This window comes from Flavobacterium sp. LC2016-01 (assembly GCF_009711135.1).
Classification (GTDB): domain Bacteria; phylum Bacteroidota; class Bacteroidia; order Flavobacteriales; family Flavobacteriaceae; genus Flavobacterium.
Genome location: NZ_WMIC01000004.1, coordinates 288,357 through 346,027, shown reverse-complemented (window position 1 = coordinate 346,027; position 57,671 = coordinate 288,357). Strand labels below are relative to the sequence as shown.

The 57,671-nt window shown below is 35.2% G+C and carries 37 protein-coding genes (1 of these 37 only partly in view); 6 read left to right on the top strand and 31 right to left on the bottom strand.

From position 1 onward, the window contains the following. From GKZ88_RS10790 to GKZ88_RS10770, 5 genes are all read right to left on the bottom strand, one after another. Positions 1 to 2,296, bottom strand: the 5' portion of a protein-coding gene (locus GKZ88_RS10790) for a hybrid sensor histidine kinase/response regulator transcription factor (protein WP_155102386.1). The gene continues 1,745 nt to the left of window position 1, outside the view; only the first 2,296 of its 4,041 coding nucleotides appear in the window; its start codon is at positions 2,294 to 2,296; its stop codon lies beyond the left edge, outside the window. Between the two features lie 401 nt (positions 2,297 to 2,697). Continuing rightward, positions 2,698 to 3,093 carry a hypothetical protein gene (locus GKZ88_RS10785; RefSeq protein WP_155102385.1) on the bottom strand — a complete coding sequence of 132 codons (396 nt, stop codon included), beginning with the start codon at positions 3,091 to 3,093 and terminating at the stop codon, positions 2,698 to 2,700. 83 nt (positions 3,094 to 3,176) lie between these two features. Continuing rightward, on the bottom strand, positions 3,177 to 3,683 hold the full coding sequence (locus tag GKZ88_RS10780) for a hypothetical protein (RefSeq protein WP_155102384.1): 507 nt from the start codon (positions 3,681 to 3,683) through the stop codon (positions 3,177 to 3,179). Between the two features lie 120 nt (positions 3,684 to 3,803). Beyond that, positions 3,804 to 4,196 (bottom strand): hypothetical protein, encoded by a 393-nt coding sequence (locus GKZ88_RS10775; protein WP_155102383.1) that lies wholly within the window; start codon positions 4,194 to 4,196, stop codon positions 3,804 to 3,806. Between the two features lie 69 nt (positions 4,197 to 4,265). After that, the gene (locus GKZ88_RS10770) at positions 4,266 to 4,580 is read right to left on the bottom strand and encodes a hypothetical protein (RefSeq protein WP_155102382.1); all 315 of its coding nucleotides are present in this window, start codon (positions 4,578 to 4,580) and stop codon (positions 4,266 to 4,268) included. A gap of 178 nt (positions 4,581 to 4,758) precedes the next feature. Here GKZ88_RS10770 and GKZ88_RS10765 point away from each other — a divergent pair, with 178 nt between their 5' ends. Then, on the top strand, positions 4,759 to 5,340 hold the full coding sequence (locus tag GKZ88_RS10765) for a TetR/AcrR family transcriptional regulator (RefSeq protein WP_155102381.1): 582 nt from the start codon (positions 4,759 to 4,761) through the stop codon (positions 5,338 to 5,340). Between the two features lie 95 nt (positions 5,341 to 5,435). After that, positions 5,436 to 6,650, top strand: a complete 1,215-nt coding sequence (locus tag GKZ88_RS10760) for an MFS transporter (protein ID WP_155102380.1) — start codon at positions 5,436 to 5,438, stop codon at positions 6,648 to 6,650. Between the two features lie 95 nt (positions 6,651 to 6,745). Here GKZ88_RS10760 and GKZ88_RS10755 read toward each other — a convergent pair whose 3' ends face one another. The 8 genes from GKZ88_RS10755 to rhaT form a co-directional block, all read right to left on the bottom strand. Continuing rightward, complete coding sequence (locus GKZ88_RS10755; protein WP_155102379.1) at positions 6,746 to 7,333, bottom strand: LUD domain-containing protein; 588 nt, start codon at positions 7,331 to 7,333, stop codon at positions 6,746 to 6,748. Next, positions 7,330 to 8,727 (bottom strand): lactate utilization protein B, encoded by a 1,398-nt coding sequence (locus GKZ88_RS10750; RefSeq protein ID WP_155102378.1) that lies wholly within the window; start codon positions 8,725 to 8,727, stop codon positions 7,330 to 7,332. Before GKZ88_RS10750 ends, GKZ88_RS10755 begins: the two co-directional genes overlap by 4 nt. A gap of 39 nt (positions 8,728 to 8,766) precedes the next feature. Beyond that, complete coding sequence (locus GKZ88_RS10745; protein WP_155102377.1) at positions 8,767 to 10,137, bottom strand: glycoside hydrolase family 28 protein; 1,371 nt, start codon at positions 10,135 to 10,137, stop codon at positions 8,767 to 8,769. Between the two features lie 119 nt (positions 10,138 to 10,256). Next, a complete protein-coding gene (locus GKZ88_RS10740; RefSeq protein ID WP_155102376.1) occupies positions 10,257 to 10,994 on the bottom strand; it encodes a (Fe-S)-binding protein in 738 nt (245 codons plus the stop codon). Positions 10,995 to 11,116: 122 nt separating this feature from the next. Then, positions 11,117 to 12,478: an FGGY-family carbohydrate kinase gene (locus tag GKZ88_RS10735; RefSeq protein ID WP_155102375.1), complete on the bottom strand. Its 1,362-nt coding sequence runs from the start codon at positions 12,476 to 12,478 to the stop codon at positions 11,117 to 11,119. An 80-nt stretch (positions 12,479 to 12,558) separates the two neighbouring features. Continuing rightward, complete coding sequence (locus GKZ88_RS10730) at positions 12,559 to 13,833, bottom strand: TIM barrel protein (RefSeq protein WP_155102374.1); 1,275 nt, start codon at positions 13,831 to 13,833, stop codon at positions 12,559 to 12,561. Between the two features lie 180 nt (positions 13,834 to 14,013). Further along, positions 14,014 to 16,155, bottom strand: a complete 2,142-nt coding sequence (locus GKZ88_RS10725; protein ID WP_155102373.1) for a bifunctional aldolase/short-chain dehydrogenase — start codon at positions 16,153 to 16,155, stop codon at positions 14,014 to 14,016. 26 nt (positions 16,156 to 16,181) lie between these two features. After that, positions 16,182 to 17,252 carry an L-rhamnose/proton symporter RhaT gene (rhaT, locus tag GKZ88_RS10720; RefSeq protein WP_155102372.1) on the bottom strand — a complete coding sequence of 357 codons (1,071 nt, stop codon included), beginning with the start codon at positions 17,250 to 17,252 and terminating at the stop codon, positions 16,182 to 16,184. 387 nt (positions 17,253 to 17,639) lie between these two features. Here rhaT and GKZ88_RS10715 point away from each other — a divergent pair, with 387 nt between their 5' ends. Beyond that, complete coding sequence (locus GKZ88_RS10715) at positions 17,640 to 18,680, top strand: GntR family transcriptional regulator (RefSeq protein ID WP_155102371.1); 1,041 nt, start codon at positions 17,640 to 17,642, stop codon at positions 18,678 to 18,680. A gap of 315 nt (positions 18,681 to 18,995) precedes the next feature. Here GKZ88_RS10715 and GKZ88_RS10710 read toward each other — a convergent pair whose 3' ends face one another. The 3 genes from GKZ88_RS10710 to GKZ88_RS10700 all read right to left on the bottom strand — a co-directional run bounded on the left by GKZ88_RS10710 (position 18,996) and on the right by GKZ88_RS10700 (position 26,749). After that, positions 18,996 to 20,843 carry a rhamnogalacturonan lyase gene (locus GKZ88_RS10710; protein ID WP_155102370.1) on the bottom strand — a complete coding sequence of 616 codons (1,848 nt, stop codon included), beginning with the start codon at positions 20,841 to 20,843 and terminating at the stop codon, positions 18,996 to 18,998. Positions 20,844 to 21,029: 186 nt separating this feature from the next. Continuing rightward, a complete protein-coding gene (locus tag GKZ88_RS10705; protein WP_155102369.1) occupies positions 21,030 to 23,156 on the bottom strand; it encodes a hypothetical protein in 2,127 nt (708 codons plus the stop codon). 185 nt (positions 23,157 to 23,341) lie between these two features. Next, positions 23,342 to 26,749 (bottom strand): DUF4450 domain-containing protein, encoded by a 3,408-nt coding sequence (locus tag GKZ88_RS10700; RefSeq protein WP_155102368.1) that lies wholly within the window; start codon positions 26,747 to 26,749, stop codon positions 23,342 to 23,344. A gap of 253 nt (positions 26,750 to 27,002) precedes the next feature. Here GKZ88_RS10700 and GKZ88_RS10695 point away from each other — a divergent pair, with 253 nt between their 5' ends. The 3 genes from GKZ88_RS10695 to GKZ88_RS10685 all read left to right on the top strand — a co-directional run bounded on the left by GKZ88_RS10695 (position 27,003) and on the right by GKZ88_RS10685 (position 33,023). Beyond that, complete coding sequence (locus tag GKZ88_RS10695; protein WP_155102367.1) at positions 27,003 to 28,379, top strand: rhamnogalacturonan acetylesterase; 1,377 nt, start codon at positions 27,003 to 27,005, stop codon at positions 28,377 to 28,379. A gap of 21 nt (positions 28,380 to 28,400) precedes the next feature. Further along, positions 28,401 to 31,268: a glycoside hydrolase family 2 TIM barrel-domain containing protein gene (locus GKZ88_RS10690; protein WP_155102366.1), complete on the top strand. Its 2,868-nt coding sequence runs from the start codon at positions 28,401 to 28,403 to the stop codon at positions 31,266 to 31,268. Positions 31,269 to 31,514: 246 nt separating this feature from the next. Continuing rightward, a complete protein-coding gene (locus tag GKZ88_RS10685) occupies positions 31,515 to 33,023 on the top strand; it encodes a rhamnogalacturonan acetylesterase (protein ID WP_155102365.1) in 1,509 nt (502 codons plus the stop codon). A 199-nt stretch (positions 33,024 to 33,222) separates the two neighbouring features. Here the strand turns inward: GKZ88_RS10685 and GKZ88_RS10680 are convergent, their stop codons facing one another. The 15 genes from GKZ88_RS10680 to GKZ88_RS10615 all read right to left on the bottom strand — a co-directional run bounded on the left by GKZ88_RS10680 (position 33,223) and on the right by GKZ88_RS10615 (position 57,528). Next, entirely contained in the window at positions 33,223 to 33,399 is a 177-nt protein-coding gene (locus GKZ88_RS10680; RefSeq protein WP_029272605.1) for a histone H1, read from the bottom strand. A 223-nt stretch (positions 33,400 to 33,622) separates the two neighbouring features. After that, positions 33,623 to 36,064: a glycosyl hydrolase 115 family protein gene (locus GKZ88_RS10675; protein WP_155102364.1), complete on the bottom strand. Its 2,442-nt coding sequence runs from the start codon at positions 36,062 to 36,064 to the stop codon at positions 33,623 to 33,625. A gap of 327 nt (positions 36,065 to 36,391) precedes the next feature. Beyond that, positions 36,392 to 37,720, bottom strand: a complete 1,329-nt coding sequence (locus GKZ88_RS10670) for a glycosyl hydrolase family 28 protein (protein WP_155102363.1) — start codon at positions 37,718 to 37,720, stop codon at positions 36,392 to 36,394. 19 nt (positions 37,721 to 37,739) lie between these two features. Then, entirely contained in the window at positions 37,740 to 39,146 is a 1,407-nt protein-coding gene (locus tag GKZ88_RS10665) for a family 43 glycosylhydrolase (RefSeq protein WP_230392499.1), read from the bottom strand. A gap of 53 nt (positions 39,147 to 39,199) precedes the next feature. Next, positions 39,200 to 40,534, bottom strand: a complete 1,335-nt coding sequence (locus tag GKZ88_RS10660) for a hypothetical protein (RefSeq protein ID WP_155102361.1) — start codon at positions 40,532 to 40,534, stop codon at positions 39,200 to 39,202. Between the two features lie 219 nt (positions 40,535 to 40,753). Beyond that, positions 40,754 to 42,103 carry a glycoside hydrolase family 88 protein gene (locus tag GKZ88_RS10655; protein WP_155102360.1) on the bottom strand — a complete coding sequence of 450 codons (1,350 nt, stop codon included), beginning with the start codon at positions 42,101 to 42,103 and terminating at the stop codon, positions 40,754 to 40,756. Positions 42,104 to 42,131: 28 nt separating this feature from the next. Next, the gene (locus tag GKZ88_RS10650; protein WP_155102359.1) at positions 42,132 to 43,400 is read right to left on the bottom strand and encodes a DUF4861 domain-containing protein; all 1,269 of its coding nucleotides are present in this window, start codon (positions 43,398 to 43,400) and stop codon (positions 42,132 to 42,134) included. 52 nt (positions 43,401 to 43,452) lie between these two features. After that, positions 43,453 to 43,782, bottom strand: a complete 330-nt coding sequence (gene rhaM / locus GKZ88_RS10645; RefSeq protein ID WP_155102358.1) for an L-rhamnose mutarotase — start codon at positions 43,780 to 43,782, stop codon at positions 43,453 to 43,455. Between the two features lie 2 nt (positions 43,783 to 43,784). After that, positions 43,785 to 44,807, bottom strand: a complete 1,023-nt coding sequence (locus GKZ88_RS10640) for a family 43 glycosylhydrolase (protein ID WP_155102357.1) — start codon at positions 44,805 to 44,807, stop codon at positions 43,785 to 43,787. 42 nt (positions 44,808 to 44,849) lie between these two features. Further along, positions 44,850 to 46,388: a sialate O-acetylesterase gene (locus tag GKZ88_RS10635; RefSeq protein WP_155102356.1), complete on the bottom strand. Its 1,539-nt coding sequence runs from the start codon at positions 46,386 to 46,388 to the stop codon at positions 44,850 to 44,852. A 27-nt stretch (positions 46,389 to 46,415) separates the two neighbouring features. Then, the gene (locus GKZ88_RS22595; RefSeq protein WP_255474705.1) at positions 46,416 to 46,544 is read right to left on the bottom strand and encodes a hypothetical protein; all 129 of its coding nucleotides are present in this window, start codon (positions 46,542 to 46,544) and stop codon (positions 46,416 to 46,418) included. A 158-nt stretch (positions 46,545 to 46,702) separates the two neighbouring features. Further along, positions 46,703 to 48,646 (bottom strand): RagB/SusD family nutrient uptake outer membrane protein, encoded by a 1,944-nt coding sequence (locus GKZ88_RS10630; protein WP_155102355.1) that lies wholly within the window; start codon positions 48,644 to 48,646, stop codon positions 46,703 to 46,705. A 19-nt stretch (positions 48,647 to 48,665) separates the two neighbouring features. Next, positions 48,666 to 51,785, bottom strand: a complete 3,120-nt coding sequence (locus GKZ88_RS10625; protein WP_155102354.1) for a TonB-dependent receptor — start codon at positions 51,783 to 51,785, stop codon at positions 48,666 to 48,668. 449 nt (positions 51,786 to 52,234) lie between these two features. After that, positions 52,235 to 54,331: a RagB/SusD family nutrient uptake outer membrane protein gene (locus GKZ88_RS10620; protein ID WP_155102353.1), complete on the bottom strand. Its 2,097-nt coding sequence runs from the start codon at positions 54,329 to 54,331 to the stop codon at positions 52,235 to 52,237. Positions 54,332 to 54,372: 41 nt separating this feature from the next. Further along, entirely contained in the window at positions 54,373 to 57,528 is a 3,156-nt protein-coding gene (locus GKZ88_RS10615) for a TonB-dependent receptor (RefSeq protein WP_155102352.1), read from the bottom strand. Positions 57,529 to 57,671: the final 143 nt, after the last annotated feature.

Below are 57,671 nucleotides of genomic sequence, written 5' to 3'. Positions count from 1 at the left end.
CCCACCAGGTTCTGTACCAAGGCGGTAAAACCTGAATGGTAACAAGACTTACTTCTTTGTTCCAACCCCCTTTAAAATTGGTCGTTTTTACTTTGAAAGTATAATTTCCTTCGGGCAATCTTGAGTAATTTGCTTTTCGGGCCTGGCCCACATAATTCCACTGCTGATCCCAGCCTTCTAAAAAATAAGCGTAATTTATTTTATCTGCATTGTTGTAATCAATTGCCACAAATTCTAGTGACAAAGCCGTTTGATCATAATCCAGACTAATCTTTTTGATATTACCTGAATCTGCTTTTGAAACTTCCACTTTGCTTTCTTCTATGCTTTGATTGTTGACATAAAAGTCACTCAGCAATAAATTATTCTTCTGATTAAAACCTTTGATTGCTTCAGGAAAAAAGATGTTGAAACCGTTGATTCCGCCAAAAAGAAATTCTCCGTCAGATAATTCAATTCCGGCATTAAAACTAAACTGATTGCTCTGCAAACCATCATTTACAGAAAAATTACGGAATGTTTTTCGCTTTTTATCAAATCTGCAGACTCCGTTATACGTGCTCATCCAGAGATTTCCTTCTTTATCTTCAAGCAGTCTCAAAATGGTATTCGACGGCAAACCATCATCTGTTGTCAGCCTTTTAAAGGTATTTGTTTTTCGGTCAAATAATAAAAGTCCGCCCTCCTGCGTTCCCAGCCAAAGGTTTTTGTCTTTGTCTTCGTGAATACATCGAATTGGATTTCCAATAGAAACTTTGCTGATTTTCTTTGATTTTTTTTCGATTGAAAATAAATTGGTATAATTTCCGCCCCAAAGTTTTCCATCGCTGGTTTCAGTCAGACATTGCAAATTGGTTACCGATTTATCAAAAAGCTCAAAACTGTTTTTTGCTCTATCGAAAAAATACAGCGAACCTTCATTTGTCGCGCTGGCCCAAATATTTGCTTTTGAATCTTTGTAAACAAACCAGATGTTTTTTTCAATTTGTTTCGTAAACGGATTGTAGCAGGCATATTGCGCAACCGAATTATTCTTCGGATTAATTCTATTAACGCCTCCAGCCCAAGTTGAAAGCCAGATTTCGTTATTATTATCCCGAATAATTCCGGTAATAAAAGGACTCGACAGTTTATTGGCGTAGTTGCTGTACGTATTATTTTTTCTGTTCCAATATTTTAATCCGGCGCCGTCTGTTCCTACCCATAAATTCTTTTTTTCATCTTCGCAGAAAGATAAAATAAAGTTTTCGGCAGGGTTTTTAGCATTGTAGCGAATGCTTTTAAAATACTTGGGAGTATTGCTCAGCATACTGATGCCGCCACGAAGCGAACCAAACCATTTGTTGCTGTCTTTATCTTCATATAAACTCCAAACCGAGTTGCTTTTTGCCAGCTGATTTTCATTTACACTATTGTAAGTAATCGCTTTTTTATTTGTTCCAATGACTTTGTAAATACCACAGCCGTCTGTCGTAATCCAGATTTCTTTTTTCTTATCGACAAGAATATCAGTAACACTGCATTTATTTGAAAAATAGTTTTCTGAAAAAAGTCCTGTTTTAGTATTGAACAGAAAAAGTCCTTCATCGGTTCCTAGCCAGAGATTTCCGTCAGAAGCCAATTTCATTGCTTTTACTTCTTTTGAAATTGAGAAAACCGCCTTTAAAGTTTTAGACTCATAACTGTAACTGCAGATTCCGACATTGCGGACGTAAACCCAAGCATGCTTATTTTTTTGATCTTCCTGAATGGCAATGGCATCATAATTATTGATGCTGATTTTATTGCCCAAAACGGTAAGCGGAATTTGTTTCCCAACGAATAAACCATTTTCAAAACGGATTAATCCTAAACTCTGTGAAGCAACTAAAAACAGATTGCCCGAAACCGAGCGCATCTGGTGAATAATATCGTTTAGAATTTTCTTTTTATTGGATGAAAAATATTCAGCAGGATGAAATGCAGCGGTTGATTTATTATAAATACTGATTCCGTTTGCGCCTCCAACCCAAATGTTTTTTTGAGAATCGCCTTCGATATTGTAAACGGCATTAAAGGAAAGTGATTTTTTATCGTTGATTCGATTTCGAAAAACTTTAAAGTTATAACCATCGTAACGGTTTAGTCCATCGTACGTTCCGAACCAAAGATAACCGTCGCTGTCCTGAAAAATGGTAGTCACCGAATTGTTTGACAACCCATCGGAAATATCAAGAAATTTCACTGGATTATCCTGCGCAAAACTCAGCGAAGTGAAACCAAACAGCAGTATAAAATGCAGAACAAAATACTTCAAAATAGTATGCTTTTTTGTGAATTTGTGTAGAAAGCACAATTATAAGCCTATTTATGGCAATTTTGCAAAAATCAATTCATAAAATTTTGATTTTATGATTAGTGTGTAAGATTAAATCTTACGTTTTTAGTTTTAATAAAGGATTGCTTATAAAATGTTTTTTTTACATTTTGAAATCTTGTTTAATGATTTTTGAAGAGAAAAAAGTTAGAAACCTTTTAAGGCGTTTTATACCTAAATACATATAAAAAATTACGCAAAGTCAGAGACATTTGTCTGTTTTTCATTAGGAACTCTTTGGGGAGCAGGTACAGTTTTCTGTTATCCTGTTCTCCTTGCAATCTATTGCTAAAATTGGCAGGGTAATTACTATTTTTTTATATATTAAAAACCATAATTTACTATTTCTTTATCTCTTGATTCTTTTTCAAAACATTCCAATTTAAAAGTTTAACTTTTCTGTTATATTTCAAATCCTTCAAAATGATACTATCAGTATAAATATTTCGAACTAAAAACCTGTTGCCACCAATTTCTAAAGTACTATCACTTTTTGTAAATTTCCAATCCATTTCAGGCTTGTAATCTTGTTCATCATTAACAACGAAAAAATTCGCACATTTTCCTTTTTTGTAGAATTTTAAATACATAATAAATCCTACACTATCTCTATTATAATCTCTTGGAGAATTATAATAAACCCATTTTTTTGCTTGATTAGTTAACCCTAAATCATCTTTATTCTTACATGAAATAAAAATAAAAATTATGATAAATAATAAAATTTTATTGTTCATATATTAATTTTTAACGAGGACCGTCTAGAGGAGGAGTGATTGGCAATATTTGTTCCCCCCGCTAGCGCGAGCGAAGGATTTTTTTATAGTTTGTACTCTTCTTTCAGTTTAGATGCAAATTTAATTGCAATTGATTTCATTCGTTCCTTACTTTGTGTAGTAAAATAATCTGTACGGATATAATCTTTATTTTGATAATTAAACGATGTCACAATATCCTTCTCTTTTTTCAATTTTAAGGTGTCTGTAATTATATTACTTGGTATTTTTTCACCTTCGATGTTTATAAAACGGTATAAAACCCTATAAGATATGGCAACATTCTTTTCATTACATTTAAGTTTTCCATCCGAAAGAATAAAACCAGGTTCACTCATAAAACTAATAGAATCGTTTTCTACCAACACCTGAGTTGAAGCTACCTTTGCGAAGCATGTGTCATTATAAACATAGAATATTTCAAAACTGCCTTCTTTCCAATTAATCGATTTTGGTATCCATATCCCATTGAGATTAACAAAATTTTCTTGTTGATTTGAACAAGAAAAAAAGCACAAGGCAAATAATATTATAATATATCGATATTTCATATCCAATTTTATTAGTATTCTACTGAAACAGGAACATATCCCGATCGTGCATATCTTCTCTCCACAATCGTTAGCGCAGATTTGCAATCTGTGCTAACGGGTTACTTTTGGACACAACCGTTACGCCCCCCTTATTAACTCGTCAAAATTTTTAGCTTTTTTTATATTTTCTATCCACTTAAGTTTATATTCATTTTCTTCAAGATTAGCCATTTTCTCCAACATGAAATCTTTCAAATCATCTAAATCAATTTTCTCTTCCAATAACTCAAAGATCATTTCGTGTTTCGATTGCTTAAAAAAGCTCATCCAGTTCCTCTCTTTTTTTTGAAGTTTGACGATTTTAAAAATATTTCCTTTACTATCTACGATTTTATGATTTAACCTTAATTTTTCAAACAAATCATAAGAGTTGCTATAAAAATAAATATCATAAAATATTATTTCACTCACGTTCTCTAAGTTCAATTCATTTATAGAAATATTTAAAACAGGAAAATTAATTTTATTCATATAGTCTATTATACCTTTTTTTGTTGTTTATCCAAATTCGATTCATCAAAAATATCTCCAGCTGGCAATTTATTCAATCTCTCTTATACAACGATTTTCATTTAACCATCTTTTCCATAATTTCATATCTCTTCTATAGTCTTCATCATTTAAATATCCAACGGGTTCACTATAATCTGCTAGAGTCATGATGCCAGTTGTATTTGACAAATAAAGAATAGCTTCTCTATATTCTACAACTCTTAGCTTTTTCTTCTTTTGTGCCGTTTGGACTATTTTTATATTTTTTTCAAACTCAGCCACTAATTTATTATTAGTACTTATGCAGTTTTTTGATTTACAAGAATAAAGGATAACAACTAAAAATAATACTATATTTTTCATTTTTTATGTTGTTTTTTCTATTGTTATATTGTTCGTTTCAAACAAATATAAACGAAAAATCAAGACTTCAAAAATCAAATAACTTTTATAAAATATTCCTCATTTTAAAATAAAAAGTTAAAATTATTGCAAATAAAGACCGAACGGTCTAAATTTGCAGTGTCAAAAAGAGAAGATCATGAGCAAAGCAGAAAGAACGAGACAATTTATCATAGAAGCATCGGCACCAATTATTAATAAAAAAGGAATGGCTGGAACTTCTATCACTGATATCATGGAAGCTACAAAACTTGCAAAAGGCGGTATTTATGGAAACTTTGAAAGCAAGGAAGAAATTTGCATTGAATCCTTTATTTATTTAAGAGCGCAATTAGCTAACAAATTAGATACTGCAGTCTCAAAAGGCAAAACGGCGCAGGAAAAGCTTTTTAATTTATTGGATGTATACGGAAATGACGAAACAATGGTGGACGGTTGCCCAATTTTAAACTTTGGAGTTGATGCTGATGATACGAATCCAACGGTTAAAGAATATGTAAAAAAAGCAATCCAATCCGCTCAAAAAAGATTTTATACTATAGTGGAAGATGGAATAAACAGTAATGAATTACATGCAGCAATTAATCCGCAACATTTTAGCATTAAAACTTTTGCCATGATTGAAGGTGCAATTTTGTGTGAAAAAATAAGTGGTGATCATGCACAAATGCTGATCGTTTTAGAAAGCATAAAAGAGGAATTTAAAAGATATGTTCGATAACCTATTTTTTTTACTATTTTTTAGACCGTTCGGTCTAATCTTAAATCAAACAAATTTCATAGAAAAGACAATAAAAACAATTAAAGAAAAAGAAAATGAGAATTTTACAAGAAAACCATAAGGGATTTAGTACTATACTTGCCCTTGCATTGATTCCCTTATCTGGCTTTGCGACAGATATTTATTTACCTTCTTTGCCTGCAATGGCAAATGATTTGAATGTTTCGGCTTCGGCTGTACAGCTTTCGCTGGTGCTGTTTATGTTTAGTGTTGGTATCAGCCAATTTTTTATAGGAAGCCTGTTAGACAGTTTCGGGCGTTATAAAATCAGTCTTGCGTCGCTTGCCCTATTTTCACTTACCAGTTTTGTAATCGCATTAGTTCCTAATATTTATGTTATTTACGCCATGCGAATTATTCAAGGAATTACAATAGCACTTATTGTTGTGGGAAAACGAGCCTATTTTGTTGACTTGTTTACAGGCGAAAAACTAAAAAGTTATATCAGTATGTTTTCTATCATTTGGGCCTGTGCTCCTATTATGGCGCCATTTTTAGGTGGTTATCTGGAAAACAGCTTTGGCTGGAGATCTAATTTCTATTTCTTAGGCGGTCTGTCCTTAGTGTTTTTAATTCTGGAACTTATTTATAGCGGTGAATCCCTAAAACATTATCATCCTTTTAAATTAAAATTGATTGCACAGACGTACAAAGGAATGCTTCAAACGGCAGATTTCACCTTAGGTCTTGTTATTATCGGAATGTCGTTCGGAATGGTTGTCGTTTACAGTTTATCGAGTCCTTTTATTATTGAACGCGTTTTGGGTTATACTGCAATTACTACAGGATACAGTTCGTTGCTTTCTGGTTTTTCATTAATGACAGGCGGTATAATTGCAAAATCGCTCATTAAAAAGCCTTTAGTTCAAAAAGTCAGTATTGCGTTTGGCGTTCAAATCACTTTAGTATTGCTGATGATTTTTACGGCTTCTTTTGGAAGTAATCTTTATACATTAATTGGTTTCATTATCGGAATTCATATTGCTGGCGGTTTTATTTTCAACATAATTTATGGATATTGTTTGAGCCGTTTCTCCAAAAATGCCGGAATCGCAAGCGGACTTACAGGTGGTGTAATGTACATGATCAGCTCAATATTCAGCTATGGTTTTGCTAATTTATTTGAAGTAAAAACACAATTATTATTAGGCGTTGCCGATTTTTCACTGCTCGTAATTGTAACTATTATTTTTATAACTTTTAATAAATACAGATCAAAAAGCTTGGCCGTTGAAGTAATTAAAAAATAACAATCTTCATTTCAATTTAAATGGATTTTAAAAAAAAATCGCCACGAATTCACGAAATTAGATTTAAAAATAATTCGTGAATTCGTGGCGAAAAATTAGTTTAAAATAAAAACAATCAATCCTCTAGCACCATGCGCTCCTAAAACCAAAGACTGTTCAATATCAGCCGTTTTTGAAGGTCCAGCGATGAAAGTTCCGAAACCGTAATCCTGATTTCCTATTTTTTCATATGCCTGATGCATTGTTGGATAAATATTTTCTTTGTTTACAATAATCGCCAAATATTGTGCGATAAATGGAGCAACACGCTGTCCTAAAATATCATCTGTTACCCAAAGCGCACTGTTTTCGGCCACACCAAAATGCGCTTTTATAACTGTCAATTCAACATCTTTTAGCGAATACGGATCGTCATTTGTCCAGTCTAAAGATGCAATTTCTGAAAGTTCAGGAAGTGTTGTAACGATGCGTTTTTCAATATTATAATGCTCTTTGATATACGAAATCACTTCTTCATAATTTGAAACTTCAACGGGATTTCCTCCAATGTTTTTCAGTACGGTTTTATAAGTCTCTAAAATATCAAACTTTTCAGATCCTAAAACTTTTAAGTCTGGCAAAGCAGTTACAGATTCAGGCTGATTCTGTTTTATTTTTTGTAATATATCGGCTTTACTGCTCATTGTCTTTTCTCTTTTGCTTCTCTTGAATTTTTCTTGTACCATTCTCTGAATGATTCTTCTGGAACGGCAGGCATTTCACGCTGATCGTACCATTTATTCATTTTATTATTGACTAAACCTGGAACATTTTTCATTACAAATCGCCCTGATTTTCCAGCGATATTAAAAACTGTCGGATTCGCTAAAACAGTTGCCATTGTCTTCATTGCAATGGTTTTTGAAGTTGGCGTATGTCCTTCTTTTACCAAAACCTGACGCCATTTATACAATTGATCATGAATGTCGATTTTTACCGGACAAACATTAGTACACGAACCACAAAGCGTACTAGCAAAAGGCAAATCGGCATTTTTGCTCATGTCGAGATTTGGTGCCAAAATAGAGCCAATTGGTCCCGCAACAGCATTATGATAACTGTGTCCACCGCTTCTTCTGTAAACCGGACACGTATTCATACACGCTCCGCAGCGAATGCATTTTAATGAATTTCTAAAATCTTCTCGTCCTAATTGCGTGCTACGACCATTATCAACGATTACAATATGAATTTCCTTGCCGTCTCTTGGCTTTTTAAAATGGCTTGAAAAAGTCGTAATCGGCTGTCCGGTTGCACTTCTGGCCAATAATCTCAAGAAAACACCTAAATGTTCTCTCTTCGGAATCAGTTTTTCAAAACCCATGCAGGCAATGTGAACATCGGCTAAATGCGCACCCATATCAGCATTTCCTTCGTTGGTACAAACCACAATTTCGCCAGTTTCAGCAATAGCAAAATTAACTCCGGTCAAAGCTGCTTTTCGCGTTAAAAACGTATCGCGAAGTTGGTGTCGTGCCGATTCGGTTAAATATTGAGGATCAAAATTTCCTTTTTCTGTACCTAAATGTTCATGAAAAGTTTCACTTACATCTTCTTTTTTAAGGTGAATTGCCGGCAAAACAATATGACTCGGCGGTTCTTTACGAAGCTGTACAATATATTCTCCTAAATCGGAATCGATAACTTCAACACCATTTTCAGCTAAATATTCATTCAAATGGCATTCCTCTGTAAGCATGGATTTTGATTTCACCATTTGCTTTACATCGTGTTTTACCAAAATAGAATGCACAATTTCGTTATGTTCTTTGGCATCGGCTGCCCAATGTACTTTTATGCCATTTTTATGTGCATTTACCTCAAATTCAACTAAATAATCGTGAATATTAGAAAGCACATTATTCTTGATTTTAGAAGCTGTTTCGCGCAGTAATTCCCAATCCTGAATCTGATGCGCCGATTTATCACGCTTTTCGCGCACAAACCAAAGCGTTTCATCATGCCAGTTTACGCGCTCCACATCTTTGTTAAAACGTGCTGCTGCTTCGCTGTGTTCTATTATCTTTTTTGAAGACATCTTTTAAAAAGTTTATTACAAACGAGATTGTATTATTGATTAATTTTTACTGACAAAATTCACTACATTTTCATGAATTGCTTTCTCTCCTTGAATATTATCTGCCGTTATATTAGTTAAGAAAATATTTTCCACCGGAAGTTCTTTCTGAGCTTGAATTCTAGAAATGAACTTTACATCAGTCGCTTTTATATTTTCTAAATGCACATTTTTTATTGGCGTAAGGCGTCGTTCAATTGTTGGAACCAAATCGCGCCATTGGTACAAAACATCGGTTTCTATGCCTAAAACTCCGGCGTCAATTTTGCCTGATGTAATGTTGGTCATATAAATATTATTTACAAAACCGCCTCTTCTTTCATTGGTTTTAATGTATAAAAGATGATTTAGTTTTGCGCCGTCAACAACGGTACAGTTATCAATAAAAACATTTTCGATTCCGCCCGAAAGTTCACTTCCAATCGCAACTAATTGATGACCATTTTTTACGGTACAATTGCGCATTACAATATTTTTTGAAGGCGTGTGCAGATTCCAAGCATCGATACCACAACCCGATTTAATCGCAATAGCATCATCTCCTTGATCAAAAACACAGTTTTCAATCAATACATTTTGAGACATCTCCGGATCAACACCATCATTATTATGTCCGTGAGCATACACCTGAAGATTTCTGATTACGACGTCTTTTGATAAGAACGGATGAATGGTCCAAAAAGGACTATTCGTTATCTTAACGCCATCCATTAAAACATTTTGACAACGATTAAACTGGATAAAATGAGGACGCAAATTTGCTGTGTCATTAACCATTTGTCTTTCTTCAACAGGTTTTTTATAAGAAGCCAAATAGTATAATCTTTTCAAACTTTCCATATGCGCTTTTGGGCGTGCAAACCATTTGGTCCAAACGTCCATTTTAGCTTTTAATTCACCTTCGCCTGTAATGGCAATATTTTTACATTGGTAGGCATAAATCAGAGGTGAATAATTGTAGCATTCGTAACCTTCCCAAGTGGAACGAACTGCAGGCAGATAATCTTTTGGATCTTCAGAAAAAAGCAAAATGGCACCTTTATTCAAATGCAGATTTACATTGCTTTTAAAATGAATTTTCTTGGTCAGCCATTCTCCTTGCGGAATCACAACAATTCCTCCGCCAGCTTTATTGGCTTTTGAAATTGCTTTTGAAATTGCCTCAGACGTTTTGTTTTTATCTCCTTTTACAGCTCCAAAATCTAGAATTGAAAACTCTTTGCATTTGCTAAAATCCGGAATTTTAATTGCCGGCATTTCAAAAGGTGCTTTTACCACTACTTCTTTCTGCGTCACAGTAGACGGATCTTTCTGAAACGATAAAAAAAGGATTGAAAGAAATAGAATGGAACAAAGCGCAATTTTTTTCATAGTAATATTTTTTAAAAAATGGCTCACAGATTTTACTGATTAAGCAGATTGACACCGATTTTAATAAATTCTAAACCAGCGAAAACCAGTTTAATCCGTAAAATCCGTGGTCTGTTTTTCTAAGCCATTGTATTTAATATTTCGGCAATATGAATGGTTTTTACTCGGCTATTTTGTCTCTTCAGAATTCCTTCTAAATGCATTAAACAAGACATATCACCGCCTGTAATATAATCTACATTGTGATTTTCATGATCTTTGATTCGGTCCTGCCCCATTTTTACCGAAACGGCTTCTTCTGTAACGCAGAAAGTTCCGCCAAAACCACAGCATTCGTCTTTTCGAGATAAAGAAACTAAATCTAGGCCTTTTATGTTATGAAGCAATTGTTCTGGTTTTGAGAAAAATGGTGCGTTTAATTCGGTCATCTGCGAAAGCTTTAAACCTCGCTGACCGTGACAACTTTGATGCATTCCGACTTTAAATGGAAAGCTTCCATTAATCTGATCTATTTTTAAAATATCAGTTATAAACTCTGTCAGCTCAAAAACTTTTTTGCGCATTTCTGAAGCTACAACTTCTAATTTTTCGTCGTGCAGATGTTCTTTTACGTGCAAAACACAGCTTCCAGAAGGGCAGACAATGTAATCAAATCCGGCAAAATTGGAGATGAAATTTGCGTTACAGCCTTTTGTTAAATGTTCGTAACCGCTGTTTGCCATTGGCTGGCCACAGCAAGTCTGACCCATTGGAAAATGAACATCACAGCCTAATTTTTGCAAAAGTTCATAGGTTGCTATTCCAACTTTTGGGTAAAACTGATCGACATAACACGGTATAAAAAGTCCGATTTTCATTTGTTATTATTTTGTTTTTAGCCCGCAGATTTGGCAGATTAAATAGATTTTTTTCTGCACAATCTGCCAAATCTGCGAGAAACAAAAATCTTTATTAAGTCTTTAATCTGTGGCCATAAATTCTAATGCTTATAAAACTTCAAATCGATTAAATCATTCTGAATTGGTTTCGGGTTCCAGTTTTCATGAATGGCCAGCGCTGCGCCTAATGCACTCGCCTGCGCCATCGATGCGGCGTAAACTTCTACATCTGGATATGCTTCTGCCAGCAGATTCATAAAAATGGAATTTTTGCTGAAACCTCCATCCACAAAAATTTTCTTTACAGGACTATTGTGTATCACTAAGTTAGTCGAAAAAACTTGTTGTTCTACCAAATCCAGCATCAATTGATGATAGGCTGTTTCATAATCCTTAAATAAAGAAAGATCTCTGGTTTGAAAAGGACATTCTTTCAGAATATCAAAATCGTATTTCTTTGGATAAATAATCTGAAAATTAAGCGATCGTAAAGTCGCTACAATCTTTTTATTAAAATAAACATCTTTGAAACTGTCAAACGGAACATTAAAATGGGCCGCTAATCTTTTAGCCTGAACTTCATGTTCATTGCCCGAAAATAATCGCGCTGCTTTTACTGGTTTTTCAGTGTATTGCATGTAGCACAAACAATCTTGCTGCAATTCATCAAAAGTCAACGGTTTATTATTGAAAGGATTCAGCGAAATACTCCAAGTTCCTGTCGATAATAAAACAAAAGGCTCTGTAAAATTAATTGTGTACGGAATTATTGCCGATGAACTGTCATGAAGACCAACTCCAATTGCCAGATCATTTTCTTTTTTCAAAACATCTTTTCCGTAATGCAAAGGCGGAATTTTAGCTGAAATACCTTCATTTTTAAGCCATTTGTGATACTTCATCTTTTTAAAATTCCAAAGATTCGTATGACAGCCAATACTTGTAATATCGGCGAAAGCCTCGTTTGTCAACAGAAAACTCAAATATTGCGGCAAATGAAGACAGTATTTTACTTTTTCAAAAAGCTCTGGTTTTTCTTCTTTAAATCTGTAAATCTGCATTCCAGAATTCAAGCTTCCTAAAACCGGAGAAGCTGTTTTGACGGCAAATTTCTCTTCGCCTTTATATTTGCTGTAAAACCCTTTTTTTAATTCCTCTGGATAATCTTTTAGATAATTATACAGAGGAGTTAAAACTTTTCCGCTTTCGTCAATGTACACAAAACTAGCGCCGTATGTACTAAAATTGATTGCTTTTAAAACATAGTTGGTCAGCTCTTTTATTTCTGATAATCGGTCGAGTATCCAGTTTTTCAGAACATCAATATCTTCGCAGGGAAAACCATCTTCATCTGTGGTTTCATCAAGATTTACTGATTTTTCCCAAACAATCTTATAATTTTCATCAAATAAAAAAACCTTTTTGTTTGTTTTACCAATATCAAAAATTGCAACTACATTCATTTTTTTTTAATTGTAAATTGTTAATTATCAATTGTTAATTATGAATTCATAATTTATAATTAACAATTGATAATTTATAATTATAACCCTGTTGCCATTGTTTTTAATCCTCTTTCACCAATCAAATTGCTTCTAACGGCAAGAGTACGATACAATTCAACTGGATTTAAAGCTGCTCCTGAACGCAAACGAGCCTCAGCAACTAATGCGCGAACATCTGTACGGAAAGCATTTTGAAGAATTTCCTGTGCTTTAACCACATCATTTTCTGCCTGAGCAATTTCTAATGCTTTTCTGTCGACAGAAAGTGCTTGTGCATAAGCAATCATAATCGCTTCTACAGACTGCAATAAATCTTCTAAAGGATCTTTGATATTGTGAGACGCATCAATCATCCAGCCTAAATCTTTGGCGTGATTCATTCCTCTTGCATCCATTCCTTCAACCAATTCATTGAAAATCAAGAATAACTGATAAGGTTTCAAAGCTCCAGCAGTTAAATCATCATCTCCATATTTTGAATCATTAAAGTGGAAACCTCCTAATTTATTGTCCATAAGCAAAATAGAAACAATTTGCTCAATGTTTGCATTTGGTAAATGATGACCTAAATCAACAAGCGTTTTTGCTTTGTCTCCTAATTTTTGAACGTATGAATACGACTGTCCCCAATCAGCAACTGTTGTGGAGTAAAAGTTGGGTTCAGCACATTTGTATTCTAAAAACAATTTCCAGTTTGAAGGCAATGCATCGTAGATTTCTTCTAAACTTTCTAATGTATTTTGGTACGCTTTACGGAAGTTTAATTGCCCCGGAAAGTTAGATCCATCAGCCAACCAAACTGTTAATGAATCAGATCCTAATTCAATTCCGTGTTTAATCACTTCGATATTGTGAGCAATTGCTTGTTTACGAACTGCTTTGTTTACGTTTTGCAATGAACCATATCTGTAAGTATGTTCTGCATTTGCCTGATCCTGAAATGTGTTAGAGTTCATGGCATCAAACTTTAATCCGTGCTGCGCTGCAAGCGTTTTGATTGCATTATAATCTGTTGGAATATCCCACGGAATATGAAGCGAAATCGCGCCAGAAGCATTGTTTAATTTATGAAGCAAACCTACATCTTCAATTTTTTCTTCTAATGAACGAGGTTCTCCTCCACCTGCAAAACGTCCAAATCTAGTTCCTCCAGTTCCTAAAGCCCAAGATGGAATTGCGATTTGAAAATCAATTAATTTTTGAATAATCGATTCTGCATTTTCTATTTCTGATGCTGTAAAAGCAAATTTATTTTGATGTTTTTTCAGCAATCCCTCGTTATGAGATGCAATATTGTTTGATTCAATTAACATAGCATTTTATTTTAATAGCGCACAATGTAACACATTATATCGATTGCGCTCTTGGTTAATCTTAATTATTTTATTGCGTTTTTTTAGTCCTTTAATTTTAAAAAATCTAACGCTCGAAAATTTCCGAACGTTAGATAACAAAAAACCACCTTTGTTTTTAACTTAAAAAAACTAAACAATCTATCTGTAAAAGCCCATTCCTACACCACCATCAACATTTAGAGCATTTCCTGTAGATTTACCTAATAAACCACCAACGAAAGCAAAACATGCATTTGCGATATCATCTGGCAATATAATTTCATTTAATAATGTACGTTTTGCGTAATAAGCTGGAAGTTCTTCAACTGTTATTCCGTAAGCTTTTGCACGTCCTTCTGCCCATCCGCCAGACCAGATATTTGAATCTGAGATTACAGCATCAGGATTTACGGTGTTTACACGAATTTTATCAGCTCCAAGTTCTGCAGCCATTAAACGTGTCAAGTGCGCTTGAGCCGCTTTTGCAGAACCGTATCCAGGATTATTTGGACCCGCTACAACTGCATTTTTAGAAACAATGTTTACGATGTCTCCACCAAAACCTTGTTTACGCATTACTTCAATTCCAGCTTTAGAAACAATAAATTGTCCTTTTACTAAAATATCGAATAATCTGTCCCACTCTTCTAAAGTATGCTCAGCAATAGATTTAGAAATACTGATTCCGGCATTGTTTACAATAATATCAGCACCACCAAAAGCTAGAGAAGCCTGATCGAATGCTTTTTCAGTACTATTAGGATCTGTAACATTCAATAAAGTACTTGAAACAGCATCTTTACCAAACAATTTCACAAACTCCGCTGTAGCTGCTTCTAAACGCTCTTCGTTAATATCATTGATTACCACACAAGCACCTTCCTGCGCAAATTTCTTAGCGATAGCTTTACCAATTCCGCCAGCAGAACCTGTAATTACAGCTACTCTTCCTGACAATGCTTTTGGTTTTGGCATACGCTGTAATTTTGCTTCTTCCAATAACCAATATTCGATATCAAATGCTTCTTGGTGCGGTAATGAAGTATACTCTGAAACTGCTTCAGCACCTTTCATTACGTTTACTGCATTGATATAATATTCTGACGCCAAACGCGCCATTGTTTTATCTTTTGCAAAAGTGAACATACCAACTCCAGGATATAAAATCACAACTGGGTTTGGGTCACGCATTGCAGGTGAATTTGATTTTTTGCATGCATTGTAATAGTCTTTGTACATTGCACGATATGCTTCAAATGCTGGTGTTAATTTTGCTTTAATTGCATCAACATCAGACAAATCTTCGTTTGGATCTAATGCTAAAACCAGCGGACTGATTTTAGTTCTTAAAAAGTGATCCGGACAAGAAGTTCCAAGCGGTGCTAATTTTGAAAGATCATTAGAATTAATGAATTCCAAAACTCTTGCATCATCTGTATAATGTCCAATCATTTGACGCTCTGATGAACAGAAACCTCTTAAAATTGGAGCTACTTTTGCTGCTTTTAATTTACGATCCGCTTCTGGAAGACTTTCGATTTTTTTACCTCCAAAAACAGGACGTTTTTTTCCGTAGTTGCTTTCAAGATATTCAGCACATTTCTCGATTACTTCCAGCGTATTAATATAACTTTCGTATGCAGTATCTCCCCAAGTAAATAAACCATGAGAACCTAACATGATGCCGCGAAGTTTTTTTCCTTTCTTTTCAGCTTCTTCCAAACAGCTTCTTAATTGAAGTCCAAGGTCAAAACCAGGACGCTGCCATCCAACCCATCCTATTTCGCCATCAAATAATTCTTCTGTGATTTTTGCTCCGTCTTTTGCAGCCGCAATTGCAATTGCCGCATCTGGATGCAAGTGATCAATGTGTTTGAAAGGCAAGAAACCATGTAAAGGCGTATCAATTGAAGGCGCTTTTGATGCTAAATCAAAAATACAGTGATTGAATAATTCTACCATTTCATCTTCAAACTCAATTCCTCTGTACACATTTTCAAGATTGCGAAGCCTGTCTAAATAAAGCGCTGCACAGCCTGATTTTGTTAATGTTCCGATATCTCCACCAGAACCTTTAATCCACATTACTTCGGAGCTTTCGCCCGTTAATGGATCTTTATCTGTAATTTTTACCGACGTGTTTCCACCTCCGTAGTTTGTCAATCTTAAATCGGCTCCTAATAAATTAGAGCGATAAATAAAAAGCGCTACCTCATCACCAGCTAGTTCTTTTGCTTTAGCGTCATCCCAAAGATAGCTTACGTGCTTAAAATTCATATTATTTGTATTTATATTCGACATTTGGTTGATTTGATTTTAGTTGATTTTTATAATGAATTACCAATTCCGACTACAACAATCGAAAGCATGATTAATCCAATTCCCCACGCAAAAGTTCTCATTGTTTTCTTAGAAACTCCTGTCCATTCTTTTAGGTAGAATCCCCAAAAGTTGGCCGTTAAAATAATAGTCGACATGTGCAAAATCCAAGAACTTGCACCATTGCCTAATTTGCTTTCTCCCATACCATAAAAGAAGAACTGCAAAAACCACATTGTTCCGGCAATTGCTGAGAATAAAATATTTTTTGAAATTGGTGTTTTGGTATCTGTATAATTACCAAAGGTTTTATTTTTGAAATTCAGATAAATACACCATATAAAGTTAGTTGTTAAGCCGCCCCAAAGTATCACGATATAACTGACGTTATTTTGGAACAAAAATTCGCCTTGATTTGGATTTGCTAATTTCCAGGCCTCATTAGCAACATTAGCCATTGGTTTAGCTGCTTCAATTCCGAAGTTAAAAAACGAACTTAAAATACCTGATATAATGGCAATAATCAATCCTTTTACCAGACTAAAATCTTTGTCTTTGTCCTCATGGCCTGTTGCGAAATCCTTCTCTTTCAACATTCCGGCTTTTCCCAAAATAGCAATACCGATAATACATATTAATACACCAGCCAAAACCATTTGTCCGCCAGAATTCGCAAACATATCACTGATGGATTCTTTACCTTCTACAGCATTGAAATTATAGTAAATTGGCGGAATCAAAGCACCAAAAGCAGAACAGAAGCCTAAAGTAATTGAGTTTCCTAATGACATTCCTAAATAGCGAACACCAAGACCATAAGTAAGTCCGCCTATTCCCCAAATCAATCCCATTGTAAATGCCAATGCTTTAACTGATGGAGCAGCTGTAGCAATAATTTCAGTAAAATTTGGAATAGTCAAATAAGCAGCAATTGGCGGCACAATAAGCCAAGAGAAAAAACCTCCTATAAGCCAGTAGCTTTCCCATGCCCAATTTTTTACTTTCTTAAAAGGCATATAAAAACTGCCCGAAGAGAAACCTCCAATGGAGTGAAAAATAATACCGAGTAATGATTCCATTTAATAATTTTAGTTTGTGGTTATTGATAGTTAATCTGGTTTTGTAAAATAAGAGAATGTAAAAAAGAAAACTGTCCTGTACTATCCTTTATGATTTTAGGATTTATGTTAAAACCAAAGAATATTGCGAAGAAGAATGGTTTTTAAGTAGAAAAATAAATTTAAAATTTCTATTTTAGCAATCGATTTCGTAATTATTATATCATCAATTAGTAATAATCAAGTAAATCTCCAAAAATATAATATTAGCCTTATTTAATTTGATATAATTTGTGAGAAAAGTAACAATTACAGCACTTTATCAAGTTTTAAGTAAAGCTTTATATCCAAATTTTAATTCAGAATTATGTTTGTAAAATTTTCAGCATAATTTTCAATACCTGCAAAATGATTAAACTTATTAAAATTGATGAAGATTCAAGGGTTCCAAAATACAAGCAGATTGTAGATTCAATTTTACAGAATATTGCCAACGGAAATCTAAAAATAAATCAAAAAATACCTTCCATTAACAGTTTCAGCGAGGAGTTTTATATGTCTCGTGATACTGTCGAAAAGGCTTATAATATCTTAAAAGAGCGAAAAATTATTTCTTCTATCCGAGGAAAAGGCTACTATATTACCCGAACAAAACTCGAATCAAAGGTAAATGTTCTTTTTCTGTTCAATAAACTGAGCGCATATAAAATGAAAACCTACAGTTCTTTCATAAATACTGTTGGTGCAAATGCGCATACTGATCTGCATATTTATCATTGTGACGAAACCTTATTTCTAAACCTGCTTGACAAATTCGAAGGCGCTTATGATTATTATGTCATCACAACACACTTTAAAACAGATGAATTGAAACATTTAAGTTTTACTGATGAAGTTGTAAAAGCAATCGAACGCATTCCGAAAGAGAAATTGGTCATTATGGACAATATCAAATTAGGAATGGAAGGCGAAATCATCAAGATTTATCAGGATTTTGAGAATGATATTTACAATGCGCTAAAAGAAGGTCTTTCGAAAATTACTAAATATAAAAGGCTGATTTTGGTTTATCCTGAAAAAGCGGTTTATCCTTATCCGAGAAGAATTTTGCACGGATTCAGAAAATTTTGTGTAGAGCACGAAATCAATTTTGAGATCTTGAGTGAAGTTTACGACGATATGATTCTGAAAAAAGGTGATTTGTTTATTACTATTGAAGAATCGGATTTGGTGAATTTAATGAAACAGATTCGCGATGAAGAGTATATTTTAGGAAAAGAAATTGGCGTAATCTCGTATAACGACACACCTCTAAAAGAATTATTAGGCATCACCGTTATGTCAACCGACTTCAACGTTATGGGTGAAACCGCCGCGCGAATGATTTTAAATAAAGAAAAAGGAGAAGTGAAAGTGCCTTTTAATTTTATTGATCGAAATTCTATCTAAGGGACTGAGGTTCTGAGATTTTTTTTTGCGCAACGTTTGTCATCCTGACGGAGGAAGGATCACACTAAAAGCTCGACAAAGATTGGTAACATTGCATGCGGAGTTCCTTGTGTGATCCTTCCTCCGTCAGGATGACAAAATTGTGGATAATCGTTGGTCTAACCTTTTAAGTTTTTTTCAAAGTTTATTATTTATCACAAATCATACGTTCACAAAAATAAGAAAGACGCACTGCTGTGCGTCTCTACGATAAAACCTCTTGTAAAAAAAACCTTAGAACCTTAGCATCTTAGAATCTTAGCATCTAAAAGAAACCTATTTCTTAACCACCAAAGAAATATTCGGTTTAGGCGCTGGTTTCATTCCTGATCCCATATAAAAACTCGTATGAGGAGGCTGATTATAACCTACATTTTGCCATGCAATACTCAATCTGTATTGTGGATCGTGCATTAAAGTATATTGTCTTACATTCGTTGGAATTGTTGTCGAGTAAATTCGCAACTCTTTATTGTCTTCTGATCTTAAAATCAGTTCTTCACGCCAATCACCTAGAATATCCGCAGAAAGCGCCGGTGTCGATTTTGTGCCGTTATTTGAAACTGCACCTGTCGCTGTAAACAATCTTCCTTTATTGTATTTATCAATATGATTTGAATCTAATAATTCTCTAGAAGTATCGCCATCCCAATAAATTAAAAAGTTAATAGAGCCTGGTGCTTTTCCAACAACTTTTCCTTTCATATCATATAAATCAGGAGAACCTGAATACCAAAACTGCGCTCCTCTTAATTCAGGATCGATATTATCTGCAACACCTCTTCCAACATCTTCATTTATAGAACCTGCAAATAAAACTTTTCCATCTTTTGCAGCAAAAACGGTAGCTCCTGGACCTGTTGTACCATTTTCAATTTCATGAATTCCAAAGACTTCAAGACCTGGAAGATCAAGATCTAAATCAGAAACATGAATAGCATCTCCGTGTCTGAAACCCGTTGTATATAAACCTTTTCCGTTATCATCAACACACATTGATCCGTAGATTATTTCATCTTTCCCGTCATTATCCACATCAGCAACGGTAAGATTATGATTTCCCATTCCAGAATACGGATTTTCAGAATCTTTACTGTCAAAAACCCATCTTGAAGTCAGTTTTCCGTTTTTAAAATCCCAAGCAGCTAAAACCGTTCTTCCATAATAACCACGGCACATCACCACACTTGGATGCACGCCGTCTAAATAGGCAACACAAGCTGTAAAACGATCAATTCTATTTCCTTTTGTGTCGTTTCCTCCGCTTCCGCCATGTCCGCCCCAACCGGCAAGATCACCTCTTTCAGCAATATAATCAACTGTTGTAACAAGCTTTCCAGTTCTTCCGTCAAAAACAGAAAGATATTCTGGTCCTTTCAATATTTTTCCGAAAGTCCCTGAATTTGGATCACGGTCAACCCAATCTTTTGAAGCATCTCCAACAACATTATTCTGACTATCCGTTGTTCCATCAGCCGTTTTACAAACCAATTCCGCAATTCTGTCTCCATCTAAATCATACACCATAAACTGCGTATAATGTGCGCCTTCGCGAATGTTCTTGCCTAAACTAATCTGCCATAAAAATTTCCCTTCCAAAGTATAAGCCTGAAATATAGGGGGATCTGTGATTCCTGTATGTGAATTGTCATGGCCTTTTCCGGTCATATGTACAATCAAATCGTATTTTCCGTCCCCATCTAAATCTCCAACCGAAAGATCATTTGCAGTATACCCTTCAATTGGCTTTAATACAATTGACAAATAATCTTTATCAGGACTTGAAGCGGGAATTGTAAAACTGCCTTTGGCGTCGGATTCTTTTCCTTTTAAAACTGTTTTTACAAACCAAGTGTTTTCTTCTTGAGCATTTGCTTTTGTATCTAAAAAATTAGTCGCCCCAGAAATTGGCTTGTCATTTAATTTGACTGCTTTTTTAGAACCGCTTTTTCGGTACAAATTAAAAGCAAGATTATCAGGATCAGTTCCTAAAACGCGCCAGCCTACAAAAAACTGACCTTTGTCTTTTATGGCAATAATGCCTCTATCGAGGTTTTCCATTTGCCTTTGTGCAAACAAGGAAACCGATAAAAGCAATAATAGTAATAGAATTTTATTTTTCATGATTAGTTATTTTTTATTTTGGATTGTTATTGGGCCACTGATGACACGGGTTTTAACGGGTTGACACTGATTGTTTTTGTTTTCTTGTAATTCCAATTCCAAGATTTTATACAATTAAAAAAAAAATCCGTCATAATCCGTATTTTCGCGATAGCGAATCCATATCATCGGTGTACTATTTTTAGCCTAAAACATTTTTTGGAATCCTTCGCTTTGCACTTTCCAAGTCCCATCTTTCGGGAAACCAGGATTTTCTTCTGTCGTTCCGTCCCAGCCTGCGCACATCATCGCAACGGCAGTTAATAACCCGCCATTTCCTGGAAGATATAATGTTAATCTTTCGGCCTGATAATTATGTCCGTTTTTTAAATAGGTGTTCGTTGTCACATTCATGAACAAAGCATCAATTGCTTTTTCTGGCATGTTTAATCGTGCAGCAGACATTGCTGTCATTGGGAAATCCCAACCCCAAGTTTTGTCCCAAGACCATGTTTTCCAAACCAAATCAAACGTGTTTTTCATTATTTTTTTATCCAATAAAGAAGTTTCAGGAAGCATTCCGAAAGTTCCTAAAACTGAAGGATGATCGGTTTTGAATTCTGGATTTGTATACGAATCTGTTGCGCTTTCTGTTGCTAAATAAACATCACCAGAAACTGGAAGTTTGGATAATTTAGCCAAAACTTTTTCCCATTTTTCAGGCACATTTTGATTCAAACCATGTTTCCATGAAATTGCCGTTTTTAATGCCCAATTCCAATAAGTCAACTCATAAGTTGGATTAAAAGTTTCCATTGCCTTAAAGCGTTCCTGTGCTGGAATTACACCCGGGCCTAAAACATAACGATCGTTTTTAGCATCATAATTTGCAAACGAAGCCATAAAATCGGCGGTTGCAAAAACGCGTTCGCTGTATAGTTTCAAGGTTGCGGCTGTTGGTTTTGCACGGTAAATTAAATCGGCATAAGTTATAAAATGTGGTTGTTGCCAAATTAGAAATGAACCTACAGATGACGGACTTTCATTTCCATCCGGATCTGTCATTTTTTGCCATCTTGCACCTTCAAAACCTTGTCTTTTGGCAATATTTTTTGCTTTATCAAAAACTTTTTGATACCACGGAAGACTTTTTTCTAGCAATTCTGATCGGTTCCAAAGGGCGAAATGAACACCATGCCACCAATGCATTTCTAAGTGCGGTTTTCCGTACCAGCTGTTGTAAGTCAAACCGGTTTCTTGAGGCGGCACTTTTCCTGTACATTGTACTTTTGTTAAATACTGCGAAAGAATTACTCTTCGCTCTAATTCTTTAGCTCTTGGATCAGTACTTCCTGAAAAATCAACTGCAGCACCGCTTAGCCAAAATTGCTCCCAGCCTTTTATACTGCTGTTCTGAATAGTTTCAAAAGAAGAATTTTCCGTTTTATTAGCTGCCAAAGCAAAAAGACAACTTAATTCTAATGTATTTGTATTTGACGCTTCAACCACAAAATAATGATCTCCAGCTTTTTTAATTTGTGCATTTCCTTTCCACATTAAATCAACGTTGTATGAAATACTGTCCATAACATGTGTTACAACAGCTTCTGTTTTTGATTTTTGTTTTAAGGTACTTGTATAATTTTGTGTTCCTTCATATTTAGTTCCAAAATCTGCCCAATCTCCAGTTGGAAATGGAATTCTCAAACTGATTTTCAAGCGTTTTTGCTGTAATAAATCGGATTTTACTTTTACACCAATTGCATCTTTTTCTTGGTGAGAAGCTGTCAATACAGTCACAGGAATTCCTTCAACTTCAAAATAACTTTCAATTTCTCCCGTCCACAAATTCAGTTTTTGAGAAATCGATTTAATATCTGATGGTTTTGCCTGACTTCCATCTTTCTTCAAAATTTCAAAACCTAAATTCCCCAATTGCACTAAATGCGGATTCTGTCTGAACCAATTTATGGCATCGACTTTCCTTTTAGGTTCTTTAATCTGAACAGTATACGAAATATTCCTTCCGTATTGCTGATAATCCTTTAAAGTCTCAGAAAACTTAAAATTCTCTGTATTTTTATAACTGTCCCATCCCCACTCCGACTCGGTTCCCAACGGAATTCCGTTTTGATATGTTTTCGGAAAAGTCTGTAGTCCTGTCGCATCAACAGTAAAAGCAAAAGCACCGTTTCCAACAGTCAAAGAAGCCAAAGTATCAATAGCCGTAATTTGAACGTTGTGGCGATTTACTAATGCTTTTCGATCGATTTTCTGTTGTGCCGATAACGAAATCACAAATAGAAATAAAGCAATTATTTGATATTTTTTCATTTGGTTATTTTTTTTGTTTCAGGTTTCAGGTTCAAAACGGCTTCGACTTCGCTCAGCCTGACAAAAGGAAAGAGAATCTTTTAGAATCAGCTGTCATCCTGAGCGAAGTCGAAGGCTCGCTTTACATTTAACTTCTTACATTTCACAATTATATAATTATCAAATTGACACATTTTCTAATTATCTCATTCTCTAATTAAAGTAACACTTATCAAACCAATCACCACATCATTAGCAATTGTTTTAAGTGTCAGGCTTTTTAATGTTTTATTTTTATCCAATGGCAAATCCAGAATTGTTCCTGCACCGCCGTCAACGCCATAATTGGTAAATCCTTTTATAACAGTAAAATCTTTAAAATCTCTCGAAATTTCTCCAGTTTTTAAATAAACTCTTGGCGGTTTTGGAGCATCGGTTGTAAAAGCTAAACCATCTATGAAATAATCCTGTTCGATTGGCCACCAATTTTCTGGATTTTTCAATGCTAAAATTTCAGAAGTTCTGTCGCTGTAATTTATTGTAATTTCTCCGTTTGTGATTCGGCTTTGCATTGGGTTTGTCGTTCCGGCCAGCATAAAATAAGCGTGTGAAGCTTTTCCGTCAAGCGGAATATCAATGCTTTTCGGATAATTATCCCACATCGAAGTAAAGATGATATTCTTCTGATTTTCCTCTGAAGGCGTTTTGAACGGAATTCCATTTGATGTTTTAATTTCTCCTGTTTGTTTGGCTTTTTCGCGTAAACCTTTGTCATCAATTTTGACCGAAATATTTGGGTAACACCAATTTCCAATTCCTTGTTTTGGAAGCTGTAAAGTCACCGTCTGCGGTCTTGGAGACAAATATTCATTTGTAAAAATGTCTGTAACTTTTGCATTGAAATAAGAAGAAAGCGAAATGGTTTCTGCGCGTTGTGATTTATCCAAAGGAAGATCCCAATTAGTAACTTTTTCAGTTTCTTTCTTGCTTTTTAAAGTAAATTCAATCGGTTTCCACCAAGAAAAATCGCCTTGTTTTAATTGGATGAAAAAGGTTTTATTTCCCTCGCCATTTACAGTTGATTGAAAAGTTCGTTCTGATTTTACAATTTCGCCCAAAACCGCCTGCGGATCATAAACGGAAACAATTTCTCCTTTTCCAATAAGAATATTTAAAGCATCTCCAGAATTGTATGAATCTTTAGTAATCATTGTTGCCAAAGTGCCACTTTTCCAATTAACAACTACATCATAAATTGCATTATAAGGAACTTCAATACCGATTTTTGGATTTCCAATACTTTCGGGAATTACTTTCCATGAAACACTTTTGCCGTTTACTTTAATACTTTCAATTCCGTCATAATAGGCATTCAGAATCAAATTCAAATTCATTTTTGATGCAAAACGATTTTCAACATGATAACTATCTTTTCTATTATCTCTATTATAAGAAATCGAAACATCTGGAACTTCTAAAGAAGCTTCTTCCCACTCTTTAGGAAAACCAGGCTGAATCGTCAAAACTTCTGCAACCGCATCAGGCTTAATTCCGAAAAGTCCTTCGACCAAAGTTCGTGATGCCATTCCGATTGGGTCAGCAAAATCACGATACAATTCGCCACGCATTTTATCCTGATACAAAAGCTGTTCAAAACCACCTGGAGAAGCGCCCAAATACATACTTTCAATCAAAACACTTTCCCACATTTTAAATGCTTTTTCCGATTGTCCGCCTTGCCAAAAAGCCAATGAAGTATGTAATTGTTCGGCCAAAGCCACATTATTTATGGACCAAGTATACGGTTGCCAATTTGTGGTACTAATTACATAAAGGTCTTTTTTATCCAAACCATCAGCTGTAATTGGAATATGAGGAATCTGATTATTTACATAATTCAGCATTTGATAACTCTCAAAAGGATTTGACAATTCTGAATCTATCGTAGGATAAATGCTCCAAATTCCCGGAGAATCATGTAATAATCGGTTTCCTAAAGCATCTTTATATTCAGCAAAAATTCCTTTCTTAGAAATCCAAAGTTGATTGTTTGAAGCTTTTAAAATTTTCTCCGCTTCCTTTTCATAAGGAGTTGGATCTTTTTGAATTTTTCTTGCCAATTCAGCAACCGTTTTATTCGCATAATAATTATATGCCGAGGAATGAATTACGGCACCACCACTATATTGCAAAGCATCACTTGCCCAAATTGTGGCATAAGCATCAAAAAGTCCGTCGTTATCTGGATCAAAGTTTCTTTTTTCCCAATTCAAATGTCTTTCTATTGTGGACCACATTTCTTTCAAAAAAGCAAGATCTCCCGTCCATTTAAAATGACGCAGCATTTGATCAATAAAAACCAAATTCATATCGTAATGATGCGCAACTGTATTTTTATTTGGATTTCGGCTGATATAACCGCTACTGAACATTGAAGTTCCAAGTTCTTCTTTCTGACGCGCCAGATTTCTTTCTTCATCCAAAACAATCGGACCGCTTTCTGGCGAAGTTACTTGCGAATTACTGTAACTTGTAAAATGTGTTTTTGCTCGATCATGCCATCCTAATGGATCTGCAGTATACGCACCGCGCCATGCATTCAGGTACATTCTCCACGCAATTGCGCCATGAAGATAAGCTGGGTTTTCCCAAATTCCATCAGAAGCAATTGAAAGGGCGAAACCTAAATTATTGATGTAAAGATCGGGTGTTTTGACTTTAACTCGATTCGCTAAAACCTGCGTTTCCTGAACCGATTTTTCATAAAGCTGCGCAATTTCTTTTTGAGAAACAGCTGTTTTTATTTCTTCTGGAGAAAACAGCCAATAAATGGCTTTTTCAGAAATAGTATTGGTTTTTCCAGAAATAACCGGCAAATTGTCTGCATTTGAATTGTACAATTCTAAAGGTGAATTTTGATTTTTTGCATTTGCCAAAAGCGCTTTCGATTCGGGAAAAAATCCAGTTACACTTTTATTGTTTCCTGTTTTCTGTTTGTTGCTTTCAGAACCATATTCCAATAAAAAAGATTGTTTTTGCAAAGTATATTTATTACCAAGACAATAATCAGGCTGTAAATAAAATACAGATTCCGGATCAGCGCCAATATCGCCGTCACGACTAAATTTCTTTCCTGTCGCTCCGCCAAAAGCCCAAATAATATTTACATTTTTAGAAACTCCATTTCCATAAACTTTTACAATAAAACCTTCTTTTTCTTTTAAAGCGACAACATCAACAAATAATTTTCCCTTTCCTAAAACAGCATCTTCAATTGTATAATGCATTGTGCCTAAGACATAACGCGTATCAATTTTAGAAGCTTCGGTAATCCATTTACTGTCTTTTCCATTTACAATTCCGAGTTTAAAATTTCCTCCCATTCCCGGCATATACATGGCAAGTTCAGGCAAATCGCCCGTTTCTACTCTAAATCCGGTATTTGAGCCGTATAATGCTCGATTGAATTTTCGGGTTCCATTTTTTAAAACAAAACTGTTTTCTTCTGGCGCATAATGAAGTTTGCGTGCTCCTTTATTTTGTCCAAAACTTAAGATTGGAAATAAAAAAAGCAAACTTAAAAGCGTTGTAAAAGAATATTTTTTTGTTTTCATAAAGCAGTAAAAATGGCAAAATCTAAATAAGAATTAAATAAAATTAAAATCGCTTTTTTTTATCAATTCAATAATTATGATGCAATTTCTTTGTTTTTTTGTGGTATACTATCCTGTACCTACCTGATTTACGAAATATAAAAAGTATATTAATTTTCAGCATTTTTAAATTCTTTTTAACATCATAGTACAGGATACTATATCAAAAATGAACCATTAAGTTTGAAAATAAAAAAATTAAAATCTCAAAAAATTGGTAAAAATCAGTACTTTCTTATCGATGGTTATTTGTTTGGCAATGCCAAATCAGTTCTTTGCTATGCATTCTAATCTGCTTGTCAAAAATGCTGTTTATTCTTCTTCAGAAAACAAAAATGACAGCGTAAAAAATAATGCAGCATCACAGCTTTTTGTCTTTGGAAATTCGGCAAAAAACAAAAAAAACACTTTAATAAACAATGCATTAGTTTACGATGATACAAAAGGTTTTGGCTTTGATTTTAATTCGGCTTCGAATGTAAAAATCAATGCAAATTCTTTCTCAATTACAAAACCTGCTTATTTTTCAATTGCCGTTCCGGAAGGAAATTACCAAGTTGAAGTTACTATAGGAAGTGCCGAAAAAGATTCAAAAGTGACTATAAAAGCAGAATCGCGACGATTAATGTTAAATGAATTTGCGGTAAAAAAAGGACAAAAAATCACTCAGACTTTTAATGTTAATGTCCGAAATATCAAAATAGATGATCAGACCAATATCTCTTTAAAAGATCGTGAAAAAGAAATTTTAAACTGGGATCATAAATTGACGCTTGAATTTCTTGGAGAAGTTTCAATCCAAAGCATTAAAATAACTCGAAAAGATAATTTGACTGTCGTTTATCTTGCCGGAGATTCAACCGTTACAGATCAAGATGTGGAACCTTGGGCGTCTTGGGGACAGTTTATTACCAATTATTTTGATCAAAATATTGTGGTTGCAAATTATGCTTATTCTGGTTCATCGTTAAGTTCGTTTAAAGGTGCAAATCGTTTGAAAAAAATACTTTCTGAAATCAAAAAAGGAGATTATTTATTTGTGGAATTTGGCCATAATGACGAAAAAATAAAAGGTGAAGGAAATGGAGCTTTTGGATCGTATTCTACTTTATTAACTGAATTTGTAAATTCGGCTAAAGAAAAAGGCGCAATTCCGGTTTTGGTGACACCAACACAGCGCCGTTTTTTCAATGAAAATGGAACTTTAAAAGAAACACACGGCGAATTTCCAGCTGCAATGCGAGCAGTAGCACAAAAAAACAATATCGCTTTAATCGATGTTACAAAAATGACAACCGAATTGTACGAAACTTGGGGCGACGAACCTTCTAGAAAAGCTTTTGTACAATATCCTGCCAATACTTTTCCGGGACAGGAAAAAGCATTAGATGACAATACTCATTTTAATGGATTTGGAGCCAACGAAATTGCCTTTTGCGTTTTGAAGGGAATTCGCGAACTTGATATTCCGTTAAAAAAACACATCAAAAAAGAAACACCAGATTATAATCCGAAGAAACCAAATTTCATTTCAAGCTGGACTCTGCCTATGAGTGCCCGATTTGAAATTGTTAAACCAGATGGCAATTAACCATCAAAGAATTACTTTACTATGCTACTAAAAAACACTATCCAAAATCTCTCTATTCTTGCATTTTCGCTTTTTCTGACCCAAAACAGCAATGCACAACAAACCGATAAAGTTTATCTTTCAGGAAAAGATTTTGAACATCCTGTGCAATGGGATTTTTATTGCACTGATGGAAACAACAGTAAAACTTGGTCTAAAATAAATGTGCCTTCGCAATGGGAATTAGAAGGTTTTGGCGAATATACTTATGGCCGCTGGTACAAAGAATTGAACCAAAAAGAGCCAAGCAAAGAAGAAGGTTTATACAAATATGAATTTGAAGTTCCTGCCAATTATAAAGATAAAGACGTTTTAATTGCTTTTGGCGGTGCGATGACGGATACCGAAGTAAAAGTAAATGGAAAACTGGCTGGAGCGATTCATCAAGGCGGTTTTTATGAGTTCAAATATGATATTTCTTCTTTATTGAAATATGGTGCAAAAAACACTTTAGAAGTTCACGTTTGGAAACAATCAGCAAATAAATCGGTAAATGCTGCAGAAAGAAGAGCGGACTGGTGGCTTTTTGGTGGCATTTATCGTCCGGTTTGGTTAGAAGTTTCACCAAAAACACATATTGAAAATATTGCTGTAAATCCGAAAATGGACGGGTCAATTACAGTTGATGTTAATCTTAAAAATGTTTCTAAAAATGCAACTTTAGAAGCCACTTTAAAAGGTTTAAACGGAGAAAATTTCCAGACTTTTACTTTTCCGCTTAAAGCGAAATCTACCAAAGAAACTATTACTGCACAATGGAAAAACATTAAACCTTGGAATCCTGAAAATCCAAATTTATATGAGTTGCAGCTTGTTTTAAAACAAAACGGAACTGCAGTTCATCAATATGACAAACGAATTGGTTTCAGAACTTTAGAATTTAAAAAGCAAGACGGAATTTATCTTAATGGTACAAAAATCATTATGAAAGGAATTAACCGTCACTCGTTTTGGCCGGAAGGCGGAAGAAGTACCAGCAAACGCATCAGCGAACTGGACGGAAAATTAATTAAAGATATGAATATGAATGCCGTTCGTGGGCATTATCCTCCAGATACACACTTTTTAGAAGTTTGTGATTCGCTTGGTCTTTTTGTTTTGAACGAATTGGCAGGCTGGCAAAACTCTTATGATACCGAAACTGGGAAAAAATTAGCAACTGAAATGATTACGCGCGATGTCAACCATGCGTCTGTGATTATTTGGGATAATGGAAATGAAGGCGGATGGAATTATGATACGGATAAAGTCTTCGCAGATCTTGATCCTCAAAAAAGAATTGTGATTCATCCTTGGGCTGATTTTAATGGCTGGGACACGCACCACTACCCGACTTACTTGACAGGAATGCATCGTTTTAACGCAGGAGAAAATGTATTTTTCCCAACCGAATTTATGCATGGAACTTATGATAACGGGCATGGAGCTGCTTTAGAAGATTTCTGGAACCGTTATAAAGAAAGTCCGCTTTTTGCAGGAGGATTTATGTGGGCGATGTTGGACGAAGCTGTTTTTCGCTCTGATTGGAAAGGAGATGCAAAATTCGACTCAAAAGGTTCTTTAGCCGCAGACGGAATTTTAGGTCCGCACCGTGAAAGAGAAGGAAGTTATTATACGGTAAAAGAAGTTTGGGCGCCAATTCAGTTTCAACCAAAACAAGTTACAGAAGGTTTTGACGGTTCTTTTTTAATCAAAAACGACTATCTTTTCAGTAATTTGAATACTTGCAAAATGGAATTCAAAGTATTACAATCAGATAAAAATGTGCTTTATACGACTGGAACTGCCAAAGAAATAAGCGGAGGAAAAATCGAAATTCCAAGTACTGAACCGGGAGAAACACGCAAAATTCAGTTTGCTGTTCCGAATAATTTTGCTGAAGGCGATGTTTTATCAATTTCGGCTTATGATCAGTTTGGAAAAGAAATTTATACTTGGACATGGCCTATTCACAAAGCTTTATTTTATGCCAATAAATTTTTAGCGGTTCAAAACACAAAAGCAAAGGCATCGGCTGTTAAAACTGGAACTGAAGTTACTTTAAAAGGAGGCGATGTTACGGTTGTTTTAAGTTTAGAAAACGGAGAAATTACATCGGTTAAAAATGCAACAGCAACAATTCCGTTAACAAATGGCCCGCGCCCTATTGGGATGAAAGCTAAATTGAAAGACATTCAGGTTTCTCAGGAAGGTGACAAAGCGGTTTGTACGGCTTCTTACGTTGGCGGAATCTCTTCTATCAAATGGATTATGGAACCAGACGGAAGATTTAAAATGGAAATGATTGTTTTGAAAAACGAAAGAGCAAACGGTGCAGACGGATTCGACGGTGCTTTTTTCGAGGATAAAATCAATTCATTCGGAATTACGTTCAGTTTTCCTGAAAAAGAAGTTACCGGAATCAAATGGTTTGGAAGAGGTCCTTACCACGTTTGGAAAAACAGAATTAAAGGAACAACATACGGAATTTGGGAGAAAGCTTATAACAATACGATTACAGGAGAGAGTTTTGAAAATCTAGTTTATCCAGAATTTAAAGGTTATCATGCTAATTTATTGGGAGCAAATTTAAAAGCAGGCGCTTCATCGTTTAAAGTTTTCAGCGAATCTGATAATTTATTCTTGAGATTATTTACGCCTGATTTGCCTAAAAATGGTTTCCCAGGAAGTAATCCACAGCCTGCATTTCCAGAAGGTGATATTTCATTTATGTATGAAATTCCAGCGATGAGAGATTTTAAACCTTTAGAACAACAAGGCCCACAAAGCCAGCCAACAAACATCAGAATTAAAAGCGGTGACGACGGAATTAAGATGAATTTGTGGTTTGATTTTAGAGATAAGATTTAAGTTTCAGGTTTCAAGTTTCAAGTTTCAAGTTTCAAGTTTCAGGTTTCAAGTTGAAATGCGGTGATTTAACCGCAAAGTTCGCAAGGTTTTTTTGCAACTCGAGATTTAACCGCAAAGAAAAGTTCGCAAAGCTTTGTGTTGATAAAGCTTTGCGAACTTAACTCAGCGTTTTGTAAACATAATAGAGGATAAAAAAACCTTGCGAACTTTGCGGTAAAAACACACACACTATTCACAATTCAAAATATGAAAACATTTAAAATATTTTCTGCCTTACTTTTAGCAGTATTATTTTTCAATTTTACTTCAAAAAAAGACGACAAACCAACCGTCTATATGGTTGGTGATTCAACCGTGAAAAACGGCAAAGGTGATGGCACTAGCGGACTTTGGGGCTGGGGAGATTATATTGGCCAGTTTTTAGATACTACCAAAGTTAATATCGAAAACCATGCTTTGGGCGGGACGAGCAGTCGCACTTTTCAGGATAAAGGTTTATGGATTGAAGTTTTAAATAAACTTAAAAAGGGCGATTATGTATTAATCCAATTTGGACATAATGACGACGGGCCTTTAAACGACACCCTTCGTGCGCGTGGCACAATCAAAGGAATTGGAAATGAAACCCAGGAAATAGACAATCTATTGACCAAAAAGCACGAAACCGTGCACAGCTACGGCTGGTACATTCAGAAAGTAGTTCGCGAAGCAAAATCAAAAGGAGCCATTCCGATAATTTGTTCGCCAATTCCGAGAAACGACTGGAAGGAAGGAAAAGTTCCAAGAAACAAAAAATCATACGGTTTATGGGCCAAACAAATTGCTGAAAAGGAAAAAGTTACTTTCATCAATTTGAATGAAAAAATGGCTGTAGAAATGGAGAAATTCGGCGAAGCAAAAGTAACCGGAACTTATTTCTACAAAAAAGATCATACCCATACTTCAGCAAAAGGTGCAGTCCTTTCGGCTTCGGTTATTATTAATGAATTGAAAACGAGCAAAAATTCTTTAAAAAATTACATTTTAGCGAATCCAAAAATTGTGCTTCCGCCAAAGAAAAAAGTTTTTTTAATAGGCGATTCGACCATGGCCAATAACAACAATAATCCTGATGCAGTTGGCTGGGGAGTTCCATTTCCACAATATTGTGATACAACGAGAATTGAAGTAATCAATAAAGCGAGAGGCGGACGAAGCACCAGAACTTTTGTGTACGAAGGCCTTTGGGACGAAGTAAAAAACCAATTACAGCCTGGAAATTTCGTTATTATTCAATTTGGTCATAATGATGCTGGCGATATTGATAAAGAGAAATTCAGAGGTTCCTTAAAAGGAAACGGCGATGAAACACAAGAAGTAACACGCCCAGACGGCTCAAAAGAAATCGTACACACTTTTGGGTGGTATATGGAGAAATTCATCAGAGAAGCCAAAGAAAAAGGTGCTATTCCGATTGTTTTAAGTCTGACGCCAAGAAACGAATGGCCAAATGACAAAGCGGAACGCAGAACGGATACTTATGTAATTTGGTCCAAAATTGCAGCCGAAAAAGAAAAAGTTCCTTTTATAGATCTAAATGATATTGTTGCTTTGAAATATGAGGCTTTAGGAAAAGAAAAAGTAAAACCATTTTTTCCAAAAGACCACACGCATACAGGCTTAGAAGGCGCAACTTTAAACGCATTGACGGTTGCAGAAAGTCTTAAGAAAATAAAAGACTGTAATTTGAAAGATTATATTGAAACTCCGAAGTAATTGTAAATTGTTAATTATTAATTATAAAATGTAACGAGCCTTCGACTTCGCTCAGGATGACAATGGTTTTCATAATAATTGTTCTGTCAGGCTGAGCGTCCCGAGACTTCGGGAGAAGCCAAAATCTGAGACTTTTCAAAAAAAAAAACCTCGTTTAAATTACTTAAACGAGGTTTTTGTTTTTGAAATACGAAGTGTATTATTTTTTTGATTCTTCGATAGAAACTTTTCTGAATTCTTTTAAAAGTTTTTCAATTTCTAAAGTAGCTTTTCTAGCTCTTGGTCCTGCAGCTTTGATACCTTTTTCAGTTAAAGATTCAGCTTCTGCTTTAAATGCGTCAATTTCGGCGTTGATTTTTACTAATAGATCTTTCATGCTTATACTTGTTAAATTAAGGCGCAAAAATAAATGTTTGCTCGAACTATAACGCACGTTTAGTGTTAAAATTATAACTGTTTTAGCTATTTGAGTTAATAATTATTTAACCTGTTTTCTTTAAATCTCTATATCAATGGATTACAAAAATTTACAAATCATTTTTTTTAAAATATTTTTTCTTTTTTAAAGCTGTTACTGCTTCATACTCATCATTTAATACTTATTTTAAGGGTATTTCGTAAGAACTTCCTTCACTTGAAAGGTAAATCGCCACCTGATCCAGTACAATACCTGTCTGGTTTACTTCAATCTTGATTTTATGTTTTCCTTTTTCCATTTTTAAAGCGGGAAGTTTTACAATTGCGCTGTTTCTCAAAACATTTTCTTTCCATGTTTTGTCACGGTCCTTGGTATTGGTTTTAAAAGATTGTGACGCGTTTCCATCCACCTGAATTCCCACTTCATGATCAAAATTATTGGCATGAGTTGGCAATATTCGCAGTTCAACTTCATATTCACCTGCATTTTGAATTTCAAATTCATAAACGACAGACGGTTTTACTTCTTTAAAATACTGCTGTTTTAAAGGAAATAAAGTAATCGCATTATTACTATAACCTAATCCGTTAATTGTTTTCCAATTGTAATTTTTAGAACCTTTTTGAGAAACAAATGCATTGGCCTGAATTGCAATTCTGTTCTTTGTTTCTTTTTGCTCTTTTTTAACTGATTCAGGCTTTTTAACCGAATCAAAAACAGGAAGATTTCTAGGATGCATCGACATCATTTTATTCCATTTTCCGTCGCTTAGTTTTGTATTGTAAAAATCTGTAAGTGCTTCAATTTTATGAAAAGCCTCTGATGCCAAAAGCTCATATTTTGCCTTTTCTTTTTCATCTGAAGCAATCGCAGCTAAGTTCCAATATAAAAACTTATGATTCATGTAAGCAGCTCCTTTTACAGGATAAACAGCCAATTGAAACCAAGCATCTTTTCGCTCTTGCGGAATAAATGCTGAAAGACTGTCTATTTTTTCAATAAGTGCATTGTAGGCTTTTATTCGGCTCCAAATTTCTTTTTCTGAAAAATCAGAAAGTTTTACCGGTGTCGTTGGTTCAGTCTGGCTCCAGCCCATGTATTCCGGTTTTCTGAGAAATGCCAAACGATAATATTCTTCAAAAACAGCACTTGCCTCGGCACTAATTTTAGGCGAAAATTCTCTTGAAGCCCAATCTTCTAAATGCTGATTAATTCCGTCATATTTTATGCTGTTGATGTTCCAAGCCATATCCAGAAAAAATTCTACGTCATATTCTGCCGGCTTTATATCGCCCACATTTACAATCCACATTTTTTTTGCGCCGTTTTGATAGGCTTTGTTCATTTCGTACCAAATCAAACCAGGCTGCATCGTACTCAGCCAAAGATAATCGTGCGGTCTTCCCCAATAACTGATGTGATAATAAACCCCGCTTCCTCCTGCTCTTTTTTGCTCGTCTTCATTGCTCAAACGACGAATGTATCCGTAATTATCATCGGGCCAGACTAAGGTAATATCACTCGGAACTTTAAGTCCGTTATCGTATAATTCCAAAACTTCTTTATACGGAACAAAAGCCTGAGGAATTTGTGCTAAAGGTTTTTTGAAGGTATTTGAAAGCATTTCGCGCTGGTTTACAATAATCTTTTCCACCATCGAAATCGATTCGTTCAAATCCTTCGCGCCTTCCATTTTACTGTCATGAACACCTCGCATTCCAAGCGTCATAATCGTTTCGTTCTGAGCCGATTTTAATTCATCTAAACGATCCTGCCAATATTTATCAACCTGGGTTTTATTCGTAAAATAATTGTAATCTCCGTAGATTTTTGGTTTCCATTCGTCGACATTATTTCGAAGCATGGGTTCAGCATGAGATGAACCAATCACGATATGATATTTTTGCGCCATTTCTTTATTTCCGGCAATTGTAAAAAATCCTTTTGTTGACGGATGCATGGCCGGCCAGATTGTATTGGCTTTTAATCGCAATAATAACTGAAATATTTTTTCGTATGTTTTTGGACCGATATCCCCGGTTTCTGGTTCAAATGTTTTGGCTGCCCAAGGCTGTAAGGCCCAATCTTCATCATTCAAAAAAATACCTCTGTATTGTACCGAAGGTGAAGAAATTATACTTTTCTCCGAAAGTTTTAAAGAAAGTCCTTCCTGTTTTATGGGATGAACATCTGCCCACCATTTCCAAGGCGAAATTCCGAGGCGTTCTGATATTTCGAAAATTGCATAAACAGTTCCTCGAACATCAGAACCGGCAATTACAAGATTATCATTTTCTTTTTTGATGGAAAATTTCTCCCATTGCTTAGAAAGTTCTTTTTGCTCTTTTCTAGTTTTAAACAATGCATCTGAAACTTCTCCAATATAAATTCCGTTTTTAGAAAATGAATTTGTCTGTAGTATTTCTGGTCGTTTTCCGGTTAATTCTTTGACATCATCTGCCAGTTCATTTACTGCCCAGAGAATTAAAGGATCTGTATTTTTATCGATGTAAATGTTTACTGCATGATTTGAATCAGCAATTAAAAAGTCAGTTGTGCTTTTACTTTGGCAGAAAACATTTATGGATGAAATCGAGAAAATTAATAGCAGTATTTTTTTCATTGTAATATTTTTTCGCCACGAAGGCTTTACACAGACTTGTCATCCTGAGTAACGAAGGATCTCACATGTAGCTCGACAAAGATTTGGGGGCTTCTATGAGGAATTTTTTAGTGTGATCCTTCGTTACTCAGGATGACAAAACAGAGAATTAAAACTATAAAAATCGACAAAAATGACGATTTAATTTGTAGAGCTGCTTGTGAGATCCTTCGTTCCTCGGAATGACAATATTGCATGGTTCGTTTCCATTGTGATAGTCGTTCCTTGGAATAAATACATGACGAAAAAACTTAGAATCTCAGAACCTTAGAAACTTAGAATCTTCCTCTACTCTACGACTTTCTTATTCACATAAACATTTTTAAAAGTCACTCCATTTATCAAGCTTTTATCAATATCAGCCTTATCAGATTCAATATTCAAGTTTTCGAAAGTAAAATTCGATAAACGCACATTTGGATCGTTTTCTACTTTATAAAACATTTCACATTTAAGATCAATATTTTTTAAAGTAACATTATCTCCATACGATAATGGAACATCAGGACGGCCTTTTAAATCAAAAAACTGTTTCCATGCTAAAATAGCCAGACCGTTTTTGGTTTGTCCTTTAATGTCTTCAACTCTAATAAACTCGTAAAGCTGCGGTGTATCTGGTCTCATTTTAAGATGCAGCAATATTGACGGTCCATCAACTTCGCAATTGCGCATAATTATATTTCGGTTATGAATCGCTTCACTTCCATTCGTTAATGCCGAATGACAATATCCAAATTTGCAGTCTTCAATAATAATATTGGTATTTGGTCCATTATTTTTATCCTGGTCTGCATAAGGTCCTTTACCTCCTTTTAGCGCTACGGCATCATCATTAACAGACATGTTAGAGCCTTTTATAAGTACGTTGCTGCAAATATCAAGATCAATCGCATCTGTACTTGGAGCATCGCCTTTTTTGTGAGGAGAATAAATGTAAGTATCCAGTATTTTTATATTATTACATTTATAAAAATGATTCGTCCAAAAACCTGAATTGATCAATTTTACATCCTGAAATTGTACGTTATTTGAATTCCATACAAAAACTAATCTTGGCCTAGAAACCTCAAGATTAGTACATTTTGGATTCTCCTTACGGCGTGCCCAGAAAGCATCCCAATATTTTCTTCCATTTCCGTTAATTGTTCCTTTTCCTGAAATTGAAAAATTATCAACACCATAAGCATTTACCAAAGCTGGGAAATAATCCAGATTTTGGCCTTCCATTCTTGACGGCATAATTGGGTAATTTGCTATATCATCAGAACCTTTTAAAACTCCGCCTTCGCTGACATACAAAGCTGTTTTTGGTTTAAAAAACAACGCACCGCTTAGGTAAACTCCTTTTGGAATTACGATTACGCCTCCGCCATTTGCTGCGGCCTTATCAATCACTTTCTGAATCGCAACAGTCTGTACTTTTGTACTGTCTTTGCTTACGCCAAAATCAGTAATCGTGTATTTTTTTCCTAAATCTTTTAATTGAAGTTTTGTATAGGTTTTAAACCAAACTGGAATTTCAGTTCCGTCTGGGAACTTGTCGTTGCTGTATTTTTGCGAAAATGAGCTTTGAGAAATTCCCAAAACACATAAAACCAAAGTGAAAAACTTTTTCATTGTAAGCTATTTTTATTTTTTATTTCTTTATTTCAATCTGAGTAACAGAAATATAATATCCTGTACTTCCGTAATTTGACTTTCTTTTATCCGACCAATTTGGTCTTTCTCCCGTTCCAGAAACCGTCAATTTATAAGTGCCTTTTTTTAAAATTGGAGATTTAAATACTTGCATCAAATCTGAATATTTACTGTACATATCAATAATTGCTGTGAGTATTGTATTTCCTTTTTGATCTGTTAAAACAACTTTTGCATAACCATTTTCAGTACCAACAAAACTCGTCAAACCTATTTGTTGACCTTTAAACTTTATCGAAAATGAAGCGTCTTTCTCATCTGATTCACTTTCATAAACCATATTTCCATTGGTTACATATTTCCAATTTCCTTTATATCGAATTTGTTTGTTTCTGTTGTTGATAATCTGATCTTTCTTGTCCAAAATAGAAATAATTCCTGTAGAAACATCTATTTTCCAAGCTTCCTTATAGTTTGGCAACGAAATCGAAGTTCCCGAAAAAACAAACGGCTGCCAAACATAAGTTGCCGAAGAAGCCTGTTTAGGAAATGACCAGCGATCGCCCATAAACATATATGTTGTTTCTTTTGAGCCATGAATTGGCAAAACAAAAGTCGACTGTGAATTCCACGTAAGCGTTTCTTTTGGCGCAATTAAGCCTTGAAATTCCCATGGGCCTTTAAGCGAATTTGAGGTATAATAATAATTGTCATTTTTCTCCCAGCTTGTTAAATGCGAACCAATAAAATAATACAGATTATCTTTTTTCAGCATCGTTGGCGATTCAAATCCGGTGGTTATATTTTCGTTTACTTTTTCTGTAACCGATTTATAATCATCGCTTAATTTGTAAATTTCACCACCGTGAACCAGAATATATCCCGAATTATCAGTATCCTGAAAAGTTCCCATATCCCATTTTTTTATTGGTTTCCCATCAAATAAAAGCGGACCTTTAAATGTGTATGGACCTTCGATATTTTTTGAAACGGCATAACCCACAAACTGATCTTTATACGTTAAAGTATCAGCATGCATGTACATTATAAACTCATCTGTTTTTGGGCATTTCATCACTTTCACTCGTTCACCAACACGATTTGGTCCCAATTTTCCAGATTCCTGTACCGGAAGCGCCTGACGCTCAAATTTCCAGTTATAAAGATCTTTTGAAGAATAACAATTAAATCCTGCAAATGCATTGCTGGTATCGCTGTGTGCTTCTCCAAACAAATAAAAAGTATCTTTTTCTTTTATAATGTTTGCTCCGTGCGCGCTTACAATATTTCCGTTTTGATCAAACCAAGGCGTTCCAGAATAAATAGCGTCCATTTTTCCTAATTCTTGAGCAAAGGAAACAGCCATATTGCTTGCAAAGACAATACAGATAATTAAACATCTCAAAACGGAATAATTCTTTTTAAACATTTTACTAATTACTAATCACTTTTTACTAATTACTTCCTTTTCAGCCATTCCTTCGGAACATTTACAATACAGATATTCAACGTTCTATTATCTTCAGAAAGCATCGCCGACTGAATTTCAATTTTTGTTCCGTCTCTGTTGAAAGTTGGGTGAACGTGATCTGCTGCCGTTTCTTTATGTCCGGTTGTCAGCATCATCATTTCATTGGTTTTTCGGTCAATTAAATATAAACTTCTTGAGAAATCATCACCAACAGCCCATCTTCCGTCAGAAGAACCGTGAACATGCCATAAACCGCTGCCACTTTTGGTTTGGCCAGCAATAATCATTTCTCTGGTTCTTAAATTTACAATTGCCAGACCTGTAGGTTTTTCTCTCGTTCCCGAATTTCCCCAATTGCTTTCCTGACCCGGATTTTGAGGATTTCGAACTTCGGTACTAGATGTAACTTCAACGGGAGCATCTTTCTGAATATCAATTTTTCGATGTCCCATAATTGCCATTGCCACCTCATCTTTAGAAATTACAACTTCGTGCGTTACCCATTCAAAATCTGATTCAGGATACAAAGGTCTCAAACCTGATCCATCGGCCATTACGGTCCATGTACGCTGTGGAGATTTTCCGCCCGTTTCCCAGCAAAAAACCAATTCCCCCGGATTCCAGATATTAGATTGAATATGTCCCACTTGAAACGGTACTGAAACTACATGTTTCACTTCACCGGTTTTAATATTCATACTGCTGATTCCACCCGGTCCTGCACCCATATTTCTTGCTCCAAAACTTTTTTCAATTTTTACATTTGGATCTAAATGTCGTGCAGCTTCTTCTTTTCCAATTCTGAAATAAACGCGGTCTTCATCAGCATCCAAAGCCATGTCGCCCGAAGCACCCATTTCTGGATTTGTTGTACCGCAAATACGCTCGTATGCCGAAACTGGTTTCATTTTTCCTTTTTCACTATCAGCAAAAACGGCTTCCAGATTCACTTCCATAATCTGCATTTTATCGCCGTCTCCTTTTCGCATAAAATACAATTTCATTGATTTTTGCGCCATGCATAAAGTTCCTGTATAACCGCCTTCGGTAACTTGAACCATTACACCTGATTTTTCGTTGACAGCCATCGCTTCTCCGTTGGCTCTTTTGGTTCTAAAAATGAGCCATTCTCCATCTGCTGTCCATTGCGGATGTGTTGGATACGTTTTTGAATCTCCTGCTGATTTTGTAGTTAAAAAGATTAAATCGATACCAGTAACAGGATCTTTGATTATCTTTTTTTCTGATGGAAATCGTTTTCCAATTTGGGCAAAAGCGATTGTGCCGATTAATAAGAAAAGTATATTTATTGTTGATTTCATATTTTGTTGGTATTTTGTCGTGAAGACGCGAAAGCACTAAGTTTTTTTTTGTTTTTTGTCATCCTGACGAAGGAAGGATCACAAACGGAATTCCGCAATCAGAGTCGCTAATCTTTGTCGAGTTTCTTGTGTGATCCTTCCTTCGTCAGGATGACAAAGAGAACGTTACAAGTGCATTCAAAATTCAAAACTCATAACTTATAACTAATGACTCTTAACTTACTTATGCAGATTATTTTTTCCTTCGATTTTCAATTGAATAGAACTGTCATTTATTTGAAATTGACTATCTTTTAAAAGCATAATCACTTCAGCTCCGGCCAATAAAACTGGACCATAGCCGTGAGCCGCAAAAACATTTACTGGACGGTAGTAATAAAATGCAGGATCAAAACCCATTCCGGTTCCAACGCAGGTTCCTTCAACTTGACCTTTATCATTTACTTTTGTTGCTACAGCATTCCACGCTAATAAAACTGCTGGAGCATAAGTCATTTTATCAACATAGCCACGGTTTATAGCTCTGGCAATTGAATACGCATAAATTGCCGTTGCCGAAGTCTCTAAATACGAATCGTTTCTATCTAATAATTGATGCCAAAAACCTGTTCCGTCCTGATATTGAACCAAACCAGCGATGTGTTTTTGCAATTGAGCCAAAACCTGAGGATAACCCGGATGATTTTTTGGCAAAACTTCTAACAATTCAACCATTGTCATAACTGCCCAGCCATTTGCTCTTGCCCAATGAAACTGAGGATGCACCGCCATAGATTCAACCCAGCCGTGCATATAAATTCCTTTTTGGCTGTTAAACATTCTTTCAGAAAACTGATTCACTTGTTTTACAGCATCGTCAAAGTATTTTGTATTTCCGGTATAACTTCCCATTTGTGCCAGTGCCGGAACGCTCATAAACATATCATCTAACCAAAGTGTATTGTCCTGCGGTCTGTTTCTTGCCAGAGTTCCGTCTTTTAATCGAAATTGTTTGTTGCTGATAAAGTCGATATAATTGTTTACCAAAGGGTCAATATTCGCTTTTAAGCCTTCTTTTTTGGCTTTAATAAAGGCGGCACAAAGCGCTCCAGCAAAATCTAATGCTTCAGGATGAAGCGTTTTCAGCATGTCCTTATCCTTGATGTTTTTTTCACTATAATTTTCGGCAATATCAGCGATTAACTGTATTCTTTTATTGGAGTAATCAGCATAATATTTTTCGCCCGTCGCTTTAGAAGCTAAAAGCATTCCGGCATAAGTAACACCCCATTCATAACTGGTCAATCTGAAAGCGCCTGGTTCAAAAACAATATCCTGATTGCCTTTTTTATAATCTGTAATAACAGTTTTAGTATTTGCATCGACAATTTTTGAAGCCGAATTTTTATCTAAAAAATTATAAACTCGGTCCAAAACCACTTTTATATCTTCCTTTTGCGGAATAACATATGGTGTTGGATAATCAGGCTGCATTAAATGCAATGGCGCTGTCGCATCTGTTTTTTGTGCGTTTGCATTTGTAAACGATGCAAACACAAGCATTGCTAAAAGGGTTGATTTATAGTTCATATGGTTAGTGTGTTAGTTTAAAATTGTTTTATTTACTAATTTCAACCGTTATTTTGGCAGAAAGCTGTTTTGCCAAAGTGGTTACATAATTGCTGAAATAAGCGGCGTCTTTAAAATTTTTATCGGCACTCAGTTCCCAGCCTGCAATGGCATAGTAACTGATTTTTTTATTGTTTTCGACTGTTAGTTTTGCCAAATAAGAATCTGTCAACTGACCTGTTTTTGGTGCTTCGATATAACCTTGATAAATTTTCTTCGGAACCAAAATTGCAGTTCCTAAAATCCATTCGCGGTTGTATGTCAAATAATCATGCTGAATGAAACAAACCCATTCACCAGCCTCAACAACCTGTAACGGATTTTTATTGTTCAAATTCGAAATTGCTGCTAAAAAAGTTTCTCCACCTTTAAGTCCGCTGATGGAAACGGTGTTTTCATAGCCGTACATTCCTGGCCAGATTGAAGTTGTTTCCTGAACCTGATAATTATTCCCCGATGCTTTCCAGTTTTCATATTTATAACTTAAAACCGAATTAACCGGCCCTTCGCTTACAATTTTGAAAGTTGTTTTTTCGACATTGTTCAAAGTATCGTTTGTCAAAATTCCAAGTCGGTTGATTTTATCCTTTATCAATAAAGCATAACCGCCCAAACCAGCAGAATTTCCAACAGGGAAAATATCTCTTCCCCAATCGTACATTACATGGTAATTGTCTTCAACGGCGCCTTTGCTGTTTATTCCAACATTTTCTGGCGTAATCGCAGGTATTTTTTTTCCGAAGACATCTTTTGAATTCCTTCCATCCAAATAATGTCTGAAACCTACTTTGTCATTTTCCCAAGATGGTCCATCCGTTTGATATTTTTGGAAACCTAATTTTTTATGTACCTGATTCGCCATTAAAACTTCTTGAGTTGCTGGCTGAACCGGCAAATCTTTAGCTTCTCTTTTTCCGAATCTTACACTTGTTTTGATTGGAAATTTAGGATCTTTTAAAGACCATGTTACTATTGCTGTTTTCTTTTCGTTAGCGGCAAAATCAGTTACCAAAAAAAGTTCGTCCCATTTTCCATCTCCGTCCAAATCATTTAACTGTGCAGGAATTGTATCATTTTTAGTGACCAGAATAGGAAAACTATTGGCTACATATTTTACTGCAATTTGATTTCTTTTTATGCTAATTGCTTTTTGCGGTACAGCTAAATCAGAAGTGTTTTTTAATGTGACTTTTTGTGCATTGCAGTTCACTAAAATTGCTGTTGCAAAAGCTATTGATAAATAATATTTTGTTTTCATTTTTCTTTTTGTTTCAGGTTTTCTCCCGAGGCTTCGGGATAAAGTTTCAAGTTTAATCCAAATGAAAAACCTCTTTTAATGAAACCGAAATTGGCGAATTATCAGGATTTGTATCCATGATATCTCCCATATATGCCCACCATTTTTTTACAATTGGATGATTTGGCAAATAGTCGAAATCAAAATCTGTGCTGATTTTCTGAACTGCAAAAAGTATCAGTGTTTCTTCATCTAAAAAAATACTATAATCCTGAATACCAGTTTCTGAAAGCAAACTTTCTAATTCTGGCCAGATTTCGTCGTGTCTTTTTTTGTATTCCGCTTCAAAACCAGGTTTTAATTTCATTTTGAAAGCGTTTCTGATTGTGTTTTTATTTGCCATTTTTAATGCTTTAAATTTATTTGAACAGGCTGATCTCTATTACAGATAATTTCGCCATTTATATATTCCAGTTCTGCAACTTGAATCGAACTTCTTTTCGTTTCGTAACTGTCAACTCCTTTATTTTCAGGAGTTCTTCCGGGATGTGTAAAATAAAAAATATACGCTCGATCGCCATTTACAATTACATCCGGATGTCCGCCAATAACTTTATCATCTTCACCTGTTCCGGGCGTTTGAAGAATGTTTTTTTCTTGGCGCTTCCAATTTAAAAAATCTTCAGAAGAATAAACGTTTAAACCTCGCCAAGAATCAGAAATCATCCAGTTTTTTCCTTTCCACGTAAAGACTTTTGGTCCTTCTCCTCTATCTTTTACAATTTTCGTTCCGCTGTCCGTCCAGTTGTATAAATCTTTACTGTCGGCATAATAAATCGATTTTCCATCATTTTCATTATTGTAAAACATTCTCCAAGTTCCGTTTGGCAATTGAAAAACAGAAGCATCAATACAGCGTTCCGAAGCCAGTTTTAATTCTGATTCAAAATTCCAGTCCATTAAATTTGTACTGGTCAAATGAATAATAGAACGCGGATGATACCAATCGTTGAAAATTCCGGGAACAATTGTCAAATACATATGATATTTGTTCTTGTATTTAATCACATCTGGAGCCCAATACGTAACATCTTTTACTTTATATTTAATCGTACAAGTATCTTTGTATGTCCATTTTGCGCCGTCTTCAGAAGTGGCCACACCAATTTTTGTACCGTGAACCCAAGTAATTCCTTTTGCTGTTGAATCTTTAGCACGGCGATTGGTGTAAAACATAAACCATTTTTTCTCTTTTTCATTCCAAATAATTGTTGGGTCGGCGGCTCCGTCATAAATTGGATCGCAGAATAATGGTTTTGGAGCAATATGTTTTTTATCTTTTTGACTGTCTTTTTGTGCCGTCATTGTTAGGCTGAACAATGCAATTATTAGGATTGAAAAAAGATATTTTAGTTTTGATTTTGACATTTTTTTATTTTTCTCGCAGATACTGCAGATTTAGCAAATTATCTATTTTTGAATTTCATTTGAAACATTTACCCAATCATCCGTTCTAAAAGGCGATGCCGGTAAATTTTCAGCATTGAATAAATTGGGTTCTGGAACGGCTTTCCATGCAAAGCGAACCGCAACAGGTTCTTTTACATTTGGTGAAGAAACGATAATTGCTTTTTTGTCAATTTTAGCTGTCGCCGAATAAAAAACTTTATCGTTTCCTGCAATTTGGAACTCCTTTAAATCTTCATTGCTTTTTTTAAATCCGTTTGGAACATCATCAAAAAACAATTTAACTTGCTGTTTTTTGATTTCCAAATGATTGTATGTTGGTCCAGAATATACTAATTTACTTTCTCCGTATGTTTTTGCTTTTGCAATTAAAGCCAAACGATAACCAACAGTCTGTTTGTCAATTGGATGAATATTTGTGGCATTTCCAACATCTGTTGTAACGACCATTCCGCTGTTTGGAATTGTTTTTGAAGCCATTAACTGCGCTTCTCTAATATCAGGATTTTGTCCTTTGTGCGGTGCAATTTGAACAAAATAAAACGGAAAATCGCCCTGATTCCATTCATTTCTCCAACTTTTTACCATTGCTGGAAAAAGGCTTCTGTATAAAAAGGCACTTTCGGCATTGCTTTCTCCTTGGTACCAAATTACACCTTTCATCGTATAATTAACTATCGGATGAAGCATTGCATTGTACAAAACATAAGAGGTTTTATTTTCTTCTTTTTTAGGCTTTTTTAATTGGGTTTTCGAAACATCATTATTATTTGCTAAACGTTCTTTTTTCAAATCAGCATAATACGTTTCTAATTTTTCCTGAAACAATTTTTCGTTTTTTGCATCTTGTTCTAGAATTGGAAGAAAATCCGGATTGCCTTCTAAAACAGCTTGCGATGTCCAGGCTTCCGCTTTTGTTCCGCCCCAAGAAGTTGAAATTAATCCGATTGGGACTTTTAAATTTTGATATAAATCTCTTCCAAAGAAATAAGCAACAGCTGAAAAAGATTTAATGGTTGAAGGAGAACAAACATTCCAATTTCCTGCAACATCTTCTAAAGGTTTTTGAGAAACTTTTGTCTGTACCGTAAATAATCTTATTGATGAAAAATTAGCATTCTGAATTTCTTCTTCATAATTTTTTACGCCCGTTTTCCAAGTTCCTTCTTCTTTTCCAACAGGAAAATACATATTAGATTGCCCAGAGCAGATCCAGACTTCTCCAATCAAAATATTTTTAAGAATAATTTTATTTGAAGCTTCGATTGTAATATCATATTGTTTTTCGCTTCCAGTTGGTGTATCAACAGCAGTTTTCCAAGTTCCATCAGTATTTGCAGTAATTTCTACAGGATTATTTTGCCAGCCTAATTGGATTTTTATTTTCTCATTTGGAGAAGCCCACCCCCATAAATTCACTTTCAAATTTTGCTGTAAAACCATATTATCACCCACCAAAGCAGGCAATTTTACTTGAGCCAACACTGTTAGTTTAAATCCTAAAACAATGAATATTAACAACAATTTCTTTAAATAAATCATTCGGAATATAATTTTAATACTAAAACTTTAAAGATAAAGTACTAAAACGATATCGGTATCCTGTGCTTCCCTGTTTTGCTGCAGAATTGTAAAAACAAAAAAGGCAGCAACCGGAGTTACTGCCTTCGTAAAATCAAAACCACTTAATTTTACCATTACCATATTAACGAAAACCAATATCCTTAAAATGATTATCAAATTTAATTATTAAATAACTGGAAACTATCCTGTTGTACCCTGCTATATAATAAAAAAAACCGCCTCAAAAAATGAGACGGTTCCTAACGTAAAAAAACCAAAAAATACGTTTAATATTAATAACCTGGATTCTGCATAGCCGCTTTTTCTGCTGCAGTCAAAGGTTTTCCGCTTGCGTAAACTCCATCAAGAAAAGTCTGAGGAATTGGACGCAGATTATGATATTGTTGAATATTTGCTGCCGCTTCAATATTGTAAGCTTTTGCTCTGGCAATTAATGTATTAGTTCGGCTTAAATCTTCCCAACGGTGGAATTCTCCACACAATTCTCTGGTGCGCTCATTAAGTACTAAACATAACATTCTGTCATAATCAGTTCCGTATCCTAATTTTGAAATTACAGCCAAATCTTCTGCTGGCAAAGCAGTAATACTGCTAATTGCCAAGCTCGTTGCAGTTGTTGCAACCGCAATATTATTTGACTCATAATAAGAGTTTTCAGGAATATACGAAATTGGAATTCCAGCCTGACCTGTAGTTGTATAAGCCGCTGAACCATCCGCATAAGCTGCACGATTTTCACCTGCTTTATAAGCGCCACGGTTACGAACCGCATTGATATAAGGCAATGCATCTGCATAGGTAGCACCGCCCGCTTTTGCCAAACGGATTTTTGCTTCGGCAGCCATTAAGTAAGTTTCACCAGAACGTGCTAATATAATATCACGAGATCCTTTTATATTACTCAAATCAATTCTGTTTCCGTCCATGTATTTACTTAAAGAAGGAAATCTTACATCGGCCATTAAACCCACTTTATCTGCAGCATAAGCTACATAAACACTCGGAATTGTTTTTCCTGTTTTTGGATAAATGATGACATCTGAATTTTTAGTTTTTGCAAAACGAGTATCTGCAGCTGTATTTACAACATACATAATTCCTAAATCGCCATTTTTGTAAACAGCTCCAGAAGCATTATTGACGATACTTTTTGTCTGGAAACTTTTCCAGAAACGTGAATCATTTACATGATCAAAAGCATCATATACAAAATAAGTTGGTGCTAAACGGCTAAAAGGTCTTCCGCCGGCAAGGTTACGCTTCATTTGGGGCAATTGGTCGTAAGTAGAAAGGAAATATAAATGCTGCTGATTTCCTCCAGTTGTTAATGTACTTGCATTGAACTGTGCAGATAAAATTAACTCCGGAAGTTTTTCATTAGCACCATCAGCAGTGGTATACGACCATAAATTATCATAATTAGCAGCTAATGGGTGATGCGAAATTACCTCATCAGACAAAGTAACAACTTGTTGTAAATCGGCAGTTTTTGTAGGCCCATTCCAGCTGTCATTGATTTCGCTCGCGCGGGTTAAATACGCTTTTGCCAAATAATGCGCTGCCGCATCTTTAGTGATTTTTGCCGGAGCACCAGCATTCCCTAATAAATTGTAAGCCTGAGTAAAATCGGCAATTACCTGATTTAAAACTTCCTGCGGTGCAGCTCTTGTGAATTCTAATTCAACAGTAGAGCTTGTTTTTAGTTTTAAAGGAACAGCTCCATATTGACGGACCAATTGCAAATAACTGAAAGCTCTTAAAAAGTAACCTTCACCTAACGCCGTTTTTTTGATGGCATCATTTGTTGAAGCAATATTTGTTGCCGATTCAATTAACGTATTAGCATTCCCAATTCCGATATATAAATTGTCCCAATGTGTATTTGCCGCAACAGTATTAGCGTTAGAAACTGTTACAAAAGCCTTAAAACCTGAGGAATATGAGTTCCAAATCCAGTTTGAAGGGTCACCTCCCGCGTGAAATTCATCAGTTCCAGATTCAGTTGCAGTAAGCGGTACTTCCCCTTGAAATTCTGCTGCAAATACCTGATAATAAGTTCCAACTGCCAAAGCCTGAATTCCAGCCTCTGTTTTATAATAATCTGAACTGTAAGCTGTTGTCAACTCTTCGTCAAGAAAATCTTTGCTGCAAGAACTTCCTAAAGTCAGCGCTGCAACAAGCATTAAGTTGATATATAGTTTTTTATAATTTTTCATAATGATGTTTTTTAATTATTTAGAATCCTACATTTAACCCTAAAGTTATTCCTCTGTTTGAAGCCGTTGTCTGCGTATCCAAATCAGTCCATTTTACTTTTGTGAAAACCATGCCCGGATTGTTTACCTGACAGTATAATCTCAATTTAGAAAGTCCAAGGCTCTGTACTAATTCTTTATCGAAATGATATCCAAGAGAAATATTTCGCATTTTCAAAAATGAACCATTACGATATCCTAAGATTGGATAATATGGATCTCCTGTTCCTGCTGAATAAATTGGTTTTTGATATTCGGCATTTACATTGTTGTCATTATAATAATTAATTGATCTCTGGCTTCCTTTTGCGCCTTCATTTTCACCTAAAGTATCATATAAGTAGCCCATCTTTCCGTAAACAAAGAATGTAAATTCGAAATTTTTATAGTTGAAAGTATTCGTCATACCCACAATATATTTTGGATCTTTTGAACCAATAATTACACGATCATTATTAGCATCAATTTTATAATCTCCATTTTGATCTACTGGTCTTGCATTACCAAAAGAGAAAATGTTTGAACCTGCAGCCGCATTAAATTTTGCCATTTCAGCAGCATCTTCAGGTTTCCAAATTCCGTTTGACTCGAAACCGTAAATTACGTTTTGAGAATTTCCAATAAATAAATTGTTGTTGATGTCGTCAAATTTTCCATTTTGAAGTGAAACAATTTTATTTTGCTGGTAAGAAGCACTAATATTAGTTGTCCATTCAAAATCTTTTGAAGTAACGTTTACTGTATTCACAGTCAACTCGACACCATGACCTTCTGTTTCACCAACGTTTTGGTATGTATCTTTTACACCAATAACTGTTGGTACACTGCTTTTTAGCAATAAATCTGTAGTTCTGCTTGTAAAATAATCCAAAGCTCCAGAAACTCTATTGCTGAACAATGCGAAATCGATACCATAGTTGAACTGAGCCGTTTTTTCCCATCCTAAATCAACATTTCCTAGAGACGTATTGTTTACAACACCAGAACCGTTAGGATAAACAATACCAACTAATGGCGGTTGTGTTGCATAAGCAGGAACGGCAGCATTTCCGGTAACTCCATAACCAACTCTCATTTTTAATTGGTTGATCCAAGAAACATTTTCTAAGAATTTTTCTTTATTTAAAATCCACGCCGCTGAAGCACTTGGGAAAAATGCCCATCTGTTCTCAGAAGCTAATTGTGAAGCTCCATCATAACGTCCAGAAGCAGTAAATAAATATTTGTCAGCGTATGAATAATTTACACGTCCCATATAAGAAAGTAAACCTGTATCTGTCAAACCAGAAGAATATCCGGCAAGTGTAACATTTGCAGGCGTTAAAGCATTCCATTTGTTTTCAGGGTTTTTAATGTCATTTGCAGACATTGAACTATTCTCATTGTGATATTCTGTCTGGCTCATTAACAATGTTCCTCCAAAAGTGTGATTTCCAAATGTTTTATTATATAAAAGCAAGTTATCCAATGTGTAAGAAATCGTTTTTTCGTTTGCAAGAGAAGCAAAACTAGTTCCTGAACGAATCGCCGATTTTCCATCTAAATAAACTCCATCACGGAATGAACTAAGATCTGGACCAAAGTTGATACGGTATTTTAATCCGTCAAGCTTTGAAGAAATTGCACCCAAATCAAACTGAGCATATAAACTACCAAAAGCACGCAAAGTTACACGCTGATCCTGAGACAATTTATATTCATCAACCGGAGTTCTGATAGTTGAATCTCCACCTGGACTATCAATTCTGTTTCCGTTGCTGTCATAAGGAACTGCATAAGGAAGATTTGTACGAGCAGTTGCATAAATTCCTGTTGAACTTGTAACTGCTGTTCTTCCTACGTTTGACTGTCCATATTCATTTATACCATAACTAGTATTAAGACTCACGCCCATTGAAAACCATTTCGTCGGTGTAATATCCACGTTAGCAGTCCCACTGTAACGTACATAACTTTGTCCAAATAAAGTTCCTGTATTATCTAAATATCCAAAAGAACCATAGGCTTTCATTTTTTCAGTTCCGCCGCTTACACCGATCGTATGCTGTTGTGTGATTCCCGTACGAGTTACAAATTTTGTCCAGTCTGTAGTTGCAACTTTAGAACCATCCCAAGTTCCGCCAGCCCATCCTTTCTCAATGTTTGCCCATGCAGCCGGGTCAGCAGAAGCAAGGAAAATTAACTTATCATTTTCTATTGTAGGAGCATCTCCTTTAGGAAAAGCTGCTGGATTTGAATAATATCTTCCCCAACGACGAAACTCGATATACTCTCCAGCGGTCATCATTGGAGCATTTTCATGAATCGTTTCCGTCATTAATGAAGTATCATAGTTTAAAGTAAATTTTCCGTTTTTACCTTTTTTTGTTGTTACAATGATAACTCCGTTTGCTCCACGAGAACCATAAATAGCGGTTGCAGAAGCATCTTTTAAAACGTCGATTGTTTCAATATCAGTTGGATTCAAGAAATCAAGACCTCCAGAATTAGGATCAACACTAATTTTTCCAGTAGAAGCATCTGTTACCAGTCTTGAATTTAGCGGAATACCATCAACTACATAAAGCGGTGCATTTGAAGCTGAAATAGAACGAGCTCCACGAATTGTAATACTTCCTACAGTACCTGGGCGTTCACTTGATCCAACATCCACACCGGCAGCCTTACCTTGCATCGCCTGTACGGCATTTACAACGGGTCTCGATGCAATCTCATCAGCATTTACACTCACAATCGAACCCGTAAGATCCTTTTTCTTTTTTGTACCGTAACCTACTACAACTACCTCCTCAAGAGAATTGTCTTCTTCTTTAAGTACAACATTGTAAGCAGTTGCAGCTCCTACAGTGATTTCTTGTTTTTTAAAACCGATAAAACTGTAAACAAGAACATTACCAGAAGCCACGTTAATTGAGTAACTACCATCCAGATCTGTACTTACTCCGTTCTGGCTTCCTTTGATGAGTACATTGACACCCGGAATTGGCAATCCTGTAGCGTCTTTAACAGTACCTTTGACTACTTTGTTCTGCGCGTAACCAGATGCATGCAATAATGCAAACATGGCTATCAGCAGCAGCACATTTAATTTGTTTTTCATAAAAGTTAAATTTGGTTAATTAATTAGTTACTCAAATTTATTTAGAAGTTAATTCCGTACTGTCCTGTAGTGTCCTGTAAAGTAATTTAGTACTATTCTAATTTACAGAGTTTTATGATTTTTATTTAAGTTTTTTTTAACCATAAAAACCTTCAAACCACTGATTTTCAAAGGGAACTAAAGAAAAAACTTCTAAATACGAATATCCGAATTAAACAATATTTTTTTTTCAGATACCATAATTTTATTCAAAAATTTTTATTGAATAAGAAACAAATATCCGAAAATTATGATAATTTCAAACACAAAATGTAATCGATTGTATTTTTTTTTGAAAAATAATTTTCCACCCGTTTTCTAATATCAATTTGTAACTATCATTTCGGTTTAAAACAAAAAAAAAACCGTCTCAAAATGAGACGGTTTTCAAAAACAAAAATTAAAAAAATTTAGTAACCTGGATTCTGCCAAGCCGCTTTTTGTGCAGCTGATAAGTTAGAACCATCATCGTTTAATAATCCATCAATAAAGGTTTGAGGAATTGGACGAAGTTCGTGTTTACCAACTTTAATATTAGGTGCTGCTTCAGCATTAAACGCTTTTGCACGTTTAATAAGCATTCCAGTACGAGAAAGTGTTTCCCAACGTTGCCATTCTCCTAAAAGCTCACGAGTAGACTCGTTAAGAATAAAGTTTATAGCACGTTCTTTATCTGTTGAAGCACCAACTTTAACCATAACCGCTTCATCTTCAGCTGGCAAATTATTTGGGAAAGATTTCAATGTTAAATCAGATGCTGCTGTTGTTACAGGTATCGTTGGATTAGATAAATAATACGTGTTCATATCTAAGTTTGACGCTGTAAAGTTTGTAGCTGAACTTCCTGTATTTAAAGGATTAACTTTAAACGCCTGAGAACCATCATTATAATAAGATCTGTTTTCTCCTGCTTTCCATTGTGCTCTAGCTCTAATCACGTTGATATCCTGCATTGCATTTCCATATTGGCCAAGACGAACATAACATTCTGCACGAACTAAATAAGTTTCAGCAAGACGCGCCATAATTACATCACGGTGTGCATCACCTCTTTCAGCAGTACGTGAACCATCTTCCGTTTTATTGATTCCTGCGTAGAAGTTACAAATTGGCTGATTCTTGAAATTTGGAGCAACATAAACTCCATTTTGATACAATACTGAAGAGTTAGGAACATACTGTCCTTTTTTAGCTGTTAAAGTTCCAGCAGTAGGAGTTTGTCTTGTATTCCACTCTGGTAAACGGCCAGCTGCATCAGTCCAAGTTGGAGCCTGAACGGTAGCACCAAATTTAGCACCATCATAAGTATTGTCATTTTTAGAATTTAAAATCATGACAATTGCTGGATCTCCAATTTTTACTCCTGAAGGATTTGGCGTGATTACAGTATTAGCACCGTAAACCGTTCTAAAAGTTTTCCACATACGAGCATCGTTTACGTGATCAAATACTCCGTAAGTGTATTCTGTAGGACGACAACGCTGAAAATCCATACTTCCGATCCAAACACCACGTTTTACCCATCCTCCAGAAAAACTAGAAAATTGAGGAGCGAAGTAGCTGTATGTACGGTTTCCAAAACGACCCACTGTAGCAGCATCACCATTATGACCAGCAGCCATCAAAATCTCATTAAGCTGCTCATTTGGACAGTCAATTCCTGTCCAGTTTGCATATAAATCACTATAGTTAGGTGTCAATGGTCCACGAGCTGTAATTGCATATGAACAAGCATCGATTGCCTCTTTAAGATCCGCATCTTTGTAAGCACTATTCCAAGCATCATTACGCTCAGAAGCACGGAATAATAAAGATTTTGCTAAAAAGTGTGCAGCAGTAGCTTTTGTCCAAGTAACTCCTTTTCCATAAGTAAAAACTTCACCTTCAAAAAGACTGTAAGCTTTACGGAAATCAGATATTACTTGTTCCCAACATTTTTCTTCTGAAGCACGCTCGTAGTTACGAACAACTCCTTCAATAGGTGTCGTTTGAAGAACAACACCTCCGTATTGCGCAACAAGTCTATAATAGTTGTATCCTCTTAAAAAATAAGCGTGAGCTAAACAACGGTTTTTGATTTTTACATCTGAAATTACTTTATCTGCTTTAGCAATAATCGTATTACAAGATGCAATACCATAATACATTTCATCCCAAAGTGCATTTGGATTTGTTGCATTTCCATTCGCCGCTCCAGTTGCAGCTGATGCACCTACTGGTCCAAAACGGTTATCATAGGTATTCCACATTTCATTGGTAAGGTCATTCGCATTGGTAAACTCATCAGTTCCATAAAGCGTATTTCCATACGACCATTCAAAACCAAAATGCCAGCGAATATTACCATAAAGAGATACTGTTAGCGCCTGAAGACCTTCAGGTGTATCAAAATAAGCGGTCGAATAAGCATTTGTTTGTTCTTCGTCCAGAAAGTCTTTCGAACACGAAGTAAAAAATACCCCCGCTGTTAATAAAAGACCAATTCCTATATTTTTTATATTATTCATTTTTTTACTTTTATTGTTATACTTCAATTCGCCACAATTTATTAGAAACCAACTTCAACCCCCATAACAAAACTGCGGTTGTAATACGTTTTCTCAGTATCAAAATCATACCATTTAAGAGATTGATAAATACTTCCTGGATTTACAGCCTGAACATAAAGTTTCATGTTTGCCAATCCAACTTTATTTGCAACGTCTTTAGATAAATTATATCCTAGAGAAATATTACGAATTTTTACAAAAGATGCTTTTTCAAAACCAAGAAGTCCAGAAAAAGGATCTGCTGAACCTGAAGTTGCTTGACCTAAAATTGGTTTTTGGAATTCAGCATTCGGATTATCTGGAGTCCAGTAATCAGTTTCACGCTGATTCGCGTGCGCTGTTAAAGCTTCACCACCTAAAGAAGCAGTATATCCTGCACGTCCGTAAAGGTTTATTCCTAAATCAAACCCTTTATAAGTAAAGTTGTTATTCCAACCCATTGTATAATAAGGATTACTGTTTCCTATAACTACACGGTCAGTACCATCCATTTTATAATCACCATTTTGATCTTTTGGTCTCACGTTACCTGGTGTAAATTTATAACCGTTAGCATTCCATTTAGCCATCTCAGCAACATCTTCTGGAGTATTTTGCCAAAGACCTTCAGCATCATATCCGTAACGAACAGCAATAGACTGACCAATAAACCATGAGTTGCTTACCATGTCTTGTGCACCATTTGCCAATCCAACAATTTCATCTTTTTGCCAAGCACCATTTAAATTAGTTTCCCATGTAAATCCTGTAGCCGTTTGAATTGGAATAAGATTAAGCGTTACTTCAACTCCATGATTTTTTGTTTGACCAATATTCGAAACAATATATGGATAACCAGATACTGGTGGAATATCAACTCTTAATAATAAATCTTTAGTATCTGATCTATAAGTATCAATAGTACCACTGATTCTATTGTTTAAAAAACTAAAATCAACACCAAGATTGTATTGTGTCGTTTTTTCCCAACCCAAGTTTTTATTAGGCATTCCTGTTTGAGTATCTGTATAATAAGGCTCATTTGTTGTAAAACCAATTGCATTACTCTGACCATTAAAAGGAAGGAATATTTGACTAATATTTCCTAATGTTCCGTAAGGATTAACAGAAGAGTTACCAGAAGTACCCACACCTAAACGAAGTTTCAAGTTTTTAACCCAATCAACACTTTTTAGGAATTCTTCATTATTAAGACGCCACGCTAATGCTGCAGAAGGGAAAAAGTCCCATTTATGTCCTTCAGATAATTGCGTAACTCCATCCCAACGTCCTGACACTGTCAACAAATAACGATTATCATAACCATAATTCGCACGAGCCATATAAGAACTAATAGCGCGTTCTGTAATACCTGAACTCATACGTGCATTATTAGCAGCATTTGTAGCATCTACTGAACCCATTGCATTCCATAAGAATGAAGGTTTAGGGATATTATTTGCACTCATAGCAGAATTTTCAATATTCCAAGATGATGCTGTTTGTAATAATGTTAAACCAACTTTATGTTTAAAAGCAAATGTACGGTCGTAATTAATTATATTATCTACAGTCCATGAAAGATCACGACGGTTTGAAAGGCGGGCAAAATTACTACCTGCGCTTCCATTTGCGTTAATTTTTAATGATGATGTTCCATCTACATAAACACCTTCTCTCCAACTACGGAAATCAGGTCCAAAATTCAATTTATAAGTAAGCCCTTCTAATGAATGTGTCATTTTTCCAAAATCTAAATTAGCAGAAAAATTACCTAAAACACGCATTGTTTGAGATTGCTGTGTACTTTTTTCCCACTCATCCATGATCGTATAAACACCTGATTCGCCACCCGGATTAATAATTGTATTACCGTTTGCATCATAAGGAACAGCAATATTATAAATTTGTTTAGCTGCACCATAAATTGCATCTGGCGATGTACCGCTTCTAGCACTTAAAGTTGACATACCAAAATCTTGCTCGCTCCATGAAACATTAAAAGAAGCAGTCATTTTAAACCAATCCACTGGAGTGATATTTGAAGTCAATTTTGCAGTATAACGTTTGTACCACTGCCCTTTTTGAGTACCCTGATTATCTAAATAACCTACAGAACCATAAGTATTTACTTTTTCAGAACCTCCACTAGCACTAATAACATGCTCTGTGCTAACTCCTGTTTGAGTTACATAATCAGTCCAGTTCGTATTAGTTACTTTAGAAGCATCCCATGTACCGCTTGCCCATCCTTTTAATACATTATCTCTTGATGTTTGACCATCTAATGCACTATCAAAAATTAATTTATCGTTTGCAAGAGTTGGTGTTGCTGGATTAGCATATTTAGCTGGATCAAGATTGTATGCAGCCCAACGTCTGAAAGTAATAAAATCAGATGCACTCATTGACGGTGATCTGTCAACAATATCAGAAGTAGTTACTGTACCCGCATAATTTAAAGTAAATCTGCCTGATTTTCCTTGCTTAGTTGTTACAATGATAACTCCATTTGCCCCACGTGATCCATAGATAGCAGTTGCTGAAGCATCTTTAAGAATATCCATAGATTCAATATCTCTTGGATTTAATGTTTCAATTGCAGATGCAGACATTAATGGCACACCATCAACAACATACAAAGGATCGTTACTTGCTGTCAAAGATCTATTACCACGGATACGCACAGTACCAAGACTTCCTGGACGTTCGTTTGTCGTAATATCAACTCCGGCAATCTTGCCCTGTAAAGCTTCAGTTGCGCTTGAAACAGGTCTGTTCATTAATTGCTGCGCATTTATAGTTGAAACTGATCCTGTAACATCAGATTTCTTCTGAGTTCCATAACCAACAACAACAATCTCATTAAGTTGAGATACTTCTTCAACAAGTTTTACATTAATTTCTGAAGAAGTGCTCACGGTTCTTTCAACACTTTTTGAACCTGTAGACGAGAAAACCAGCACTTGGCCTGTACTTGCATTGATAGAGTATTTACCATCAAAGTCAGTACTAGTTCCTTGTTTTGTTCCTTTAATAAGTACATTTGCTCCTGGTATTGGCAAACCTGCCGCATCAGTGATTGTACCTTTAACCACTTTGTTCTGCGCATAACCTGCTGTCTGCAAAAGTGCAAACATGACCAAAATCAGCAAAAGACTAAATTTGTTTTTCATAAAAGTAAATTTGGTTAATTAATTAGATTATCAAATTTATTTAGAACAGGGGGGCACAGCATCCTGTAGTATCCTGTTAACTTTCAGGTTCTTATACTAAATTTTATGTTTTTCTTAACTTAAAAAAACTTCAACTGCTTGAT

Coding starts and splice junctions, on each gene's coding strand:
- GKZ88_RS10705 (WP_155102369.1), bottom strand. CDS start 23,156: ATGAAAAAATATCAAATAATTGCTTTATTTCTATTTGTGATTTCGTTA.
- GKZ88_RS10640 (WP_155102357.1), bottom strand. CDS start 44,807: ATGTCAAAATCAAAACTAAAATATCTTTTTTCAATCCTAATAATTGCA.
- GKZ88_RS10615 (WP_155102352.1), bottom strand. CDS start 57,528: ATGAAAAACAAATTTAGTCTTTTGCTGATTTTGGTCATGTTTGCACTT.
- GKZ88_RS10785 (WP_155102385.1), bottom strand. CDS start 3,093: ATGAACAATAAAATTTTATTATTTATCATAATTTTTATTTTTATTTCA.
- GKZ88_RS10660 (WP_155102361.1), bottom strand. CDS start 40,534: ATGAAATCAACAATAAATATACTTTTCTTATTAATCGGCACAATCGCT.
- GKZ88_RS10750 (WP_155102378.1), bottom strand. CDS start 8,727: ATGTCTTCAAAAAAGATAATAGAACACAGCGAAGCAGCAGCACGTTTT.
- GKZ88_RS10675 (WP_155102364.1), bottom strand. CDS start 36,064: ATGAAAAAAATACTGCTATTAATTTTCTCGATTTCATCCATAAATGTT.
- GKZ88_RS10770 (WP_155102382.1), bottom strand. CDS start 4,580: ATGAAAAATATAGTATTATTTTTAGTTGTTATCCTTTATTCTTGTAAA.
- GKZ88_RS10655 (WP_155102360.1), bottom strand. CDS start 42,103: ATGAACTATAAATCAACCCTTTTAGCAATGCTTGTGTTTGCATCGTTT.
- GKZ88_RS10670 (WP_155102363.1), bottom strand. CDS start 37,720: ATGAAAAAGTTTTTCACTTTGGTTTTATGTGTTTTGGGAATTTCTCAA.
- GKZ88_RS10690 (WP_155102366.1), top strand. CDS start 28,401: ATGCTACTAAAAAACACTATCCAAAATCTCTCTATTCTTGCATTTTCG.
- GKZ88_RS10630 (WP_155102355.1), bottom strand. CDS start 48,646: ATGAAAAATTATAAAAAACTATATATCAACTTAATGCTTGTTGCAGCG.
- GKZ88_RS10735 (WP_155102375.1), bottom strand. CDS start 12,478: ATGAATGTAGTTGCAATTTTTGATATTGGTAAAACAAACAAAAAGGTT.
- GKZ88_RS10775 (WP_155102383.1), bottom strand. CDS start 4,196: ATGAATAAAATTAATTTTCCTGTTTTAAATATTTCTATAAATGAATTG.
- GKZ88_RS10650 (WP_155102359.1), bottom strand. CDS start 43,400: ATGAAAACAAAATATTATTTATCAATAGCTTTTGCAACAGCAATTTTA.
- GKZ88_RS10710 (WP_155102370.1), bottom strand. CDS start 20,843: ATGAAAAATAAAATTCTATTACTATTATTGCTTTTATCGGTTTCCTTG.
- GKZ88_RS10700 (WP_155102368.1), bottom strand. CDS start 26,749: ATGAAAACAAAAAAATATTCTTTTACAACGCTTTTAAGTTTGCTTTTT.
- rhaT (WP_155102372.1), bottom strand. CDS start 17,252: ATGGAATCATTACTCGGTATTATTTTTCACTCCATTGGAGGTTTCTCT.
- rhaM (WP_155102358.1), bottom strand. CDS start 43,782: ATGGCAAATAAAAACACAATCAGAAACGCTTTCAAAATGAAATTAAAA.
- GKZ88_RS10755 (WP_155102379.1), bottom strand. CDS start 7,333: ATGAGCAGTAAAGCCGATATATTACAAAAAATAAAACAGAATCAGCCT.
- GKZ88_RS10765 (WP_155102381.1), top strand. CDS start 4,759: ATGAGCAAAGCAGAAAGAACGAGACAATTTATCATAGAAGCATCGGCA.
- GKZ88_RS10725 (WP_155102373.1), bottom strand. CDS start 16,155: ATGTCGAATATAAATACAAATAATATGAATTTTAAGCACGTAAGCTAT.
- GKZ88_RS10625 (WP_155102354.1), bottom strand. CDS start 51,785: ATGAAAAACAAATTAAATGTGCTGCTGCTGATAGCCATGTTTGCATTA.
- GKZ88_RS10620 (WP_155102353.1), bottom strand. CDS start 54,331: ATGAATAATATAAAAAATATAGGAATTGGTCTTTTATTAACAGCGGGG.
- GKZ88_RS10685 (WP_155102365.1), top strand. CDS start 31,515: ATGAAAACATTTAAAATATTTTCTGCCTTACTTTTAGCAGTATTATTT.
- GKZ88_RS22595 (WP_255474705.1), bottom strand. CDS start 46,544: ATGGTAAAATTAAGTGGTTTTGATTTTACGAAGGCAGTAACTCCGGTT.
- GKZ88_RS10635 (WP_155102356.1), bottom strand. CDS start 46,388: ATGATTTATTTAAAGAAATTGTTGTTAATATTCATTGTTTTAGGATTT.
- GKZ88_RS10680 (WP_029272605.1), bottom strand. CDS start 33,399: ATGAAAGATCTATTAGTAAAAATCAACGCCGAAATTGACGCATTTAAA.
- GKZ88_RS10760 (WP_155102380.1), top strand. CDS start 5,436: ATGAGAATTTTACAAGAAAACCATAAGGGATTTAGTACTATACTTGCC.
- GKZ88_RS10745 (WP_155102377.1), bottom strand. CDS start 10,137: ATGAAAAAAATTGCGCTTTGTTCCATTCTATTTCTTTCAATCCTTTTT.
- GKZ88_RS10740 (WP_155102376.1), bottom strand. CDS start 10,994: ATGAAAATCGGACTTTTTATACCGTGTTATGTCGATCAGTTTTACCCA.
- GKZ88_RS10715 (WP_155102371.1), top strand. CDS start 17,640: ATGATTAAACTTATTAAAATTGATGAAGATTCAAGGGTTCCAAAATAC.
- GKZ88_RS10780 (WP_155102384.1), bottom strand. CDS start 3,683: ATGAAATATCGATATATTATAATATTATTTGCCTTGTGCTTTTTTTCT.
- GKZ88_RS10730 (WP_155102374.1), bottom strand. CDS start 13,833: ATGTTAATTGAATCAAACAATATTGCATCTCATAACGAGGGATTGCTG.